At 72.9% G+C, this 56,120-nt stretch carries 50 protein-coding genes (2 of these 50 running past the window's edge); 21 read left to right on the top strand and 29 right to left on the bottom strand.

The annotated features are described in order from the left end of the window. The 3 genes from ACX9MN_RS29685 to ACX9MN_RS29675 form a co-directional block, all read right to left on the bottom strand. A protein-coding gene (locus ACX9MN_RS29685) for an MFS transporter (protein WP_175556284.1) crosses the window boundary here: on the bottom strand, nt 1-884 show its 5' portion. Its footprint begins 358 nt before the window's first position; 884 of the gene's 1,242 nt are visible here — the first part of the coding sequence; it begins with the start codon at nt 882-884; its stop codon lies beyond the left edge, outside the window. Between the two features lie 81 nt (nt 885-965). Next, complete coding sequence (locus ACX9MN_RS29680; protein WP_447681673.1) at nt 966-1,880, bottom strand: amino acid ABC transporter substrate-binding protein; 915 nt, start codon at nt 1,878-1,880, stop codon at nt 966-968. A 117-nt stretch (nt 1,881-1,997) separates the two neighbouring features. Further along, complete coding sequence (locus ACX9MN_RS29675; RefSeq protein WP_489726176.1) at nt 1,998-2,633, bottom strand: glutathione S-transferase family protein; 636 nt, start codon at nt 2,631-2,633, stop codon at nt 1,998-2,000. Between the two features lie 196 nt (nt 2,634-2,829). Here ACX9MN_RS29675 and ACX9MN_RS29670 point away from each other — a divergent pair, with 196 nt between their 5' ends. The 4 genes from ACX9MN_RS29670 to ACX9MN_RS29655 all read left to right on the top strand — a co-directional run bounded on the left by ACX9MN_RS29670 (nt 2,830) and on the right by ACX9MN_RS29655 (nt 7,340). Beyond that, nucleotides 2,830-3,210: a response regulator gene (locus ACX9MN_RS29670; protein WP_020092557.1), complete on the top strand. Its 381-nt coding sequence runs from the start codon at nt 2,830-2,832 to the stop codon at nt 3,208-3,210. A 72-nt stretch (nt 3,211-3,282) separates the two neighbouring features. After that, complete coding sequence (locus tag ACX9MN_RS29665) at nt 3,283-5,256, top strand: AI-2E family transporter (protein ID WP_489726175.1); 1,974 nt, start codon at nt 3,283-3,285, stop codon at nt 5,254-5,256. 132 nt (nt 5,257-5,388) lie between these two features. Next, the gene (locus tag ACX9MN_RS29660; protein ID WP_020092559.1) at nt 5,389-7,008 is read left to right on the top strand and encodes a hybrid sensor histidine kinase/response regulator; all 1,620 of its coding nucleotides are present in this window, start codon (nt 5,389-5,391) and stop codon (nt 7,006-7,008) included. A 17-nt stretch (nt 7,009-7,025) separates the two neighbouring features. Further along, complete coding sequence (locus ACX9MN_RS29655) at nt 7,026-7,340, top strand: plasmid stabilization protein (RefSeq protein ID WP_331293704.1); 315 nt, start codon at nt 7,026-7,028, stop codon at nt 7,338-7,340. A gap of 51 nt (nt 7,341-7,391) precedes the next feature. On the opposite strand, the gene ACX9MN_RS29650 is transcribed toward ACX9MN_RS29655, so the two are convergent. Together ACX9MN_RS29650 and ydiJ are read right to left on the bottom strand one after the other, a co-directional pair. Then, on the bottom strand, nt 7,392-8,282 hold the full coding sequence (locus ACX9MN_RS29650; protein ID WP_489726174.1) for a ketopantoate reductase family protein: 891 nt from the start codon (nt 8,280-8,282) through the stop codon (nt 7,392-7,394). Nucleotides 8,283-8,302: 20 nt separating this feature from the next. After that, nucleotides 8,303-11,386, bottom strand: a complete 3,084-nt coding sequence (gene ydiJ / locus ACX9MN_RS29645; RefSeq protein ID WP_489726173.1) for a D-2-hydroxyglutarate dehydrogenase YdiJ — start codon at nt 11,384-11,386, stop codon at nt 8,303-8,305. A 124-nt stretch (nt 11,387-11,510) separates the two neighbouring features. On the opposite strand from ydiJ, the gene ACX9MN_RS29640 reads away from it, so the two are divergent. The 6 genes from ACX9MN_RS29640 (at nt 11,511) to rpmG (ending at nt 16,951) form a co-directional block, all read left to right on the top strand. Further along, nucleotides 11,511-11,849 (top strand): hypothetical protein, encoded by a 339-nt coding sequence (locus ACX9MN_RS29640; protein ID WP_489726172.1) that lies wholly within the window; start codon nt 11,511-11,513, stop codon nt 11,847-11,849. Between the two features lie 137 nt (nt 11,850-11,986). Then, a complete protein-coding gene (gene rnr / locus ACX9MN_RS29635) occupies nt 11,987-14,308 on the top strand; it encodes a ribonuclease R (RefSeq protein ID WP_489726171.1) in 2,322 nt (773 codons plus the stop codon). Between the two features lie 23 nt (nt 14,309-14,331). After that, on the top strand, nt 14,332-14,796 hold the full coding sequence (locus ACX9MN_RS29630; RefSeq protein ID WP_020092565.1) for a DUF983 domain-containing protein: 465 nt from the start codon (nt 14,332-14,334) through the stop codon (nt 14,794-14,796). Then, the gene (locus ACX9MN_RS29625) at nt 14,753-15,496 is read left to right on the top strand and encodes an NUDIX hydrolase (protein WP_489726170.1); all 744 of its coding nucleotides are present in this window, start codon (nt 14,753-14,755) and stop codon (nt 15,494-15,496) included. The genes ACX9MN_RS29630 and ACX9MN_RS29625 overlap by 44 nt, the downstream gene beginning before the upstream one ends. A gap of 50 nt (nt 15,497-15,546) precedes the next feature. Next, the gene (locus tag ACX9MN_RS29620; protein WP_170855140.1) at nt 15,547-16,677 is read left to right on the top strand and encodes an MFS transporter; all 1,131 of its coding nucleotides are present in this window, start codon (nt 15,547-15,549) and stop codon (nt 16,675-16,677) included. A 106-nt stretch (nt 16,678-16,783) separates the two neighbouring features. After that, nucleotides 16,784-16,951 carry a 50S ribosomal protein L33 gene (gene rpmG, locus ACX9MN_RS29615; RefSeq protein WP_020092568.1) on the top strand — a complete coding sequence of 56 codons (168 nt, stop codon included), beginning with the start codon at nt 16,784-16,786 and terminating at the stop codon, nt 16,949-16,951. A 390-nt stretch (nt 16,952-17,341) separates the two neighbouring features. Here the strand turns inward: rpmG and ACX9MN_RS29610 are convergent, their stop codons facing one another. The 5 genes from ACX9MN_RS29610 to ACX9MN_RS29590 all read right to left on the bottom strand — a co-directional run bounded on the left by ACX9MN_RS29610 (nt 17,342) and on the right by ACX9MN_RS29590 (nt 25,167). Continuing rightward, a complete protein-coding gene (locus ACX9MN_RS29610; RefSeq protein ID WP_020092569.1) occupies nt 17,342-18,259 on the bottom strand; it encodes a LysR family transcriptional regulator in 918 nt (305 codons plus the stop codon). Nucleotides 18,260-18,335: 76 nt separating this feature from the next. Continuing rightward, nucleotides 18,336-19,997 carry an OFA family MFS transporter gene (locus ACX9MN_RS29605; protein WP_447715537.1) on the bottom strand — a complete coding sequence of 554 codons (1,662 nt, stop codon included), beginning with the start codon at nt 19,995-19,997 and terminating at the stop codon, nt 18,336-18,338. Nucleotides 19,998-20,214: 217 nt separating this feature from the next. Beyond that, entirely contained in the window at nt 20,215-20,901 is a 687-nt protein-coding gene (locus ACX9MN_RS29600; protein WP_091976840.1) for a metal ABC transporter permease, read from the bottom strand. A gap of 311 nt (nt 20,902-21,212) precedes the next feature. Beyond that, the gene (gene acnA, locus ACX9MN_RS29595; protein WP_489726169.1) at nt 21,213-23,912 is read right to left on the bottom strand and encodes an aconitate hydratase AcnA; all 2,700 of its coding nucleotides are present in this window, start codon (nt 23,910-23,912) and stop codon (nt 21,213-21,215) included. Nucleotides 23,913-24,348: 436 nt separating this feature from the next. Next, complete coding sequence (locus tag ACX9MN_RS29590; protein ID WP_489726369.1) at nt 24,349-25,167, bottom strand: hypothetical protein; 819 nt, start codon at nt 25,165-25,167, stop codon at nt 24,349-24,351. A 129-nt stretch (nt 25,168-25,296) separates the two neighbouring features. Here ACX9MN_RS29590 and ACX9MN_RS29585 point away from each other — a divergent pair, with 129 nt between their 5' ends. Further along, a complete protein-coding gene (locus tag ACX9MN_RS29585) occupies nt 25,297-26,697 on the top strand; it encodes a leucyl aminopeptidase family protein (protein WP_489726168.1) in 1,401 nt (466 codons plus the stop codon). Between the two features lie 107 nt (nt 26,698-26,804). Here ACX9MN_RS29585 and ACX9MN_RS29580 read toward each other — a convergent pair whose 3' ends face one another. From ACX9MN_RS29580 to ACX9MN_RS29570, 3 genes are all read right to left on the bottom strand, one after another. Continuing rightward, the gene (locus ACX9MN_RS29580) at nt 26,805-27,977 is read right to left on the bottom strand and encodes a M20 aminoacylase family protein (protein WP_489726167.1); all 1,173 of its coding nucleotides are present in this window, start codon (nt 27,975-27,977) and stop codon (nt 26,805-26,807) included. Nucleotides 27,978-28,076: 99 nt separating this feature from the next. After that, nucleotides 28,077-28,538 (bottom strand): Cu(I)-responsive transcriptional regulator, encoded by a 462-nt coding sequence (gene cueR / locus ACX9MN_RS29575; RefSeq protein WP_056526064.1) that lies wholly within the window; start codon nt 28,536-28,538, stop codon nt 28,077-28,079. Beyond that, entirely contained in the window at nt 28,535-31,009 is a 2,475-nt protein-coding gene (locus ACX9MN_RS29570) for a heavy metal translocating P-type ATPase (protein WP_489726166.1), read from the bottom strand. Before ACX9MN_RS29570 ends, cueR begins: the two co-directional genes overlap by 4 nt. Nucleotides 31,010-31,183: 174 nt before the next feature. Between ACX9MN_RS29570 and ACX9MN_RS29565 the strand changes: the two genes are divergently transcribed. After that, complete coding sequence (locus ACX9MN_RS29565; RefSeq protein ID WP_489726165.1) at nt 31,184-31,795, top strand: glutathione S-transferase family protein; 612 nt, start codon at nt 31,184-31,186, stop codon at nt 31,793-31,795. Here ACX9MN_RS29565 and ACX9MN_RS29560 read toward each other — a convergent pair. The 11 genes from ACX9MN_RS29560 to ACX9MN_RS29510 all read right to left on the bottom strand — a co-directional run bounded on the left by ACX9MN_RS29560 (nt 31,777) and on the right by ACX9MN_RS29510 (nt 44,131). After that, nucleotides 31,777-33,048: an ATP-binding protein gene (locus ACX9MN_RS29560; protein WP_489726164.1), complete on the bottom strand. Its 1,272-nt coding sequence runs from the start codon at nt 33,046-33,048 to the stop codon at nt 31,777-31,779. The genes ACX9MN_RS29565 and ACX9MN_RS29560 overlap by 19 nt on opposite strands. A gap of 19 nt (nt 33,049-33,067) precedes the next feature. After that, nucleotides 33,068-34,156: a lysylphosphatidylglycerol synthase domain-containing protein gene (locus ACX9MN_RS29555; protein ID WP_020092580.1), complete on the bottom strand. Its 1,089-nt coding sequence runs from the start codon at nt 34,154-34,156 to the stop codon at nt 33,068-33,070. 152 nt (nt 34,157-34,308) lie between these two features. Continuing rightward, nucleotides 34,309-34,938: a uracil-DNA glycosylase gene (locus ACX9MN_RS29550; RefSeq protein WP_020092581.1), complete on the bottom strand. Its 630-nt coding sequence runs from the start codon at nt 34,936-34,938 to the stop codon at nt 34,309-34,311. Next, on the bottom strand, nt 34,928-35,686 hold the full coding sequence (locus tag ACX9MN_RS29545) for a PIG-L deacetylase family protein (RefSeq protein WP_489726368.1): 759 nt from the start codon (nt 35,684-35,686) through the stop codon (nt 34,928-34,930). Before ACX9MN_RS29545 ends, ACX9MN_RS29550 begins: the two co-directional genes overlap by 11 nt. A 42-nt stretch (nt 35,687-35,728) precedes the next feature. Further along, the gene (locus ACX9MN_RS29540) at nt 35,729-36,967 is read right to left on the bottom strand and encodes a glycosyltransferase family 4 protein (protein ID WP_489726163.1); all 1,239 of its coding nucleotides are present in this window, start codon (nt 36,965-36,967) and stop codon (nt 35,729-35,731) included. 85 nt (nt 36,968-37,052) lie between these two features. Then, complete coding sequence (locus tag ACX9MN_RS29535) at nt 37,053-37,925, bottom strand: sugar phosphate isomerase/epimerase family protein (protein ID WP_489726162.1); 873 nt, start codon at nt 37,923-37,925, stop codon at nt 37,053-37,055. After that, nucleotides 37,922-39,523 (bottom strand): YcaO-like family protein, encoded by a 1,602-nt coding sequence (locus tag ACX9MN_RS29530; RefSeq protein WP_489726161.1) that lies wholly within the window; start codon nt 39,521-39,523, stop codon nt 37,922-37,924. Before ACX9MN_RS29530 ends, ACX9MN_RS29535 begins: the two co-directional genes overlap by 4 nt. Nucleotides 39,524-39,749: 226 nt before the next feature. Then, entirely contained in the window at nt 39,750-40,745 is a 996-nt protein-coding gene (locus ACX9MN_RS29525; RefSeq protein WP_489726160.1) for a Gfo/Idh/MocA family protein, read from the bottom strand. Continuing rightward, complete coding sequence (locus ACX9MN_RS29520; RefSeq protein ID WP_489726159.1) at nt 40,745-41,926, bottom strand: class I SAM-dependent methyltransferase; 1,182 nt, start codon at nt 41,924-41,926, stop codon at nt 40,745-40,747. The genes ACX9MN_RS29525 and ACX9MN_RS29520 overlap by 1 nt, the downstream gene beginning before the upstream one ends. Before the next feature lie 44 nt (nt 41,927-41,970). Beyond that, nucleotides 41,971-42,900: a hypothetical protein gene (locus ACX9MN_RS29515; protein WP_489726158.1), complete on the bottom strand. Its 930-nt coding sequence runs from the start codon at nt 42,898-42,900 to the stop codon at nt 41,971-41,973. Nucleotides 42,901-42,940: 40 nt separating this feature from the next. Beyond that, complete coding sequence (locus ACX9MN_RS29510) at nt 42,941-44,131, bottom strand: inositol-3-phosphate synthase (protein WP_489726157.1); 1,191 nt, start codon at nt 44,129-44,131, stop codon at nt 42,941-42,943. A 349-nt stretch (nt 44,132-44,480) separates the two neighbouring features. Between ACX9MN_RS29510 and ACX9MN_RS29505 the strand changes: the two genes are divergently transcribed. The 7 genes from ACX9MN_RS29505 (at nt 44,481) to ACX9MN_RS29475 (ending at nt 50,842) form a co-directional block, all read left to right on the top strand. After that, a complete protein-coding gene (locus ACX9MN_RS29505) occupies nt 44,481-45,743 on the top strand; it encodes a transglycosylase SLT domain-containing protein (RefSeq protein WP_489726367.1) in 1,263 nt (420 codons plus the stop codon). Nucleotides 45,744-46,037: 294 nt separating this feature from the next. Then, entirely contained in the window at nt 46,038-46,274 is a 237-nt protein-coding gene (locus ACX9MN_RS29500) for a DUF6894 family protein (protein ID WP_020092591.1), read from the top strand. A gap of 141 nt (nt 46,275-46,415) precedes the next feature. Further along, nucleotides 46,416-47,477 (top strand): MBL fold metallo-hydrolase, encoded by a 1,062-nt coding sequence (locus tag ACX9MN_RS29495; RefSeq protein ID WP_020092592.1) that lies wholly within the window; start codon nt 46,416-46,418, stop codon nt 47,475-47,477. 153 nt (nt 47,478-47,630) lie between these two features. Next, the gene (locus ACX9MN_RS29490) at nt 47,631-49,250 is read left to right on the top strand and encodes an ABC transporter substrate-binding protein (protein WP_100251419.1); all 1,620 of its coding nucleotides are present in this window, start codon (nt 47,631-47,633) and stop codon (nt 49,248-49,250) included. 98 nt (nt 49,251-49,348) lie between these two features. Then, nucleotides 49,349-49,594: a hypothetical protein gene (locus tag ACX9MN_RS29485; RefSeq protein ID WP_489726156.1), complete on the top strand. Its 246-nt coding sequence runs from the start codon at nt 49,349-49,351 to the stop codon at nt 49,592-49,594. A 194-nt stretch (nt 49,595-49,788) separates the two neighbouring features. After that, nucleotides 49,789-50,202, top strand: coding sequence for a lanmodulin LanM (gene lanM / locus ACX9MN_RS29480; protein WP_020092595.1), 414 nt, complete (start codon nt 49,789-49,791; stop codon nt 50,200-50,202). Nucleotides 50,203-50,527: 325 nt separating this feature from the next. Further along, nucleotides 50,528-50,842 (top strand): hypothetical protein, encoded by a 315-nt coding sequence (locus tag ACX9MN_RS29475; RefSeq protein ID WP_489726155.1) that lies wholly within the window; start codon nt 50,528-50,530, stop codon nt 50,840-50,842. A gap of 58 nt (nt 50,843-50,900) precedes the next feature. Here ACX9MN_RS29475 and pcaD read toward each other — a convergent pair whose 3' ends face one another. Next, nucleotides 50,901-51,698, bottom strand: a complete 798-nt coding sequence (pcaD, locus tag ACX9MN_RS29470) for a 3-oxoadipate enol-lactonase (protein WP_489726154.1) — start codon at nt 51,696-51,698, stop codon at nt 50,901-50,903. Nucleotides 51,699-51,787: 89 nt separating this feature from the next. Next, nucleotides 51,788-52,060: a DUF2061 domain-containing protein gene (locus ACX9MN_RS29465; RefSeq protein ID WP_020092598.1), complete on the bottom strand. Its 273-nt coding sequence runs from the start codon at nt 52,058-52,060 to the stop codon at nt 51,788-51,790. Nucleotides 52,061-52,266: 206 nt separating this feature from the next. Between ACX9MN_RS29465 and ACX9MN_RS29460 the strand changes: the two genes are divergently transcribed. After that, the gene (locus tag ACX9MN_RS29460; protein ID WP_026604840.1) at nt 52,267-52,536 is read left to right on the top strand and encodes a hypothetical protein; all 270 of its coding nucleotides are present in this window, start codon (nt 52,267-52,269) and stop codon (nt 52,534-52,536) included. Here ACX9MN_RS29460 and ACX9MN_RS29455 read toward each other — a convergent pair. Further along, nucleotides 52,523-52,903 (bottom strand): hypothetical protein, encoded by a 381-nt coding sequence (locus ACX9MN_RS29455; RefSeq protein ID WP_447681644.1) that lies wholly within the window; start codon nt 52,901-52,903, stop codon nt 52,523-52,525. The two genes, ACX9MN_RS29460 and ACX9MN_RS29455, sit on opposite strands and share 14 nt — an antisense overlap. A 113-nt stretch (nt 52,904-53,016) precedes the next feature. Between ACX9MN_RS29455 and ACX9MN_RS29450 the strand changes: the two genes are divergently transcribed. Beyond that, a complete protein-coding gene (locus ACX9MN_RS29450; protein ID WP_020092601.1) occupies nt 53,017-53,445 on the top strand; it encodes a DUF1810 domain-containing protein in 429 nt (142 codons plus the stop codon). 4 nt (nt 53,446-53,449) lie between these two features. On the opposite strand, the gene ACX9MN_RS29445 is transcribed toward ACX9MN_RS29450, so the two are convergent. After that, nucleotides 53,450-55,927, bottom strand: a complete 2,478-nt coding sequence (locus tag ACX9MN_RS29445; RefSeq protein ID WP_489726153.1) for a PBP1A family penicillin-binding protein — start codon at nt 55,925-55,927, stop codon at nt 53,450-53,452. A 160-nt stretch (nt 55,928-56,087) separates the two neighbouring features. Further along, a protein-coding gene (locus ACX9MN_RS29440) for an HdeD family acid-resistance protein (RefSeq protein ID WP_100251413.1) crosses the window boundary here: on the bottom strand, nt 56,088-56,120 show its 3' portion. Its footprint extends 630 nt past the window's final position; the window shows 33 of its 663 coding nt (coding positions 631-663); its start codon lies beyond the right edge, outside the window; it ends in the stop codon at nt 56,088-56,090.

Genomic DNA, 56,120 nt, shown 5'->3' with positions numbered 1-56,120 from the left:
ATCCGCGGAAGGCCGAGCAGCCGGACGAGCAGCCCGACCAGGGCCGAGTAGAGCAGGCCGCCGACCGCGAACCCCGCCAGAACCAGCCCGGCCTCGCGCGGGCCGCCCTCCCCCCGCGCCTCGATCAGCGGGGCGAGGTGCGGGAACACGCCGAAGATCGCGATGGCCTCGATGAACACCGCCGAGAACAGCACCCGCGCCCGGGGATTGCCCAGGATCGTGCGGTAGCGCGTTACCGCCTCGCCGAAGGCGGGGCGGCGGGCCGGGGCCCGGCCGGCCCGGTCGAAGCCGAGGACGGTCGCCGCGCAGGCCAGGGCGGCCACCGCGGCGGTGACCGCGAAGACGCCGCGCCAGCCGATCGCCGCCTCGATCAGGCCCGCGAAGGTCGAGCCCGAGAGCTGGCCGAGGATCACCGCCACGAGGAAGCGCCCGATCGCCACCTGGCGGCTCTCCATCGGCACGCGGTCGCCCAGGAGGGCCAGCGAGAGCGGGATGCAGCCGCCCGCGGCCGCCCCCGCCAGCATGCGCAGGCCGAACAGGCTGCCGATATCCGGCGCGACGCTGCACAGGGTCAGCGCCACGGCGAGCACCGCGAGGCAGGTGCTCATCACCCGCTCCTTGCCGAGCGCGTCGCCGATCGGGCCGAGCACCGGCTGGATGAACGCGTAGGGCAGCGCGAAGGCGGTGGAGAGGAGCGCCACCGTGTGGGCGTCGCTCGCGAGATCCCGGGCGAGCACGCCGACGAGGGGCTCGACCGAGCGGAGCGCGAAGGTGCTGCCGAACCCCGCGCAGGCCAGCACGACGATCAGGCGCGGGATCGACGTGGCCGGCGGCGCGGCGACGGCCGCGCTGGACGGGAGAGCCGGCTCTGTGCTGTCGGTCATGGCACGCTTCGCGACGCGGGCGGGATCAGACCCGCGGCATCGCATCTCCCTCGCCCGAGCGGAACCCCGCCGCGCGACAGATCAGTGCGCGTAGAACGCGGGATCCGAATTGTCGGTCGGGTGCGCGAAGGCCCAGCGCAGGGCCGACGACAGCGGCACGTTGTAGTTGAGGCCGCGCGGCGGCACGGGCTTCAGGAACCAGCGGTCGTAGAGCACCGTGATCTCGGGGCTCCGGTAGAGATCGGCCGTCGCCCGGTCGACCACCGCCTTGAAGGCCGGGTCGTCCTTGCGCAGCATGATCCCGTAGGGCTCCGGATTGGACAGGGTCTCCTCGCTGACCGCGTAGGCGGCGGGCTCCTTGGACTGGGCCGCGACCACGCTGAGCTGCACGTCGTCCATGACGAAGGCCGAGGCCCGGCCGGTCTCGACCATGAGGAACCCCTCCGGGACGTCCTTGGCGGCGATCACCGTGATGCCGAGCTTGCGCTCGTTGTTGGCCTTGATCAGCATCAGGATGTTGGTCGAGCCGGCGACCGACGAGACCGTCTTGCCGCGCAGGTCGTCCAGGCCGGCGATGTGCTGGTCCTTGCGGGAGACGAAGCGGGTCGCCGTGAGGAAGTGCGTGTTGGTGAAGTCCACCTGCTTCTTGCGCTCGGCGTTGTTGGTGGTCGTCCCGCACTCCAGATCGATCGTGCCGTTGGTCATCAGCGGGATGCGGGAGGAGGAGTTGACGAACTCCATCCCGACCTCGAGGCCCGGCATCTTCAGTTCGCGCTTCACCGCGTCGGCGATCCTCAGGCAGATGTCGACCGCGAAGCCGACGACCTTCTGGTTCTGGTCCAGGTAGCTGAACGGGGTCGCGGTATCGCGCACGCCGAGGACCAGCCTGTTGCTGTCGTGGATCTTCCTGAGGGTTCCGGTGAGATCGGCGGCCCGCGCGGCCCCCGCGGGGGCGCCGAGGAGGAGCGCGGCGATGAGGGGAGCGAGCAGACGCATGGGCCGACGGGTTCCGGTCGCGCGAGGGGCCGTCCGCGGGGTGCGCCGGCGGCGGGAGACCGGACCGCGCGCCGGGGCCGGCCCCCGGCGCGAGCCCCAGCAAGAGTCCGGCCGCGGTCAGGTCGACGCGGCCGCCTGGTGCGCCTCGGCGAGCTGCGCGTCCGCGGCCGCGACCTTCCGCGAGGCCGGGCGGGACCGGATGCGCTCCACGTAGGCCGCCAGCACCGGGTCGGGCGCGACGAGGCCGAAGCCCGTCGTCCAGCCGAGGGCGCCGCCCCACAGCACGTCGGCGGCGCTGAAGCGCGCGCCGAGCAGGTACGGGCCGGGCGTCAGGGCCTCCTTCACCCGGGCGATGACGCTGTCGTAATCGGCGTAGGCCGACATGGCGCGCGGGCCTGGCTCCCGCTTCAGGTACCGGTCGACCACCGCGGGCTCGAAGCAGGAGCCGTAGAACACCATCCAGCGCAGGTAGGTGGCCCGGTCGGGCTCGGTCGGTGCCGGGGCGAGCCCCGCCTCGGGGAACAGGTCGGCGAGGTAGAGGTAGACGGCCGCCTGCTCGGTCACCACGGCGTCGCCGTGGCGGATCGCCGGCACCTTCGCCATCGGGTTCACGGCGCGATAGGCGTCCTGGAGGTGCTCGCCGGCGCGCATGTTGAGCGCGTGCAGCCGGTACGGGACCCCGAGTTCCTCGAGCAGCACGCGCACGCCCGACGAGCGGGTGTTGGGCGAATGATAGAGCTCGATGTCAGGCATAGTGGTTGTTCCGCCCCGTCCGAGGATTGTCGATTCGTTGGCGTCCACGCTCTTACCCGCTGACCAACGGGTCAACCGCGGACCGGAGCGCCACTTCCTCAGGGACCGGAATCGCGGCAGGAACGTTGGGCGATTGTGCGTTGCCGCGCGTTGGGCTTCCGACCGGCACGACGCGAGCCGGGGGTTACGAGTTCTGATGGCGAAGATACTGCTGGTCGAGGACCACGAAGAGATCTGGGATTTCCTCTCGCGCCGCCTCAAGCGGCGCGGCTACGAGGTGATGCTCGCGCATGACGGCGAGGCCGGCGTCCGGCAGGCGCGCTCGGGCCAGCCCGACGTGATCCTCCTCGACATGAACCTGCCGGTCCTCGACGGCTGGTCGGTCGCCCGGACGCTGAAATCCGGCACCGACACCCGGGCGATCCCGATCATCGCGCTCACGGCCCACGCCATGTCGGGCGACCGCGACAAGGCCATCCAGGCCGGCTGCGACGACTATCACCCGAAGCCCGTCGATTTCTCGAAGCTGCTCAGCCAGATCAGCGCCGCCCTGGGCGAGACCGCGCAGGCGAGCTGACCCGGCAGCGGACGCGCGACCTGCGGCCCCGAGATCTGCGGCCCCGAGACCTGATGTGAGTGGAGCGTGTCCGTGAGCGAGGATCCCGTCACTGCCCAGCGCCTGCGGCAGGGCCTGCCGATCTTCGTGGCGCTGGCGTCGCTCCTCCTCGTGGTCGCCACGATGGCGGCCCTCTACCTCGGGCGCGAGATCCTCGTGCCGGTGACGCTGGCGATCCTCCTGAGCTTCGTCCTCGTGCCGGCGGTGCGGATGCTGCGGCGGCTGCGCGTGCCCCGCGCGCCGGCGGTCCTGCTCGTCGTGGTGATCGTCTTCGGCGCCCTGTTCGGCATCGGCAGCCTGATCGCCAGCGAGGCGTCCCAGCTCGCCTCCGACCTGCCGCGCTACACCCAGGTGATGCGCACGAAGATCAAGGATCTGCGCGGGGCGACGGCCGGGACCGGCACGCTCTCGCGGATCGTCGACATGGTGCAGGATCTCAGCGCCACCCTGCAGCCGCCGCCGGCCGCGGAGGTCCGCGGCGAGCCGGGATCGCGCACGCACCCGCTCACGGTCGAGCTCACCCCCGCCCGCGCCAGCGTCGTCGACACGCTCCAGACCTTCGCGGGCCCGATCCTGCACCCGCTGGCGACGACCGGCCTGATCCTGATCTTCACGATCTTCATCCTGCTCCAGCGCGAGGACCTGCGGAACCGGGCGATCCGGCTCGCCGGCGGCTCGGGCGATCTGCGGCGCACGACGGCGGCGATCGACGACGCCACGAGCCGGCTGAGCCGGTTCTTCCTGGCCCAGCTCGCCCTCAACATCGCCTTCGGGCTGGTGATCGGCATCGGCCTCTGGCTGATCGGCGTGCCGAGCCCGACCCTGTTCGGCGTCCTCGCCGCGATCCTGCGGTTCGTGCCCTATATCGGCGCGGCGATCAGCGCCCTGCTGCCGCTGATCCTCGCGGCCGCCGTCGATCCCGGCTGGAGCATGGTGATCGCCACCGCGGCCCTGTTCCTCGTGGTCGAGCCGATCTGCGGCCACGTCATCGAGCCGCTGCTCTACGGGCACTCCACCGGCCTCTCGCCGGTCGCCGTCATCCTGGCCGCGACGATCTGGACGTTCCTGTGGGGCCCGATCGGCCTCGTGCTGGCCACGCCCCTCACCGTCTGCCTCGTGGTGCTCGGCCGGCACGTGGAGCGGCTCTGGTACCTCGACGTGCTGCTCGGCGATCAGCCCGCCCTGTCGCCGCCCGAGATCTTCTACCAGCGCATGCTGGCCGGCGACCCGGTCGAGGCGATCGATCAGGGCTGGCAGTTCCTGAAGGAGCGTGCCCTCGTCACCTACTACGACGAGGTCGCGCTCGCGGGCCTCCTGCTGGCGCAGGAGGATCTGTCTCGCGGCACCCTGGATCGGGAACGACAGGCGGAGGTCGGTGCCGCGATCGGGACGGTGGTGGACCGCCTCGGCACAGCGCCGGTCGGGCGCCGCGCCCGGCGGGGATCCGGCCGCGGCCCCGACACCGAGACCGCGGCGGCGCTCGCCGCCGTCGGGCCCGACCGGCAGGTGGCCGGCATCGTCCTCGAGCGCGAGGATCTCGCGCCCAACTGGCGCGGCGAGACGCCGGTCCTGTGCGTGTCGAGCCGCGGCCCGTTCGACGAGGCGGCGACGCTGATGCTGAGCCAGATCCTCGCGCGCCACGGGCTGGCCTCGCAGATCCTGTCGATGGCGGCGATCCGCGCCGGGGAGCGGCCCGAGAACCCGGACGCGCTGGCGCTGATCTGCTTCTCCTACCTGGAGCCGGTGAGCCTGTCGCAGATCCGGTTCACCGTCCGGCAGGCCCGGGCCGCGGTGCCGGGTGTCCGCATCCTGGTCGGCTTCTGGCGCGAGCGCGATCCCGCGACCCTGGAGCGGCTGCGCCGGGCGACCTCGGCGGACTTCCTGGTGACGTCGCTGAACGAGGCGCTGTCGGCGGTGCTGGGCGCCTGCCGCGAGGCCGCGCCGCCCCGGCTCGTCCCGGCCCCCGTGGGCGCGCCCTCCGAGGCCACGCGGCCGGCCGCGGCATGAGCCCTTCGCGCGACACCGCCGCTGGGGATACAAGGTCGACTTCGGCCGTCCGGCCGCTAGTCTCGCGCACGCCTCTCGTGATCGACCGGGCGCAGAGGTCTCTCCCGGCCAGGAAGGTGACGACCGCCTCGCATGTCTGAGACGCCAGAAACACCGCCCTCCGGGCCGAGTCCCCCGATCCGGGACGGCGCCCCGAGCGACATCACCGATCGCAAGAGCGACATCTTCTTCGCGGCCGTCGAGACGACGCGGATGCCGATGATCGTCACCGATCCGCGCCAGCCCGACAACCCGATCATCTTCGCCAACCGGGCGTTCCTGGCGATGACCGGCTACACGCCGGAAGAGCTGATCGGGCGCAACTGCCGCTTCCTCCAGGGGCCCGACACCGACCGCGAGAGCGTCGCGCAGGTCCGCGCGGCGATCGCCGAGAAGCGCGAGTTCGCCACCGAGATCCTGAACTACCGCAAGAACGGCTCGACTTTCTGGAACGCCCTGTTCGTCTCGCCGGTCTACAATGCCGACGGCGAGCTCGTGTACTACTTCGGCTCGCAGCTCGACGTCTCGCGCCGCCGCGATGCCGAGGAGGCGCTGGGCCAGGCCCAGAAGATGGAGGCGCTCGGCCAGCTCACCGGCGGCATCGCGCACGATTTCAACAACCTGCTGCAGGTGATCGTCGGCTACGTCGACATCCTGGCGGCCGGCCTGGAGAAGCCCGACGCCGACCGCGCGCGGCTCGGCCGGGCCACCGAGAACATCCGGCAGGCGGCCGAGCGCGCCACGACGCTGACACAGCAATTGCTGGCCTTCGCCCGCAAGCAGCGGCTGGACGGCCGCGCGGTCAATCTCAACACCCTGATCGAGGGGATGGGCGAGATGGTCGCCCGCTCGGTGGGCGAGGCCGTGAAGGTCGAACTCGACCTCGCGCCCGATCTCTGGAACTGCCGCGTCGACCCGACCCAGGCCGAGGTCGCGATCCTGAACGTGCTGATCAACGCCCGCGACGCGATGCCGGAGGGCGGCACCGTCCGGATCTCCACCGAGAACAGCGAGATCGCCGCGCGCGGCCGGGAGATCGGGCCGCTGCGCGACGGCCGCTACGTCAGCATCGCCATCAGGGACAGCGGCACCGGCATCCCGCCCGCCGTGCTCGCCCGGGTGATGGACCCGTTCTTCACCACCAAGGAGGAGGGCAAGGGGACGGGTCTCGGCCTGTCGATGGTCTACGGCTTCGCCAAGCAGTCGGGCGGCGCCGCGCAGATCGAATCGGCGGTGGGGTCCGGCACGACGGTGCGCCTGTCGTTCCCCGCGACCGACGGCGACGTCAACGCCCCCGCGAAGGTCTCGCTGCGGGCCGTGGACCGCCAGGGCACCGAGACGATCCTGATCGTCGACGACCGCGAGGACGTGGCCGAGCTCGCCCGCACGATCCTGCGGGACTTCGGCTACACGACGCTGGTCGCGAGCAATGCCCGCGAGGCGCTGGAGATCCTGGACTCGAGCGGGAAGGTCGATCTGCTCTTCACCGACCTGATCATGCCGGGAGGCATGAACGGTGTGCTCCTGGCCCGCGAGGCCCGGCGCCGCCAGCCCAAGCTCAAGGTGCTGCTCGCCACGGGCTACGCGGAGGCGAGCCTGGAGCGAACCGATATCGGCGGCTCGGAGTTTGATCTCCTGAACAAGCCCTACCGGCGCACGGAGCTGGTCCGCCGCGTGCGCGCGATCCTCGACGGTCCGACCGGGGTGGGCTGAGCTTCGGGAGACGGCCCATGTCCCAGGGCGACAAGTCGAAATACACCGACAAGCAGAAGCGCAAGGCCGAGCACATCGCCGACTCGTACGAGTCCCGCGGCGTGCCGGAGAAGGAGGCGGAGGCCCGGGCCTGGGCCACCGTCAACAAGGACGACGGCGGCGGCAAGAAGCCGGGCGGTTCGGGCCGCGGCAAGGCCACCGGCCACCCGGCCGCCCACAAGGGCGGCGCGTCCGGCGGCAAGGCCTCGGCCGGACGCACGGCCGCGGAGCGCTCCGCCTCTGCCCGGAAGGCCGCCGCGACCCGCAAGGCCAACGCCGCCGCGCGGGCCTGACCGCCCGTCGCGAGCCGGGCCTCCGGCCTCCGTGCCGGTGCGGGGTCGATCTCAGTCCCGCCGCTCGGCGAGCTTGACCAGCGCGTGCAGCAGCCGGTTCGCCGGCGTCGGGATCCCGTGCGCCGCGCCCCGGCGCACGATGGTGCCGTTGAGGTGGTCGATCTCGCTCGGCCGGCCGCGGGCCAGGTCCTGGGCGGTGGACGAGCGCTGTCCGGCCATGGCGGCGCTGAGCGCCATCACGTCGTCGAGGATGCCGGGCGACACGGACACGCCCTCGGCCTCCGCCACGCGCGCGCATTCCTGGACGACGTCCGCGATGACCGCGGCCACGCCCTCGCCCTCCACCAGGCGGCCGTAGGGCAACTGCGTCAGGGCCGACAGGGCGTTGTAGGCGCAGTTGATGATCAGCTTCGCCCAGAGCGCGTCGACGGCCTTCGCCGAGACGGTGGTCGGGATGCCGGCCGCCGCGAACGCGGCGGCGACGTGCCCGCTCGTCTCGGACGCGCCGAGGATCAGGTCGCCGCGCCCGTTGTGCCGGACGTGGCCGGGGCCGGCCATCGCGGTGGCGACGTAGACCGCCACCGGCACGACCGGCCGGCCCAGCACGGCGGCGAGCCGCTCGGCGTTGTCGACGCCGTTCTGGAGGCTGAGGACCGTGGCGGCCGGATCGAGGTGGGGGGCGATCATCGCGCCCGCCGCCTCGGTGTCGCCCGACTTCACGCAGACCAGCACGAGGTCGGCGCCCGACGCGCCCGCCCCCGTATCGGTCGCCCGGACGGGCACGGAGGCCGTCCCGGCCGCGCTCTCCAGCACGAGACCGTCCTTCTCGACCGCCTCGACCAGGGCGGGACGGCCGATCAGCGTCACCGCGTGGCCGGCCCGCGCCAGGAGGAACCCGTAGTAGCAGCCGACCGCGCCGGCCCCCACGACGGCGACGGTCATGGCGGGGCTCACGGCGGGGCTCACGGCGCCACCGCGGCGGCGCGCTCGGGATGGAAGGGCGCCGCGCCCACCTCAGCCGCGCGGACATGCTCCAGCAGCGCCTGGGCCGGGTGCCGCAGCCGCACGCCGTCGACCAGCTTGGCCTGGGAGCGGCAGGAATAGCCGTCCGCCAGCAGGGTGCAGCCGGGCGCCTCGGCGACGTGGCGGGCCCAGCTCAGGCCGTAGATCGCCTCGGAGGTGGCGCGGTGGCGCGCCTCGTGACCGTAGGTCCCCGCCATGCCGCAGCAGCCGGCGGCCGGCACCTCGAGCCGCAGGCCGAGATGGGCGAACACAGCCTGCCAGTCCCGCACCGCGCCCGGCGCGTTGGTGCGCTCGGTGCAGTGGGGCAGCAGCCGCATCGTGCGCCCGCCCTGCCCCGGCGCGATCCGGTCGAGCCGGGCGGCGAGCCATTCCTGCAGGAGCTGGACCTTCGGGAGATCGCCGCCCAGCGCCTGCGCGTACTCGGACCGGTAGGTCAGCGTCATCGACGGGTCGATCCCGACCAGGGGCACGCCGTGCCCGGCGAGGTCGCGCAGCAGCGCGGCGTTCGAGCGGGCGACGGCGGCGAACCGCACCAGGAAGCCGTGTACGTGCAGCGGCTTGCCGTTCGGCCGGTAGGGCACCAGCCAGGGCCGGAAGCCGAGGGCGGCGAGGAGGTCGCAGCTGTCGGTCACGACTTCCGCGTCGAAGTGGCTGGTGAAGGCGTCCTGCACCACCAGCACGGACCGCGCGCGCTCCCGCGGGTCCAGTCGGGCCAGGGCGTCCGGGGTCGCGACGGCGACGCCGCGCTCCGCCAGCCGCGCCGTCAGCGCGACCGGCGACAGGGCCGGGATCGCCACCAGCCCGGCCCGGGCCAGGATCAGCCGGGCCAGCGGGTTGGTCAGGACCGCGTTGAAGAGGCGCGGCGCCCGCGCCGCCAGGGGCAGCAGCGGCTCCAGCGCCGCCACGAGATGGTCCTTCAGCGGGCGCGCGTAGCGCGTGTGATAGAGCGCCAGGAACTTCGCCCGGAAGGTCGGCACGTCGACCTTGATCGGGCAGGACCCCGTGCAGGACTTGCAGGCGAGGCAGCCGTCCATCGCCTCCTTGACGGCGTGGGAGAAGTCGTCGGCCTCGGACCGGCCGCGGAGGCGGCTCCGCAGGGTCGCCGCCACGTCGGAGAGCCACCCGGCGGGCTGCCGCGCCAGCTCGGCGGCCGGGTCGGTCCCGGCCTCCGCGGCGCGGCGCAGCCACTCGCGCATCAGCGAGGCGCGACCCTTGGGCGAGTGTCGCCGCTCCCGCGTCGCCTTCCAGGACGGGCACATGGCCTCGTCCGCGTCGAAGCTGAAGCAGGCGCCGTTGCCGTTGCAGTGGAGCGCTTCGTCGAAATCCTCCCGGACCGGCGCCGGGATGGTGCGATCCCGCTCGCCCCGGCGCGGCACGCCGTCGATCCGGGTCAGGCCCGCACCCCTGGCCGAGGCGATCTTGCCCGGGTTCATCCGGTCGTCCGGGTCGAAGGCGCGCTTGACCGCCTCCAGCGCCGGCATCAGCGGCCCGAACGTCGCCGGCACGAATTCCGAGCGGAAGCCCTTGCCGTGCTCGCCCCAGAGCAGGCCGCCGTACTTGGCGGTGAGCGCGACCACCCCCTCCGTGACCTCGCGGATCAGGCCGTTCTGCGCCGGGTCCTTGAGGTCGATGGCCGGCCGCACGTGCAGCACGCCGGCATCGACGTGGCCGAACATGCCATAGCGCAGCCCCTTGCCGTCGAGGAGCGCGCGGAACTCCGCGATGTAGTCGGCGAGCCGCTCCGGCGGGACCGCCGTGTCCTCGACGAACGGGATCGGGCGCGCGTCGCCCTTGGCGGCGCCGAGCAGGCCCACCGCCTTCTTCCGCATGGTCCAGAGCCGCTCGATCGCGTCGCCCCGGGCGATGGTGAAGCCGAGGCGCCTCGTGTCGGTGCCGCGCTCAGCCTCCAGCGTCCCGGTGAGCCGCGCGAGGGCCGCCTCCACGGTCGCGGCGTCGTCGCCGACGAACTCCACGAGGTTGATGCCGTCCACCGGCCGCCCGGCCGGATCGTCGGGGAAGAAGGCCCGCACCTCGGCCCAGATCGGGTCCTTGCGGGCCAGCGCCAGGACCGTGGAGTCGATCGTCTCAACGGAGGCGGCGCCGAACGGCAGCAGCGCCTGCGCGTCGCGCAGCGCCGCGTCGAAGTCGATGTACGAGAGCGCGACCAGCACGGCGGCCTTGGGGATCGGCAGCACGTTCAGCCGCGCCTCGGCGATCAGCGCCAGCGTGCCCTCGGAGCCGCAGATCACGCTCTTGAGGTCGAACCGGCCGCCCGCGTCGCGCAGATGCGCGAGGTCGTAGCCGGTGAGGCAGCGGTTGAGCTTGGGGAAGCGCTCGGCGATGAGCGCGGCGTTCTCGGTGACGACGGCGTCGACGGCGCGGTGGATGGCGCCGACGCGGTCGTCGCGGCCCTTGGCGGCGTCGAGCCCGGCCGGGTCCAGGGGCTCGGCGGTCCAGACCGTGCCGTCGGTGAGCACGCAGGTCAGCGCGAGGACGTGGTCCCGGGTCTTGCCGTAGAGGCACGAGCCCTGCCCGCAGGCATCGGTCGAGATCATCCCGCCGATCGTGGCGCGGTTCGAGGTGGAGAGCTCCGGCGCGAAGAACAGGCCGTGCTTGGCGAGCTCCCGGTTGAGCTGGTCCTTCACCACCCCCGGCTCGACCCGGACGACGCGGTTCGCGACGTCGATCTCCAGGATGCGGTTCATGTGCCGCGAGGTGTCGACCACGAGGCCGTGGCCCAGCGACTGGCCGTTGGTGCCGGTCGCCCCGCCCCGGGGCCGGATCACGATCTCGGCGAAGCGCGGATCCGCGAGGAGCTTGGCGACGCGCACGAGGTCGTCGCGGGTGCGCGGAAAGGCCACGGCCCCCGGCGCCACTTGGTAGATCGAGTTGTCGGTGGAGAAGACCGTGCGGTCGGCGTCCGAGAGCGTCAGGTCGCCCTCGAAGCCGCGCAGGCGCAGCTCGGCGCAGGCCGCGGCGTAGAGCGGCACGGCCTCGGTATGGCGGGTCAGGACCGGGATCATCCGCGCCTTCTACACCCGGCGGATCGCGGGAGACCATCGGCGACGGGACGGGGCGCGCTGGCATCCGGCTTGCCACGCACCCGCGACCTCCTGCGACCTCCCGCAATCTCCGGAACGGATGCCCATGAACGCGAGCCTCGAACGGGTCAGGGATGCCCTGGCCGAGCTGATCAAGGCCGCCCTCCTCTCGGACGACGACCTGAGCGACGCCTGCCGCGCGGCCGGCCGCGCCAAGCTCGCCGCCCTCGCGGGCGATCCGCCCGAGCCCGAGAGCCTGCGGATGGACGGCGCCTGGACACTCGCCGTCCAGGCGGCGGAGAGCCCGGAGCTCGCGCCGCTGGAGGGACGGGTGAACCTGACCCTACCGCGCGCCTGCCCCTTCACCCTGGACGAGCTCCTCGCACCCGGCCTCGACGTGGATCAGGCCGTGGCGCGCATCCGCAAGAGTGCCTCGACCGGCTGATCGCGCCTGTTGAGGAGTGCCGGCACGGCGTTGCCGCGCGCGGCCCGGACACCCATGTTAGCCTCACAGGACCGACGCCTCGGTCCCGCGCCCGCACGCGGGTCCCGTCTATCGCAGAACTCTCCGGCACCCCCCTTTTGGCACGACGCACCACCGCCCCGGCGGCCGAGCCCGCCGCTCCGCAGCCCTTCCCCACCCGTGAGCAGATCCTCGCCTTCGTGGCCGAGTCGAAGGAGCGCGTCGGCAAGCGGGAGATCGCCAAGGCCTTCGGCATCAAGGGGGCCGCCAAGATCGACCTGAAGCGCATCCTCAAGGAGATCGAGGAGGACGGCGCCCTCGACCGCGGCCGCGGCGGCCTCGCCCCGGCGGGCCATCTGCCGCCGGTCGTGCTGGCCGACATCCGCTCCCGCGACCGCCACGGCGATTTCCTCGCGGTCCCGGTGGAGTGGACCGGCACCGGCAAGCCGCCCGCCATCGTGCTGACGCAGCCCCGCGGCCCCCGGAAGGGCAACCGTCCGGCCCCGGGCATCGGCGACCGCGCCCTGATCCGGGTCGAGCGCGACGCGGAGGGCGGCTACACCGGCCGGGTCGTCAAGGTCATCGGGAAGAACAAGGCCGAGATCATCGGTGTCTACCGGGCCGGCGCGCAGGGCGGCCGGATCGTGCCCGTCGAGAAGCGCGCGCAGGGCCGCGAGATCCTGATCCCGCCCGGCGAGGAGGGGCAGGCCCGCGACGGCGACCTCGTCAGCGTCTCGCTGGAGCGCGAGACCCGGTTCGGCCTGCCGAAGGGGCGTGTGCGGGAGCGGCTCGGCTCGCTCGGTTCCGAGAAGGCGGTGAGCCTGATCGCCCTGCACCTCCACAACATCCCGCACGTCTTCGCCGACGCGACGCTGGCGGAGGCCGATTCCGCCAAGCCCGCCACCCTGAAGGGCCGCGAGGACTGGCGCGACCGGCCGCTCGTGACCATCGACCCGCCGGACGCCAAGGACCACGACGACGCCGTCATGGCCGAGGCCGATCCCGACCCGGCCAACCCCGGCGGCTTCATCCTCACCGTCGCCATCGCGGACGTGGCCGCCTATGTCCGGCCGGGCTCCAGCCTCGACCGGGAGGCGCTGGAGCGGGGCAACTCGGTCTACTTCCCCGACCGGGTCGTGCCGATGCTGCCCGAGCGGATCTCGAACGACCTCTGCTCGCTCCGCGAGGGCGAGGACCGGCCGGCGCTGGCGGTGCGCATGGTCATCGCCGCCGACGGCGAGAAGCGCCGCCACGGCTTCCATCGGGTGATGATGCGCTCCCGCGCCAAGCTCGCCTACGCGCAGGCGCAGGCCGCCATCGACGGGCAGCCGGACGACGCGACCGGGCCGCTGCTGGAGACGGCGCTCCGCCCCCTCTGGGCAGCCTACGCGGCCCTGCGCGCGGCCCGCGACCGCCGCGGGCCCCTGGCCCTCGACCTGCCCGAGCGCAAGGTCCTCCTGAGCCCCGAGGGCGCGGTCGACCGGGTGATCGTGCCGGAACGCCTCGACGCCCACCGGCTGATCGAGGAGTTCATGATCCAGGCGAACGTCGCCGCCGCCGAGACCCTGGAGCAGGCGCGCCAGCCGCTGATCTACCGCGTCCACGACGAGCCCGCCCTGGAGAAGATGCGGGCGCTCGGCGAGGTCCTGGCCTCGGTGGGCATCAAGCTGCCGAAGGAGGGGGCGCTGCGCCCCGCCCTGTTCAACCGGATCCTCGCCACCGCGGCCGAGACCGAGCACGGGGTCTTCCTCAACGAGGTGATCCTGCGCAGCCAGGCCCAGGCGGTCTACGCGCCCGAGAATCTCGGGCATTTCGGCCTGAACCTGCGCCGCTACGCGCACTTCACCTCGCCGATCCGGCGCTACGCCGACCTGATCGTGCACCGCGCGCTGATCACCGCCTGCCGGCTCGGCTCGGACGGGCTCGCGAGCGACATCTCCCTCGGCGAGCTGGCGCAGATCGGCGAGCAGATCTCGGCGGCCGAGCGCCGCGCCATGGCGGCCGAGCGCGAGACGATCGACCGCCTCATCGCCCACCACCTCGCCGACCAGGTCGGCGCGACCTTCGCGGGCCAGATCGCCGGCGTCACCCGGGCCGGCCTGTTCATCAAGCTCGACGAGACCGGCGCGGACGGCTTCGTGCCGGTCTCGCAGCTCGGCGCCGACTATTTCCGCCACGAGGAGGGCCGCCACGCCCTGGTCGGCGAGCGCACCGGGGAGACGTTCCGCCTCGGCGATCGGGTCGAGGTGCGGCTCGTGGAGGCCGCGCCGGTGGCCGGGGCGCTGCGCTTCGAGCTGCTCAGCGAGGGCCGGACCCGCTCCGGCGCCCGGTCCGCCGGGCCGGGGAAGAAGTCCGGCGGGCGGCCCTTCAAGGCCGCGCCGCCCGGCCGTCCCCCCGGCATCCGCAACACCGGGTCGCGCCACCGCGGCTCGCGCCGCTGACCCGGGCGGTGTAGAGCCAGGGCATGGCCGCCGACGCGATTCCCGAGCGCACCCGCCTGATCCCCGCGATGGCCCGCGGCTTCGTCGGCCGCTGCCCGCATTGCGGCCAGGGCCGGATCTTCGGCCGCTTCCTCAAGGTGCGGCCGGAATGCGACGTCTGCGGCCTGGAGCTGCACCACCACCGGGCCGACGACCTGCCGCCCTACGTGGTGATCTTCATCGTCGCCCATATCGTCGGCTACCTCATCCTGGAGACCGAGAGCGCCTACGACGTGCCGCTCTGGGTCGAGATGGGCGTGTGGCCGGTCTTCACCCTCGTCTTCGCGCTGGCCCTGCTCCAGCCCGTGAAGGGCGCCGTCGTCGGGCTGCAATACGCCCTTGGCATGCACGGCTTCGCCACGCTACCGCGGAGCCGCCCCGCCCCGGGGCTTGAGGAGACGCGCCTTGCCGGAGCCGCAGCGGGAGCCCCCGATCGTCACAGCTCCTGAGCGGAAGCCCGCCGCGGCGCGCCTGCGGCCGCGCGACGCCGCGACCATGATCGTGATCGACCGGCGCGGGAGGGGTGGCCCGAAGGTCCTGATGGGCCGGCGCAACCCCAACCTCGCCTTCATGCCGGGCAAGTTCGTCTTCCCGGGCGGCCGGATCGAGCTCGGCGACCGCCACATGCCGGTGGCCGGGGCGCTCCCGGACTACGCCGAGGCGGCGCTGACCCGGCAGGTGTCCCGGCCCCCGCACCATCTCGGCCGGGCGCTGGCGCTCGCCGCGATCCGCGAGACCTACGAGGAGACCGGTCTGCTCCTCGGCACGACCGAGCACGGTGCGCCCGAGGACGTCCCGGCGGGCTGGGAGGGGTTCGCCCGGCACGGCGTCCTGCCCGACCTCGAGGCGCTGCACCTCGTCGCCCGCGCGATCACCCCGCCGAAGCGCGTGCGCCGCTTCGACACGCGCTTCTTCACGGTCGACCGCCGCATGGTGGCGGCCGAGGAGCCGGGGCGGGTTCAGGCCGATGGCGAGTTCACCGAACTCGCCTGGGTCCGGCTCGACGCGGCCCGCAAGCTCGACCTCCCCTTCATCACCCGCGCGATCCTCGACGAGCTGGAGGCGCAGATCGCCGTCGATTTCGCGCCCTACCGGATGATCCCCTTCCATTACGAGCGCTACGGGCGGCGCGAACGGGTGGCCTTGTGAGCGGTCCGGACGGATTGCAGGACGGGCGGCGGGGGATCAGTTCGGAGGACGTGGCGGCGATCTCGGCGGCCGTGACCTGCGTCACCGTCGTCGGCATCGGGCTCAGCCTGTCGATCCCGCTCCTCTCGATCGAGATGGAGCGGCGCGGCGCGTCGAGCACGCTGATCGGGCTCAACACCGCGGTGGCGGGCATCGCCAGCATCTGCACGGTGCCGTTCGTGCCGCGCCTCGCCGCGCGGGTCGGCGTCGCCCCGCTGCTCGGCCTGGCGCTCCTCGTCGGGGCGATCAGCCTCGCGCTGTTCCCGATGCTGCCGGGCATCGCCCTGTGGTTCCCCCTGCGCTTCGTCTTCTCGGCAACGCTCGGGGCGCTGTTCGTCCTCTCCGAGTACTGGATCAACGCCGCCGCCCCGCCGGAGCGGCGTGGCCTGGTGATGGGCATCTACGCCACCGTGCTGGCGGCGGGCTTCGCGGTCGGACCGCTGCTGCTGGCCCTGGTCGGGACCGAGGGGCTGGCGCCCTACGCGACGGGGGCCGCCCTCATGCTGGCCGGCGGCCTGCCCATCGCCCTGGCCCGCGGGCTGTCGCCGACGATCGAGACGGGCTCCGGCCGCGGCATCCTCGACTACGTCCGGCTCGCCCCCGGCGCCCTGGCGGCGGCCCTGGCCTACGGGGCGGTGGAGACCGGCATCTTCGCCATCCTGCCGCTCTACGGCCTGCGCCTCGGCTACGACGCGCAAGGGGCGGCCGGCCTCGTCAGCCTGATCGCGCTGGGCAACGTGCTGTTCCAGATCCCGTTCGGCTGGCTCGCCGACCGCCTCGACCGGGGCGCGGTGCTCCTCGGCGCGGGCCTCGCGGGGGCGGCGGGCTCGGCCCTGATCCCCCTCGCGGCCGGCCATCCGGCGGCGTTCGGCGCGCTGCTCCTCGTCTGGGGCGGCATCGCCGGGACCCTCTACACGGTCGGCCTCGCGATGCTGGGCGACCGCACGCCGCCGAACGATCTCGCGGGCGCCAACGCGGCCTTCGTGGTGCTCTACAATGTCGGGTTGATGCTGGGGCCGCCGGTGATCGGCGGCGGGCTCGACCTCGTGCCGCCGAACGGGTTCGCGCTGGCGCTGCTCGCCCTGTTCCTGGCCTTCGCCGGCTGGCTCGCCGCGACGGAGCGCCGGCGCGTCCGCTCTTGACCTGCCGGGCCCGATCGGGCATTCACCCGCCCGTATTCGGCCGGGCCCTCCCGGCCATTTGCGTTTCGCTCACGCGGAATGCCGCACCCTGCAGGAGCGCCGCGCCATGGCCAAGGCCGTCACCGTCAAGATCAAGCTCGTCTCCACCGCCGACACGGGCTATTTCTACGTCACCAAGAAGAACTCCCGCACGCAGACCGAGAAGCTGACGATGCGCAAGTACGACCCGGTCGCGCGCAAGCACGTCGACTTCAAGGAAACCAAGATCAAGTAAGGCCGCGGGCCGCTTCGCGGCCTGACCGCCCACGGGAAGCCGCTCCGGAGACGGGGCGGCTTTTTCCTTGCCCGGCGCGTTCCCGTGCCCGGCGTCGCCGGGATCTCCCGAACCGCGACCTGGCCGGCCGACAGCCCGGCGCCAGCACGACTCGTTAACCGTCGCTCGTCCCGGACGCTGCCCGACCCGCCGGCCGATCACCGGCCCGCGTTCTCGGCCAGCTCGGCGGTTGGAGGGCGGGTTCGATGCAGCGGATCCTGCTGGCGATTCTCATCACCGCGGCGATCCTCGCGCTCTGGCGCGTCCTGACGCTGCCGGTGTACGCGCTCCGGGCGACCCGCGGCTTGCTCGCGGAACGCCGCGTTCCGGCCCGCGCCCGGAGCCGACCGCTCAGGAAGGGCCCGGCGCGGCCAGATCCGGATCGAGCGTCCGTGCCAGGGACCGCGCGATAGCCACGAGCGCCGTCACCATCGGCGTGGACGGCTCGCGCCGCGGGGCGACGAGGCCGATCGTGTGCTCCAGGTCGGGTGCGGTGATCGGGATCGTGCGCACGCCCTCCATGGGGCCCAGGGCGTCGACCAGGATCTCCGGCATGATCGAGGCCCAGCGCAGGGTGCGCACGTGGGTCAGAAGCACGATCATCGAGTTCGACTCGAGGGTCGCGGCGGGATCCGCACCCGCCTCGCGGATCTGCTGGTCGATGATCCGCCGGTTCTGCATGTTCGGCGTGAGCAGGCAGAGGGGCAGGCGGCTGGTCTCGGCCCAGGTGACGCTGGTGCGACCCTCGAAGGGCCCGCCGATCGCCGTCACGAGGCGGTAGCGCTCCCGGTAGAGCGGGACGGAGATCACCCGCCCGAGGGGCTCGTTGTCGAGGTAGGTCAGGCCCGCATCCGCCTCCAGGTTCTCGATCAGCGAGAAGATGTCGGCGGAGGTGGCCGATTCGACCGTCAGCCGCACGTCCGGGTGCCGCTCGCGGTAGGGCGTCGTGAGGTTCACGATCATCGGCAGCGCCGTCGGGATCGCGGCGATGCGGAGATGGCCGGTCAGGCCCCGGCGCAGGCCCGTGACCTCCTCGTGCATGGCCCGCGCGTCGGCCACGATGCGCCGCGCCCATTCGAGGACCCGCTCGCCCTCGGGGGTGAAGCCCTGGAAGCGGGAGCCGCGCAGCACGAGCTGCACGCCGAACCGGTTCTCCAGCTGCTTCACGCCGGCCGAGAGAGTCTGCTGAGTCACGCCGCAGGCTTCGGCGGCGTGCCCGAAATGCTGCTCGCGGGCGAGCGCGAGCAGGAAGTCCAGCTTGTCGATCACGACGAAGGCATCCCGGCACGGCGAGGCGCCGGAAACCTAGCGGCCCGCCGGGCCCGCCACAACCGAGCGTGCCCGCTCAGCGGAACAGGATGAACGCCTTCGACAGGGTGATGCCGATGCCCCAGACGATCGGGATGCCGACCACCGCCCAGGCCAGCGCGGCCCCCGCGCTGAAGCCGCCACGGCCGATCCCGAAGGAGCCGGACGGCCCCGAGGCCGTGGCGCCGGCGCGGACGTCCAGGGAGGCCCGCTCGGAATCGGACATGAACCAGCGTTGCGCCAGGGGCCGGACGAGCAGGTTGCAGAGGAAGCCGACCGCCAGGAAGCTCGCCAGCACGTACATGGTCCGGCCGTAGAGATCGGCCCCCTGCACGCCCGCGGCGACCTGCGCCTCGCGGATCTTGGTGATGACGAAGGGCCCGACGATGCCGGCCATCGACCAGGCGGTGAGCAGGCGCCCGTGGATGGCGCCCACGAACTGCGTGCCGAACACGTCGGCGAGATAGGCCGGCACGGTCGCGAAGCCGCCGCCGTACATGGACAGGATCACGCAGAAGATCGCGACGAACAGCGCCTGCGAGCCGATGCCGGCGGCCCAGGGCGCGGCCGCGTACAGGAGGCCGCCCAGGGCGAAGAAGATCGCGTAGGTGACCTTCCGCCCGATGCGGTCCGACATCGAGGCCCAGAAGAAGCGGCCCAGGATGTTGAAGAGTGAGAGCAGGCCGACGAAGCCGGCCGCGATGGCCGCGACCTGCGCCTTCTGGCCGGCGTCGAGGGCCGAGAAGCCGGTGCCGGGCAGGCCGATCAGCTCGCCGCCGAAGATCTCCTGGAGCATCGGCGAGGCCAGCGCGAGCACGCCGATGCCGGCCGACACGTTGAGGAACAGGACGAGCCAGATCATCCAGAACTGGACGGTCTTGTGGGCGTCGCGCAGGTGGACGTGCCCCGAGGCGATCATTGCGTTCTTGGCGGCCGGGCTGGTCCAGCCGTCCGGGCGCCAGCCGGCCGGGGGCACCCGGTAGCCGAACGCGCCGCCCAGCATGAACAGGATGTACCCCACGCCCATCACCGCGAGGGTCTGCCAGACGCCGGCCGAATCGGCGGTCCGGAAGCTCTTGATCAGGCTGTCGGCCAGGGGCGAGCCGATCATCGCGCCGCCGCCGAAGCCCATGATCGCCATGCCGGTCGCCATGCCGCGCCGGTCCGGGAACCACTTGATCAGGGTCGAGACCGGCGAGATGTAGCCGAGCCCGAGGCCGATGCCGCCGATCAGGCCCATGCCGAGCCAGACCAGCCAGAGCTGGTGGATGTAGACGCCGAAGGCGCCGATCAGGAAGCCGCCGCCCCAGCAGAGGGCCGCCGCGATGCCGGCCTTGCGCGGTCCGGCCCGCTCCAGCCAGCCGCCGAACAGGGCGGCCGAGAGACCGAGCACGACGATGCCGATGGAGAAGACCGTGACGAGGTCGCTGACCCGCCAGTCGCAGGTGGTGGTGAACAGGGCCGTCATCACGCCCATGTCGGGGCAGGCGGCGGGCGCCGGCTTGCCCACGGAGAGCGCCCGGGTCAGCGGCAGCCAGAACACCGACAGGCCGTAGGCCATCCCGATGCAGAGATGGATCGCCAGCGCCGCCGGCGGCACCAGCCACCGGTTGAAGCCCGGCTTGGCGACGATCCGCTCGCGCGACAACAGACTCGGCGTTCCCTCAGGCGCGATCGCGCCTGCCACTCCAGCACCCATGATGGACTCCTCCGCCGCGGCCTCGTTGGCGGGCCTCGCGGCGGCGGACGATGCGCGATTTGTGTGCAGGGTGCCAGCGCGCGACACGCTGAGACGTCGATTTTAATCCAGTCCGGCGCCGACTGTATGCGGATTCCTCGTCAACGCGCCGTCCGGAGGCCGTATGGACCGCCGCTGCGGGCGCCGGTCTGTCCGGCGCCCGCAGCGGCTGCCGCCCTCACATGGGCGGCGTCAGGCCGTCCTTGCCGACCGCGATGAGCTTGCCGTCGGCCTTGGCGCCGTCCTTGGCGACCACGGCGAAGACCTTGGAGCCGGGCGTCAGGATCGCCTTGTCGGCGGGCTCGAAGGCCACGATCGGCGCCGAGGCCGGCACCACGATCTCCTTGGAGCCGTCCTTGCCGTAGCTCACCGTCAGCGTGCGCTCGCCGCCCGAGGCCGCCTTGTCGGCCTTCACGGTTCCGTTCGTCATCGCGCTCTTCACCTTCGGGGCGTTCGACGACTCGGCCTTCACCGTGCCGTTGGTCATCGCGCTCTTCACCTTGGCGCCGGCGCCCGCGGTGTGGTCGGTGATCGAATCCCAGCCGTAATGGCCCTCGCCCGTGCCGCGCATCGACTCGGGGAAGAGCACGACCTCGAGGGCGGTCATCGGGTTCTCGCCCTTGGTGGCGGTGCCGATGAAGACGCCGTCCTTGATCGCGTCGAGGCTGGACGGGACAACCCAGGCGAACTTGGCGCCGCTCACGTCGACGGTCTCGGTCTTGCCGTCGTCGGTCTTGATCACGACCGTGCCGCCGTCGGCCTTGTCGACGGTCCCGCGGACGCGCTCGACCTGCGCGGCGAAGGCCGCACTCGACAGCAGGGCCGTCAGGCCGGCGGCGACGAGTGTCTTGCTGAGGTGCTTCATCGGGGTCCCATCCTGGCTTCAGGAGCCGGGTTATGGGGCGGCCCGCGCGCGAAACAAGGTTGCGCGCAAGCGAAACGACCTGCTCGGCGACAGAAGCGAGGTTGTCGGTCACCACCGTCTTTGCGAGCGGAGCGAAGCAATCCAGCCGGCGCAAGGACTTCCTCCGTCGCGCTGCCCTGGATCACTTCGCTGCGCTCGCGATGACGGGGTGGCGCGTCGGACAACGGCACCGACCGAAAACGAGTCAGGCGGCACCCGGTGGGCGCCGCCTGATTACCGCGCGGGCAGCGGGGACGCTGCCCTCCGGAGGCTCACGCCGCGAGCGAGCGCAGCACGTAGGGCAGGATGCCGCCGTTGCGGAAGTACTCGAGCTCGTCGAGCGTATCGATGCGGCAGGTCAGCGGGACCTGCTTCACCGAGCCGTCGGCGGACTTGATCTCCGCGGTGAGCGTCTGGCGGGGCTTCAGCTCGCCGGCGAGGCCCTTGATGGTGACGGTCTCGTCACCGTTCAGGCCCAGCGACTGCCAGCTCGTGTCGCCCTGGAAGACCAACGGCACCACGCCCATCCCGACGAGGTTCGAGCGGTGGATGCGCTCGAAGCTCTCGGCCACCACGGCGCGGACGCCGAGCAGCTTCGTGCCCTTCGCCGCCCAGTCGCGCGACGAGCCGGTGCCGTACTCCTTGCCGGCGAAGATCACGAGCGGCGTGCCCTGTTCGGCGTACTTCATCGCCGCGTCGTAGATGAACATCTTCTCGCCGGACGGCTGGAAATGCGTCCACCCGCCCTCGACCACGCCGCCGGAGGCGTCCTTCACCATCTGGTTCTTGATGCGGATGTTGGCGAAGGTGCCCCGCATCATCACCTCGTGGTTGCCGCGCCGCGTGCCGTACTGGTTGAAGTCTTGCACGCGCACCTGGTGCGACTGCAGGTACTCGCCGGCCGGCGAGGCCGCGCGGATGTTGCCCGCCGGCGAGATGTGGTCGGTGGTGATCGAGTCGAGGAACAGGCCGAGGATGCGCGCACCCTCGATGTCCTCGACGGGCTTGGGGGTCTTCTCCATGCCGACGAAGTAGGGCGGGTTCTGCACGTAGGTGGAACCCGGGTTCCACGCGAAGGTCTCGGCCTCGGTGACCTCGACGTCCTTCCAGTTCTGGTCGCCGCCGAACACGTCGGCGTAGCGGGACTTGAATAGCGCCGAGGTGATGTTCTCCTCGATGAACTGCTGCACCTCGGCCGAGGACGGCCAGATGTCCTTGAGGTAGACCGGCTTGCCGTCGGAGCCCTGGCCGAGCGGCTCCGTGGTGATGTCGATCTGCATCGAGCCGGCGAGCGCGTAGGCGACGACCAGCGGCGGCGAGGCGAGGTAGTTCGCCCGCACGTCGGGGTTCACGCGGCCCTCGAAGTTGCGGTTGCCCGAGAGCACCGCCGCGGCGACGACGTCGTTGTCGTTGATCGCCTTCGAGATCGCCTCCGGCAGCGGGCCGGAATTGCCGATGCAGGTCGTGCAACCGAAGCCCACGAGGTTGAAGCCGAGCGCGTCGAGTGGCTCCTGCAGGCCGGACTTCTCCAAGTACTCGCCGACCACCTGCGATCCGGGCGCGAGCGAGGTCTTCACCCACGGCTTGGAGCGCAGGCCCTTGGCGACGGCGTTGCGGGCGAGCAGGCCCGCGCCGATCATCACCGAGGGGTTCGACGTGTTGGTGCAGCTCGTGATCGCGGCGATCACCACGTCGCCGTGCCCGATGTCGAAGTTCGTGCCCTCGACCGGGTAGCGGCGCGCGAGGTCGGCGGCCTTCTTGAACTCGGTCTCCATCGAGGCGGCGAAGCCGGGCTTGGCGCCGTCGAGCAGCACGCGGTCCTGCGGGCGCTTCGGGCCGGCGAGCGAGGGCCGGACCTCGCCCATGTCGAGCTCCAGCGTGTCGGTGAAGACCGGGTCGGGGGTCCGGGCGTCGCGCCACATGCCCTGCGCCTTGGCGTAGGCCTCGACCAGGGCGATCCGGTCGTCGGAGCGGCCGGTGACTTTCAGGAAGTCGATGGTCTTCTGATCGACCGGGAAGAAGCCGCAGGTCGCGCCGTACTCGGGGGCCATGTTGGAGATCGTGGCCCGGTCGGCCACCGCCATGTCGTCGAGGCCGGGGCCGTAGAACTCCACGAACTTGCCGACCACGCCCTTCTTGCGCAGCATCTGGGTGACGGTGAGCACGAGGTCGGTGGCGGTGGTGCCCTCGGGCAGCTTGCCCGACAGCTTGAAGCCCACGACCTCGGGGATCAGCATCGAGAGCGGCTGGCCGAGCATGGCCGCCTCGGCCTCGATGCCGCCGACGCCCCAGCCCAGCACGGCCATCCCGTTGACCATGGTGGTGTGCGAATCGGTGCCGACGAGCGAGTCGGGATAGGCGACGTCGGCGCCGTTCTCCGACTTCGTCCAGACGGTCTGGGCAAGGTATTCCAGGTTCACCTGGTGGCAGATGCCGGTGCCCGGGGGGACCACCGAGAAGTTGTCAAAGGCCGACTGGCCCCATTTCAGGAAGGTGTAGCGCTCGCCGTTGCGCTCGTATTCGAGGGCGACGTTGTCGGCGAGCGCCTTCGGGGTGCCGAACTCGTCGACGATCACCGAGTGGTCGATGACGAGATCCACCGGCACCAGCGGGTTGATCTTCTGCGGGTCGCCGCCGAGCGCCACCATGGCGTCGCGCATGGCCGCGAGGTCGACCACCGCCGGGACGCCGGTGAAGTCCTGCATCAGCACGCGGGAGGGGCGGAACGCGATCTCGACCTCGGCCTTGCCCTTCTGGTCGAGCCAGGCGACGGCGGCCTCGATGTCGGCCTTCTTGACCGAGCGGTCGTCCTCGTAGCGGAGCAGGTTCTCCAAGATCACCTTCATGGAGAAGGGCAGCGCGGCCGCCGAGGCGAGGCCGTTCTTCTCGGCCGCGGGAATGGAATAGTAGGTGTAGGTCTTGCCGCCGGCTTCGAGCGTCTGGCGGGCCTTGAAGCTGTCGAGTGAGGGCACGGCTGGTTCTATCCTCGCTGCGGGTTGTCGAACACGCGCAGGCAAGACCTGCGCTACGAGATCCGTGTTCGGCCTGTGTAGCGCCCGACGGGCGCGCGCCGCCCCGGGAGTGCCCGGGCAGGACGATGCGCGGGGGCGATTTGGACGCCCGTGATGCCGCGCGGCGCAGCCGCGGAGGGATATAGAACTTTTCGAATCTGGCCGCTACCGGGTCGTCATGACAGGTGCGTTTTCCTGTCGGGGACCGTGGCGGCGACTGGGCGCGCGCCGCGGAGGCCTGCGCGACTCGCGCATCTCCAGCGGGCATCGACGGTGGCGGCCGATCGCGACAGGCCCCCTCTCCCGAGCGGGAGCGGAGAGCCGCACCGGTGTTGCCGGTGCTGCTGCGTACGTCCGCGAGCCCGCAGAAGGGCGGGAGTCGCGTGGCGCGGGCGCCCTACCCTTGCCCGGGCACGCCCGCGACGGACAGGGCCTTCGATCGATTCGGCTGGGCCGCGAGCCTGCGCAGGGACGCGACGTTCGTGGCCGCCTCCTCGGCGCTCATGTCGCGGCGCAGGACGGCCTCGGCATCGGCGAAGCGGCCCTTGAGGCCGAGCACCATGGCGAGGTTGGCGCGCACCCGCGCGTCGGCGCCGGGCTGGTCGGCGGCGAGGCGGAGGGTCTGCTCGGCCTGATCGAGGTTGCGCGACAGCGCGTAGGACAGGCCGAGATTGGACAGGAGCGAGGGCTCGTTCGGGCGGATCTTGAGGGCGGCCTCGTAGAAGCCCTGGGCGCGGGCCTGCTCGCCGAGCTGGGCGGAGGCCGAGCCCTGCGCCGACAGGATGCGCCAGTCGGGATTGGCGGGCGTGTGCGCGTTGGAGAGCACGTCGATCGCCTCGCGGAAGCGGCCCGCCTCGACCAGCGACTTTCCGTAAGCACCGAGCAGGGCCTGGTCGCGCGGGTTGCGCAGGGCGGCCTGCTGCAGCACCGCCGAGGCCTGGCCGATCTGGTCGGTGGCCCGCAGGGCGCGGGCGTAGGCCATCGCCGTGCGCCCGTCGGCGGGGTCGGCGTTGTAGCGCTCGGCCAGCCGGTCGATGTCCTGCCGCGAGGGCGCCGCGGCGGCCGCGGACGGCCCGCCGAGGGGGCCGATCGACCCGGTCGTCTCGGGCGAGCGGGTGTTGCAGCCGGCCAGGCCCAGCGCGACGACGGCGGCCGCGAGGGCGGCGCGGCGTCCGGGGCGTGCCTGGCATCGGGTGACCCGGAACAGGGCCGTCATCATGGTGCGCTCCGCCGGCATCGGGACCGGACGCGATGGCACGCGCTTCACGCTCCCGGCCGGCCGGTGATAGAGCGTTAACCCTAATCACCGGTTAAGCCGCCGGTCCGGGCGGCACGCGAGAGGCACATGACCCAGGCCGAGATTCCGGCGACGACCCGCGGGCTCCTGCCCGGCGACACCCAGGCCGTACCGGTGACGCTGGTCACCACCGGGGGCTGGGCGGCGGTCGAGTCCAGCCTGGAGCCCGCCCAGCGGAGCTTCGCCAGGGCCATCGGCTTCAAGCCGAAGGCGGGCAGCCTCGCGCTCCTGCCCGGCCCGGACGGCGGCCTCGCGCGGGTCCTGTTCGGCCTCGGCGATCCGGAGGCCGCGGCCTACGACAGGCTCCTCGCCGGCAAGCTGCCGGGGCTGCTGCCGGAGGGGACCTTCCGCCTGGACAACGCTCCCGAGCCGGCCGAGGCCGCGCTCGCCTGGCTGATGGGGAGCTACCGCTTCGGCCGCTACCGGTCCGGCGGCGGCACGAAGGCCCGGCTCGCGGCGCCCGCCGGCATCGACGCGGCCGAGGTGGAGCGGATCGCCGCCGCGGTGGCGCTGGGCCGGGATCTCGTCAACACGCCGGCCAACGATCTCGGACCCGCCGAGATCGAGGCGGCCGCCCGGGCGGTGGCCGAGCGCCACGGCGCCTCCGTCGCCGTCACGGAAGGCGCGGCTCTCGCCGAGGGGTACCCGCTGATCCACGCGGTCGGCGCCGCGTCGCCCCGGGCCCCGCGGCTGATCGACCTGACCTGGGGGCCGGCGGACGCGCCGCGCGTGACCCTGGTCGGCAAGGGCGTCGCCTTCGACACCGGCGGCCTCGACCTGAAGCCGTCGGCCGCGATGCTGCTGATGAAGAAGGACATGGGCGGCGCCGCCGCGGCGCTGGCCGCCACCGACATGGTCATGGGCGCGGGCCTGAACCTGCGCCTGCGCCTGCTGATCCCCGCGGTGGAGAACGCGGTCGCGGGCAACGCCTTCCGCCCCGGCGACGTGCTGCCGAGCCGGGCCGGGCTCAGCGTCGAGATCGGCAACACCGACGCGGAGGGCCGGCTGATCCTGGCCGACGCGCTCGCCCTCGCGGACGCGGACTCCCCCGACCTGATCCTCGACTTCTCGACCCTGACCGGCGCGGCCCGGGTGGCCCTCGGGCCGGACCTGCCGGCCTTCTTCACGGAGGACGACGCGCTGGCCGAGGCAGTGGCGCGGGCCGGCCGGGCGGCGATCGACCCGGTCTGGCGCATGCCGCTGCACGCGCCCTACGCGAGCCTGCTCGATTCCAAGGTGGCCGACCTCAACAATGTGTCGGGCGGACCGTTCGCGGGGGCGATCACCGCGGCCCTGTTCCTGCGGCGCTTCGCGCCCAACACGAAGGCGCACGGCCATTTCGACCTCTACGGCTGGAACCCCTCCGCCAAGCCCGGACGGCCGGAGGGCGGCGAGGTCCAGACGGCGCGGCTGACCTACGCGCTGCTCAAGGCCCGCTACGGCGGCTGATCGCCTCCCGTCGTCGCGAGCGCGGCGAAGCGATCCAGGGCTGCGCAACCTCTAACGGCGTGGGCTGGGTCGCTGCGCGCGCGATGACGGTGCGGCTGGGGGCGCGCTCAGGCGGTGCGCGGCAGCCGGGTCTCGATCAGGCGCGCCCACAGGGACGCCCCGTACGGCGCGGCCGCGTCGTTGAAATCGTAGTGCGGGTGGTGGAGCGAGGCGCTGTCGCCGTTGCCGATGAACATGTAGGCGCCGGGACGGCGGGCGAGCATGTAGGAGAAGTCCTCGGCGGTCATCATCGGCGCCACCGTCCGGTCGACGTTCTCCTCACCCACCAGGGCCTCGGCGACGCCGGCCATGAAATCGGTCTCGGCGGGATGGTTCTCGGTCACCGGGTAGCTCGCCCCGTACGCGACCCCGCCCCGCGCGCCGAAGCCGCCGGCGATCTCGGCCACCAGGGTCTCGATCCGCGCCTTGATCTCGCCGCGCACGGCCTGGGACAGCGTGCGCATGGTGCCGCGCATGGTGACGGTCTGCGGCAGGACATTGAAGGCCTCGCCGGCCTCCAGCGCGCAGACCGAGACCACGGCCGACTGCACCGGGTCGAGGTTGCGCGACACGATGCTCTGCAGGGCGATGATCACGTGGCTCGACACGAGCACGCTGTCGACGGCGTTCTGCGGCAGGGCCGCATGGCCGCCCCGACCCTCGATCGTGATCGTGAAGCGATCGGTCGAGGCCATGATCGGCCCCGGCCGGATCGCGAAGGTGCCGACCGCCATGCCGGGGATGTTGTGCATCCCGTAGACCGACTCGACCCCGAACCGCTCCATCATTCCGTCGTCGACCATCGCCTCGCCGCCGCCGCCACCCTCCTCGGCGGGCTGGAAGATCAGCACGGCCGCCCCGTCGAAATCCCGGGTCTCGGCGAGGTACTTGGCGGCGCCGAGGAGCATGGTCGTGTGACCGTCGTGGCCGCAGGCGTGCATCTTGCCCGGCACGGTGGAGCGGTAGGGCAGGTCGCGCACCTCCTGGATCGGCAGGGCGTCCATGTCGGCGCGCAGGCCGATGGCACGGTTGGAGCTGCGTCCCCGGCCGCGGATGACGCCCACCACCCCGGTCCGACCGATGCCGGTGACGACCTCGTCGCAGCCGAAGGACCGCAGCGTCTCGGCGACGAAGCCGGCGGTGCGGTCGACGTCGTAGAGCAGCTCGGGATGGGCGTGCAGGTCGTGCCGCCACGCCGTCATCGTGTCGGCGAAGGCGCGGATCCGTTCGAGGACGGGCATCGGGGCGGGGCTCTCGTGGCCTTGGCGGGTGGGCCGGACCAGCAAAGCCGGGGCCAGAGCCGCCGTCAACGGCCAAGCTCGGTATCCGCGGCGCCCCGCTCACGCCGCCCCACGCCCCGTGATCCCGCGCCCGCGCCGCCGCGGCGCGGGTGGATGGTCGCCCGCGGCGAGATCGTCTAGGATCGGGCAGTCCGGCCGCGCGTCGCCGCAGCAGGCCTCCGCCAAGTGCTCCAGCGTCCGGGCCATGCCCTCCATCTCGGCGATGCGGCGGCGCAGATCGGCGATCTGCTCCTGCGCGATCGCCTTCACCCCGGCGCTCGGCCGGGCGCGGTCGCGCCAGAGCGCCAGGAGATCCGCGATCGCGTCCACGCTGAAGCCGAGGTCGCGGGCGCGGCGGATGAAGCGCAGCGTGTGCAGGTCCGCCTCGCCGTAGTGGCGGTAGCCGGATTCGGACCGGGCGGCCGGCGGCAGCAGGCCGGTCGCCTCGTACCAGCGGATCATCTTGGCCGAGACGCCGGTCCGGCGCGCCGCCTCGCCGATCGTGAGGGTCGCCGCGCTCATGCCGGCCTCGCGGCCAGCGCCGGCCCCTCGGCCGCCGCGGGACGCCCGCCGGCCCGGCGCAGCCGCAGGGCGTTGCCCAGGACGAACACGCTCGAGAACGCCATGGCGCCCGCGGCCAGGATCGGCGACAGGGCCGGGCCGCCGAACGGCACCAGCACGCCGGCCGCCACCGGGATCAGCGCGGCGTTGTAGGCGAAGGCCCAGAACAGGTTCTGGCGGATGTTGGCCATCACCGCCCGCGACAGCGCCAGGGCCTCGACCAGGGCCTCCAGATCGCCCGACATCAGCACCACGTCGGCGCTCTCGACGGCGATGTCGGTGCCGGTGCCGATCGCCAGTCCGACATCGGCCTCGGCCAGCGCCGGCGCGTCGTTGATGCCGTCGCCCACGAAGGCCACTGGCCCGTGTTCCGCCCGGAACCGCTGGACCGCCTCGACCTTCCCGCCGGGCAGCACCCCGGCGGCCACGGCGTCGATGCCGAGGCTCCGCGCCACGCCGGCGGCGGTGACGGGATCGTCGCCCGTGACCATCGCCACCGCGAGGCCGCGCGCCTTCAGGGCCGCGACCGCCGCGCGGGCGCCCGGCTTCACGGGATCGGCCACCGCCAGGATCGCGGCGTGGCGCCCGTCGAGGACGAGGTGGATCGGGCTCCGCCCCGCGCCCGCCAGCGCCTCGGCCCGGGCGGCGAGATCCGGGTCGAGGGCGACGCCGAGGCGCTCCAGGTAGCGCGGCGCGCCGAGGGCCACGGCCCGGTCCGCGACCCGTCCGGAGACCCCGAAGCCCGCCACCGCCTCGAAGCTGTCCGGTTCCGGCAGGTCCAGGCCGCGCTCGCGGGCGGCCGCCACGACGGCGCCGGCCAGCGGGTGCTCGGAGCGGGTCTCCAAGGCGGCGGCGAGGGCCAGCGCCGCGTCCTCCGCGACACCGGCGGCCGGGACGATCTCGGTGAGCCGGGGGCGCCCCTCGGTCAGGGTGCCGGTCTTGTCGAGGGCCACGACCCGCACGTCGCGCAGGCCCTGCAGCGCCGCGCCGTCGCGGAACAGCACGCCGCGCGCCGCCGCGCGCCCGGTGCCGACCATGATGGCAGTCGGCGTCGCCAGCCCCATGGCGCAGGGGCAGGCGATGATCAGCACCGCGACAGCGTTGACCAGGGCCGGACCCAGCGCCGGGGCCGGCGCCAGCGCCAGCCAGGCCAGGAAGGTCACCGCGGCGATGCCGATCACCGCCGGGACGAACCGCCCGGTGACGCGGTCGACCAGCGCCTGGATCGGCAGCTTGCCGCCCTGGGCGCGCTCCACCATGGCGGCGATCTGCGCCACCACGGTGGCGCCCCCCACGGCCTCGACCCGCAGGTCGAGGCTGCCGCGGCCGTTGAGCGTCCCGCCGACCACGGGATCGCCCGGGCCCTTGCGCACCGGCGCCGGCTCGCCCGTCACCATGCTCTCGTCGACGTGGCTGGTGCCGGAGACCACGGCGCCGTCCGCCGCCACCCGCTCGCCCGGACGCACCCGGACGACGTCGCCGAGGCGCAGGGCGTCGAGGGGAACCTCGGTCTCCGCGCCGTCGCGGACGACCCGGGCGGTCTTCGGCGTCAGGTCCATCAGCCGCGCGATCGCCTGGCCGGTGCGCCCCTTGGCGCGGGCCTCCAGCGTCCGGCCGAGCAGGATCAGCGTGACGATCAGGACGCTCGCCTCGAAGTAGAGGTGCGCCGCCCCGGCCGGCAGGAGGTGCGGAGCCAGGGTCGAGACCAGGGAGTACAGGTAGGCGGCGCCGGCCCCGAGGGCGACCAGGGCGTTCATGTCGGGATGGCCGCGCAGCAGGCCCGGAACGCCGCGCAGGAAGAAGCGCCGCCCCGGGCCGGCGAGGACCAGGGTGGCCAGCGCGGCCTGGACCAGGGCCGTCACCGGGCCGCCGTGCAGCGCGGGCAGGAGGTGGCCGCCCATGTCGAGGACCACGACGGGAACCGACAGCAGGGCGGCGACGATCAGGTCGCGGCGCAGGGCGCGCCCCTCCTCGGCCTGACGGGCGGAAGGGTCGACCGGGTGGCCGGCCTCGACCGGCCGGGCCTCGTAGCCGGCCGCCTCCACGGCCGCCACCAGCGCGTCCATCGGCACCACCCCCTCGGGATGGCGGATCGCGGCCCGGCCGGCGGCGAGGTTGACGCTGGCGCCGGTCACCCCCGGCACGGCGGCCAGCGTCCGCTCGACGCGGCCGACGCAACTCGCGCAGGACATCCCGTCCACGGCCAGCAGGCTCTGCGTCTCTGGGACGGGGTAGCCGGCATCCGCGAGCGCCGTCGCGACGTCGCCCGGGCTCGTCGCCCCGTCGAGGACGAGGCTGGCGCGGTGGGTGGCGAGGTTCACCGCCACGTCCCGGGCGCCGGGCAGCGCCGCGAGGGCGCGCTCGACGCGGCCGACGCAGGAGGCGCAGGACATGCCCGCGACGGGGAGGGTCAGGGCGACGGATCTCGACATGGCGGTTGTCCGGTTGGAAGCATCCATGCCCAGTCAGATGGAGCTTCCCATGATGGGAAGGTCAAGGGTTCGCGGGCGAGGCTCCGGATCCGGCCGGTCGATGCGGGCCGCGGCCGTTGTCGAATCGCGCCCGCCCGGCCAAGGTCACCGCCCACCGGAGCGACGGGGACACCGATGAGCGAGCCGCTGACGATCTACGGCGACCCGGGTTCCGGCAACTGCCTCAAGGTCAAGTGGGTCGCGGCGCATCTCGGCATCCCGGCGGTCTGGCGCGACGTCGACGTCCCGGGCGGCGGGACGCGCAAACCCGAGTTCCTCGCCCTGAACCCCGCCGGCCGCGTGCCCATCGTCGTCCTGCCCGACGGCACCGTGCTGTCGGAATCGAACGCGATCATCGTCTACCTCGCGGAGGGCTCCGCGCTGGTCCCCGCGGAGCCCCTGCCCCGCGCCCGGATGCTGCAGTGGATGTTCTGGGAGCAGTACAGTCACGAGCCCTACATCGCGGTCCGCCGCTACCAGCTCCACTACCTCAAGCGGACGCCCGAGGATCTCGACCCGAAGCTCGCCGAGCGCGGCGCCGACGCCCTGCGGCTGATGGAGGACACCCTCGGGCGCTCGGCCTTCATGGCGGGCGAGATCCTGACCCTCGCCGACGTGGCGCTCGTCGCCTACACGCGCATGGCCCACGAGGGGGGCTTCGACCTCACGGACTACCCGGCGATCCGCGCCTGGGTCGGGCGGGTCGAGACCGGGCTCGGGATCGGCTCCTATACCGGGCCGGCCTGATCGGCCGCGAACTGCGGTGGCGCGGCGCCGTACTCGGGCAGGCTGACCCGCACGGTCGTCCCCTCGCCGGCCGCGCTCTCGATGGCGAGGCGGCCGCGGTGGCGATTGAGACTGTGCTTGACGATGGCGAGCCCCAGCCCGGTGCCGCCGCGGGCGCGACTCGAGGCGACGTCGACCCGGTAGAAGCGCTCCGTCAGCCGCGGGATGTGCTCGGGCGGGATGCCCGGCCCGTCATCGGCCACCGATAGGACGACGCGGCGCCCGAGGCGCGGGTCGTCCTCGCGGGCGAGCCCGACGCTGATCCGGCCGCCGCCGTACTTCACGGCGTTCTCGATCAGGTTCTCGATCACCCGCGCCAGCTCGTCGGCGTCGCCGGGGACCGCGTAGGGCCCCGCCCCCTCCTCCAGCCGGATCGCGGCGCCCCGCGCCTCGGCGGGCGGGCCCTGGGCGTCGACCATCTGGCGGGCGAGCGCCCCGAGATCGACCACCGCGGTGGGGGCGACGTGCTCGCGCAGCTCGATCCGCGACAGCGACAGCAGGTCGTCGATCAGCCGCGTCATCCGCAGGGCCTGGACGCGCATGATCTCCAGGAAGCGCTCCCGGGCCTGCGCGTCGTCGCGGGCCGGCCCCTGCAGGGTCTCGATGAAGCCGATCAGGGTGGCGAGCGGCGTGCGCAGCTCGTGGCTGGCGTTGGCGACGAAGTCGACCCGCATCGCCTCCAGGCGCCGGGCCGCGGTGAGGTCGCGCAGGAACAGCAGCGCGCTGACGCCGGACCCGTCGGGCATCGGCAGGGCGCCGATCTGGACATCGAAGGTCCGCTCCAGCGGCACCCGGGTCGACAGCGCGACGCGGCGCGGGAGGCCCGAACTCAGCACCGCCTCGATGCCGTCGAGGACCTCCGGGTCGCGGAGCGCGAAGGACAGCGGCCGGGCCTGGTGGAGGGCCGGCAGGAGCGCCCGGGCGGCGGGATTGGCCTCCAGCACCAGGGTGCGCCGGTCGACCAGGATGACCGGGTCCGGCACGTGGGCGAGAAGCGCCTCGGCGACGGCGTGGCGCGGCGTGGTGGCGGCCGGGCGCGGCGCGGGCGCCTCGCGGCCGCGCCCGCCGAGCCAGCCGCCCAGGCAGACCGCCGCGAGGCCGATCAGGATCAGCGGGAGATCGAGCCGCCCGGCCAGGGCGGTGGCGAGCCCGAGCAGGCCCGCGGCGATCGCGGCGCCGGTCCAGGCGGGGGAGCTGCGCAGGCGGCCGGACATGGCGGGCGCGGCCGGCCGATCAGCGGGGCTCGGACTCGTCGTGCCACGCCCGGCCGGACGGGCCGGCCGTGCCCTCCGGAGGCCCGGGATCGCGGGCGCCGCCCGCGCGCTTGACGATCTCGTACAGCCCGAGCATCGCCAGGGCGGTCACGAACGGCACGACGTAGTAGCAGCCCCGGAACAGCAGCAGCGAGGTCAGCACCTCGTTGCGCGGCAGGCTCGACAGGGCGAGCAGGATCGTCGCCTCGAACACCCCGATCCCGCCCGGCGCGTTCGACGCGATCCCCAGCATGGCGGCGAGCACGTAGATCGCCAGGAAGGTGGTGAAGCCGAGCGTCGTCTCCTGCGGCAGCAGGACGTAGAGCACCGCCGCCGCCGCGCAGACGTCGCCGATCCCGACGATCATCTGGCCGATGGAGACCGAGGCGCCCGGCAGCTCCAGGCGCCACTGCTTGACGGTGATGCTGCGCTTCTTGGCCGAGACCCAGGCGAGGTAGCCGAGCACCAGGGCGAGCGCCGCGAGGCCGACGCCCTGGTTGATCCGGATCGACGTGAAGGCGAGGCCGGCGAGCTGGCCGGCCTCGATGATCAGGCTCAGGCCCAGCACCACGCCCATGCCGAGCCAGAAGGTGAAGCCGGCGATGACGGTGAGCGCGGCGATCTTGGCCGTCGAGAGCCCCTGCCGGGCGTAGATCCAGTAGCGGATCGTCCCGGCGGTGAGCAGCGGGAAGCCGAGCGTGAAACTCACCGCGTAGCTCGTGAAGGAGGCGAGCGCGGTGATCCGGTACGGCACCTTGATCTTGAGCTGGCGCAGGGCCAGCGCGTCGTAGCCGGTCAGGAACAGGTAGCTGATGCCGACGAACAGGAAGGCGAGCCCGAGCTGCTCGGCGGTCGCCGCCGCGATGGCGCTGCGCACCTCCGCCCAGCTGACGCTCTGCACGAGCTTCCACAGGACGCCGAGGGAGACGGCGAACAGCACGATGCTGGCCGCCGTGCCGATCCAGGCATAACGGCTGCGCCGGCTCTTCCGCTTCGAGCCCGCCTCGGCATCGTGCTGGACCGGCTCGACCGGCTCGGCCGGGCTCCGGTGCTGTCCCTGAAAATTCATGCCGATCGGCGTCCGCCCTTCCGGCTGCGCGGCCCGGCCCGAAGGCCGTCAGCCCGTGCCGGAATCTCCCGGACCGCGGCCCGTTGCCCCGCATGTAGGCCGAACCGGGGCGCAAGGCCAGGGAAGGCAGGCCCGTGACGGGCGATCTATCCTCAGCCGGAGGTCCGATCGAGGATCGCGGCCGCTTCCGCGAGGCCGCGCCGAATCCGCTCCGGCACCTCCGGCGCGGTGCAGACATAGGTCGGGCTCGGGTGCGGCACCCGGATCACCGGCAGGTCGGGGCGGAGCGCCGCGAGGGCGGGCGCGGCCTCGCCGGCGAAGCGGCCGGCCAGCACCGCCACGGCGAGGCGCGGCAGCAGGTCGAGGAGCGGGGCCAGATAGGGCGCGGCCGCCGCCACCTCCGCCCGGCGGGGCGCCCGGTTGCGGGCGCCCTCGGCGTGGATGAGCCAGGGGACCGCGTTCCAGATCAGCGTGTCGGCCCGGCTGAGCCCGGCCTCGGCGAGGAAGCGGAACAGGTTCGCGGCCGTGCCGTTCGCGCTGTCGCGGGTGACGAAGCCGGTGCGCAGGACCGCCGGGCCGGGGGTCTCGAGGAGGAGGAGCATCCGCGCGCCGACGCCGCCGTCCAGGGGGTCGGGCGCCGGGACCGGGGCGCCGCGCTCGGCCGCGACGCGCGCCGCCAGCGCCCGGATCGGTGCGATGTGGGGGCTGTCGATCAGGGCGCGGCGGGCCGCGAGGGCTTCCGGATCGGCCAGCGCCTTCGGCGCCCGCGGCTCAGCCGGCATCGAGGCCGGGGATCGTGAGGCCGAGGCGGCCCGACCGGCGGAAGCGCTCGGCGCCCTCCTCCCGGGCGAGGCGCGCGTCGAGGCCGGCCACGCCGCCGAACTGGAAGCCGATCTGGCTGGCATAGGCCGCGCAGGCCGCGCGCTTCCGGGTCTGGGCCTCCGGGGCGAGGCGCATCGCCGGCTCGGCGAGGTCGGCGAACAGGTCGGCGAGGGGCGCCTTCGGGGCGGCCTCCCGCACCGTGTAGGGAAAGTCGCGCCACCATAGGATCGGCTGCGCCGGCGCGAGGCCGCGCAGCGCCCGCACGGTCTGGACGTGATCGACGTGCCCGCCGATCGCCTGCGGAGCCAGGAGGAGATCGGGACTCCCCGCGGCGATCAGCCCCGCGATGGCCGGTGCCAGCTCGGCCGCGACGCCGTCGTCGGCGCGCGTGTCGGCGAAGAGCTCCGGCGCCGAGCCGTAGCCCCGGTGCGGCGCCTCCCGGAACGGCAGGTGGACGGGCGGCGCGATGCCGAGCGCCGCGGCAGCCCGGACATCCTCGTCCCGGCGCAGGGCCATGTAGTCGACCTCCGGTCCGAGCCCCTTGTCCAGCTGGCAGGCGAGCGCGAAGCCCCTCGGCTCGGCGACGCTGCCGGTGAACAGGGTCGCCATCACCACGCGCCAGCCAGCTTGCGCGAGGCTTGCCAGGAGGCCGCCGCACGAGAAGGCCGCGTCGTCGAGATGGGGCGAGAGGGCGAGCGCGGTGGGCATGGTCCGGGGTGCGACGGTCTCGATGGGTTCCAACCCGCGCGCTCAGAGCAGGTGCGGCTCGGCGCGGAAGCGACAAGTCGGATCGTGGGGCAGATCCGGCGAGAAGCCGGTGGCCGGCCGCTCGCCGCGCACGCGGGCGTAGACGTCCATGATCTGCCGCCCGACCGCGTGCCACGAGTAGACGCGGCGGCACTCCTCCAGGCCGGCCGTCGCGATGCGGCGGCGCAGATCCGCGTCCGCGATGACCCGGGTGAGCGCGGCGGCCAGCGCCGGGACGTCGCCCGGGTTCACCAGCAGCCCGTTCTCCCCGTCGCGCAGGCAGTCCGAGACGCCGACCGCGTGGCACGAGACGGTGGCGAGCCCGGCCGCGAGCGCCTCCAGGATCGTGTTGGAGAAGCCCTCCGCGTAGGTCGGCGAGACGAACACGTCGGCGCAGCGGTAGAGGTCGGGCACGGTGGCGTACTCGGCGTAGCCCGTGAAGGCGATCTCCCGCTCCGAGAAGGCGCGCTCGGCGGCGAGCGCCTTGGCCGGGTCCACGTCGGGCCCGATCCCCGAGATGGTGGCGGCGAACGGCGTGCCCTGCGCGCGCAGGATCGCCAGGGCCTCGATGAAGTCGAGCACGCCTTTCCGGCGGTCGACCCGGCCGTGGTAGAACAGCCGCACCGGGCCCGGATGGGGCGCGGGCAGCCCGTCGGGCGTGCCCTGCGCGAACCGGTCGGTGTCGACCGCGCCGGGCACGATGGTGAAGCGGGCGGGGTCCGACCCGAGCCGCTCGCAGACCTCGTCCACGAAGGAGGCGCCGCCGATCAGCAGCGCGTTGGCGTGGGCCAGCACCTCGCACATGGCGACCCGGTGGGTCTCGCAGCAGGAGCCGACCCAGTGGCCGTCGCCGCCCTGGATCGAGACGACGCTCGGCACGCCGAGTTCGCGCGCGGCGAGCAGCACCGCCCAGCCGGTCGGGTAACCGTATTGCGCGTGCAGGATGTCGAAGGGTTGTCGGGCGTGCTCGCGGCAGATCGCGTACACCATCGCGGCGATGTCGCGCTCGAAGTCGCCCGACGCCTGCTCGCCGAGCTGCTCCAGGCCGATCACCCGAACGCCCGGCACCGGCGGGGGCGGCCCGCCCCCGTAGACCCGGGTGCCGAAGGCGTCGCCCCGGTACTGCGAGATCATCGTGACGTCGTGGCCGGCGCCGACCAGCTCGCGCAGCAGGTTCTGCGCGTAGACGCTCATGCCCGATATCGCCGGGAAATAGCGGCGGCTGAGGAAGAGGATTCTCATCGCGCCGCACCTTCGCATTGACCGGGCGAGGCGCCGAGGCGCCCCCTCTCCCGTGCCCGATCCTCGCCTCGCCGCGGTTCGGCTCTCACTGCCATTGCCGCCGCGTTTCCTGCTCGCCGGCCAGGACCGGGCCGGGGCGCCGACAGCCGCGGAGATAGTCCAGCGCCTGCGGGATCATCACGTCGGCCCGGTGGCTCTCGCGGGACAGCTCGACGCAGATCAGCTTGCCGAAGCCGACCGCCTCCAGGGCCTCCAGGACACCCGGCACGTCCATGTCGCCCTCGCCGAACGGCAGGTGGATGTGGCTGCCGCGCTTCATGTCCTCGATCGCCACGGTGCCGATCCGGTCGGCGAATTCCCGCACGGCGGCCGCCGGCTCGCGCTCGCCCGTGACGAGGCAGTGACCGGTGTCGAGGGCGAGCTTCAAGCCCGGCACGGAGAGGGAAGCGTAGTCGTCGAGCGTCTCGATCAGCATGCCGGGCTCGGGCTCCAGACAGGGCACGACACCGGCCTCGGCGGCGAACGAGGCGACCGCGTGCAGCCCCTCCTCCAGCCAGCGCCGGGCCTCGCCAGGATCCACGCCCGGCTTCGGAACGCCGGCCCAGAACGAGACCGCCTCGGCGGAGAGCATGGCGCCGATCTCGATCGCCCGCTTGAGGAAGCCGACCCGCCGGGCGCGGCCCGCGGCGTCGGCGGTCACCAGCGTCGGCTCGTGCTTGGCGGACGGATCGAGGAGGAAGCGGGCGCCCGTCTCGATGACGCAGGTCAGCTCCAGCTTCTCCAGCAGGCTCGCCACCCGGCCGGCTTCCGCCGCCCAGGTGTCGGCGAAGGGGTCGAGGTGGTGGATGTCGAGGGTGAGCGCCACGCCGTCGTAGCCCGCCGCCTTGATCAGGTGGATCGCGTCGTCGAGGCGGTGGTTGGCCGCGCCGTTGGTGTTGTAGGCGAACCGGAGCGTCACGCCGCCCTCCCCTTTCGCTGGGCGAGCCGGAACGGCGCGTGGTGCGATTCCGGCTCGCGGTAGAGCGGATAGTGCCGCCCGACGATCCGCTCGGCCAGGGCCACGTCGAACAGCGGCTGGCCGCCGAACCGCTCCAGGGCCTCCGGCGTGAGGCGCACCGGCCGCAGGGTCTCGCTCTCGGCGCCGAACTTGATCAGCGGATGGTCGCGGTCGAGAAGCTTCTTCGTGTTGCGCTCGCCGATCCGGTAGTAGCTCATGGTCTCGACCTCGAACCCCGGCACGATCGCCTTCACGACGCCGACCCCGCCGCCCGGCGGTGTGCAGTCGACGTAGAGCACGTCGAACCCGGCTTCGAGCAGCCGGTCGCAGGCGATCTTCCCCCGGGCGTGGCCGTCGGCGGCCGGAGTGGAAGGCAACTCCGTGAATCGCTTCGTGCTGCGCTCGGAATAGACCGTGTCGGCCAGCACGCCGCGCAGGTCGGCCGCCGGCATCTCGATCCATTCGAGCATGGCCTGGAGTGCGCGGCTCTCCTCGAGGTCCAGGCTGGGCAGCGCCTTCTGGATGAAGGCGTCGACGTAGCCTGGCGGCGTCACCGTGGCGGCCATGTCGAGGGGACCGTGCCCGAAGGTCTTGCGCACCCGCGCGGCCTGGAACTCCAGCAGCGCCTTGCGGAGCGCCCGCTCCCGGTCCGGGTCGCAGGCCTCGCCGCAAGCCGAGAGGGCGATCGGCGCCGGGGTGCGCGCCGGATCCTCGTCGTAGCCGACGACGTAGAGGTTGGTCAGCCCGAACTGGTCGGTGGCGAATTTCGGCAGCGCCCGGATGCCCAGCGCCTTCAGCCGGGCCAGCATGGCGGCGTTCTCCGAGCCGATGCCGTCGAGGTCGAGCATCACGCCCTGGTCGAGGGCCCGGAACAGCAGGCCGTTGCCGTCCCGCTGGAGCAGCTCCAGCACGCCGTGGCCCAGCGCGAAAGGCACGTCGGGCCCGGCGCCGAGGCCGTTGGTGATCAGGTTGGTGAAAGGCTTGTAGCCCTCCGACAGCTCGAAATAGTCGGTGGCGGCGACGTCGAGCGGCATCAGGACGATCTCGCCGGTGGCGTGGCGGATCGCGGGCGTCCACTCGAGCACCGTGTCGCGGCCGACCGGGGACCCGGCGGGCAGGCACAGGGTCAGCGGGTCGGCGACCGACTTGGCGCCGTAGACGCGGGCGAGATCGGTATAGCTCGCCCGCTCCTTCGCGCGGGGCAGCACCGCGAGGGACGGCATCAGGTTCTCGGCGATCTCCGCCACGGCGCCGATCAGCGCCTCGTCGTCGGTGGCGCCGTAGCCGATCCCAGACGGCATCGCGCCTACGAAGAACGGGTCGTCGAGGAACAGGGCCACGAACCAGACCGGGATGCCGGTGCGATCGAGCGGCGCCAGCGGGAAGCCGACGACGCGCCCCTCCGGCAGCACGTCGAGATAGGCCTTGACCGGGTCGGGCAGGGTCTCGGGCAGGCCCTCGATCGGCCGCTTGGCGCCGAAACGGTAGGGGCGCGGCGCCTTGATCCGCTCGTGGCGGGCGCGGTCGTCCTGGTCGTGGAAGGCGTCTGCGTTGGTCACGTCGTGTTCCCGTCTTCCTCGAACCGTGCGCCGTGCCGTCGTCCCATTCACGCACCTCATCCTGAGGTGCCGTAGCGCAGCGGAGGCCTCGAAGGAGGGTTCCAGACGGCGCTGCGATCCCTGGAGCCCTCCTTCGAGGCCCGCTGGCGCGGGCACCTCAGGATGAGGGCGCGGGTGGGATGGATGGGATCGGGGCTCGGCGCTGTGTGATCCTGGCCTGTGCTCGCTACCCCTGCCCGTAGGCGCGGGCGACGAGCCGCATCGTGTGAAGGTCCCGGGACGCCGCGTACGCGGCCCGCTCCTCGGGCCGGCGCAGCGCCGAGCCGAAGGCGCGCACCTGCTCGGTGAAGGGCGAGCTGTCGGCGTCGAAGGCGAGCGGTTCCGCGCGCCCGCTGGCGCCGTCGACGAAGGTCAGCGAGCCGCCGGCCGTCTGGCCCATCGTGTTCTCGGCGACGATCAGACCCTTCGTGCCGACCACCTCCAGGCGGCGGCGGGGCAGCGCGTCGGGACAATTGTAGGCGACGTGCAGGCTCGCCAGTGCGCCACTCCGCGTGCGCCCGATCAACAGGGCGCCATCGTCGACGGCGTAATCCTGGGCCTTGGTCTGGGTCAGGGCCGCGAGGTCGGCGATCGGCTCGCCGAGCAGGTAGTCCACGAGATCGAGCCCGTGCGGGGCGAGGTCCATCAGGGCGCCGCCGCCGGCCTGGGCGGCGTCGATCCGCCAATTGGGCTGCCCGGCCTCCGACCAGTCGCGCCCGAGCCAGCAGGCGTAGACGATCCGTACGGTCGTCACCGTGCCGAGCCGCCCGGCCTCGACCTGCGCGCGGATCGTCCGGTGGGCCGGGTGGTGCCGCTGGTCGAAGGCCGTTCCGTAGAAGATCTTCTGGGAGTCGACGGCGTGCGCGATGGCTTCGGCATCCGCCAGCGTCGCCGCCATGGGCTTCTCGCACAGGATCGCCTTGCCGGCAGCGGCCAGCGCCTCGACGGCGCCGCGGTGCAGGTGGTTCGGCGTCGCCACGTAGACCGCCTCGACCGCGGGCTCGGCGATCAGGCCGGCGAGATCGGCGTGGACGCGGGCACCGGCCCGCTCGGCGGCCGCGCGGCTCTCCGGGTTCGGATCGCTGACCGCCACCAGCCGGTGCCCGGCCGCGCGGATGCCGGGCTCCATGTAGTCGCGGGCGACCCAGCCGTAGCCGACGATGCCCCAGCCGACCGCGTCCATCACCACCGCTCCGGCAGGTCGACGAACTCGCGCACGCGCACGCGCTGCGTTTCCGACGCATCGAGGCTTTCGTCGAAGGTCAGCCACTCCGGTCCCGGGGAGTGCAGCGGGTACGTGGCGCGGGCGGCGTACTCCGCCTCGTAGCGCTCCGAGGGCCAGCGGATGACGTAACCGCCGCCCTCGGGTACGTAGAGCGGGTTGAGCCGCAGCACGGTGCCGGGCTTCGGCAGGGTGAGGCCGTCGAGCAGGGCGCGCGGCGCCGGTCGCATCCCGGGACCGCACACCACCGAGAACGCCTCGCAGCTCCGCAGGGCGGCGGGGTCCTGCGGGCCCGGCGCCCGCGCCTCGACCAGCGCCCGGGTCAGCTCCGCGTCGTCGTAGACCAGGGCGTCGGGGAAGAACTCGGCGATCTCCTCGGCCGTCACCGCGCGTCCGGCCGAGAAGCCCGGGCAGTCGCGGTTGTGGATGTGGCTCAGCGCCAGCCAGCCGTCGTCGCCGGCGTTCTGGCGGAGGTTCTCGAGGAGCGCCGCCTTGTCGTCGAGGAAGTAGAAGGCGTCGTTGCAGACGACGAGGTCGACCGGCGCCCCAGGGATCGGCCAGTGGGGCGAGCCGGCGTCGAAGCAGACGAGCTGCGCCTTCTCGGCCACGACCCAGTGGCGCGCGACCCAGAGCTTGGCGAAGACCACGTCGGCGCCGGCGACCTTGCAGCCGCGCCGCTGCAGCTCGCGCAGGTAGTGGCCGATGCCGCAGGCGAACTCGAAGACGCAGACCGGCTCGTTCCAGTGCGCCTCCAGCAGCGACAGGCCGGCCAGGAAGGTCGGGTCGCTCCAGCGGTGCAGGAAGTAGTCGCCGACGCGGCCCCAGCCGAGGAGCTCGACCGCCTCGCGGAGGGTCGCCTCGCGGCGCGTCTTGATCAGGCGGATGATCCCGGCGGGATCGGCCGGCGGCCCGTTCCACCAATCATCCTGATCGACCAGCAGCGCGGCCAGCGCCTCGTCGGGCTCGCCGGCGTCGAGATGGGCGAGCACCCGCTCCACCAGGGCCGCGCGGTTGATCCGCAGGTACGGGATGCCGTCGATCACGGGCCAGCGCGCGCCGGTCTCCGCGTCGCGCAGGGCGTGCGGGCCGTCGGCCTTCAGCGGGTTGCCGGTGTCCGGCGATCTGAGTTCGAACGGGATCATGGTTCTCGGGGCCGCCCGGGCAGATGGGCGACCGGGTCCGGCGATCAAGGGATGCGCATGTCGGCGAGGACACGATCGTGGAAGCCCTTCACCGGGCCGGCATGGACCAGCTCCCACTCGTCGAGCACCATCCCCATCGTGGTCGAGGCCCCGCGCAGGTGCTGGGCGATCTGGAGGACGCGGTCGATGCAGTCCGCCGCGTGGAAGGCGCGGCCCTCGGCGGTGGCGTCGTCGGGCAGCACCGCGCGGGCGCGCTCGACCTGGGCCCGCAGGGGCGCGTCGAGTTCGGCGAGCGCCCAGGCGGTGGTGGTGGCCATGATCGGCCCGAGATGGTCGCCGAGCAGCATCTCGCCGGTGAAGCCGGCATCCGGCATCGCGGCGTTGTGGAAATGGTGGGCCATCGCGGCCAGGAACACGGTGCCGGGATCGGCCCGGTAGAACGGGCTGAGGCAGACGCCGTAGACCGCCACGATCAGGCAGTGCTCGGCGTGGTTCTCCGGCGGCTCCAGCAGGATCCGGGCGCGGCCGGGGCAGGTGACGCCCGCCCGCGGCTGCTGCGCCAGGGCGGCGACGAAGCCCGGCAGCGGCCCGGGCTGACCCGGCGGGCGCGGCGCGAGCCGCGCGCGCAGGCGGGCGCGGAGTTCCGGATCGAGGTTTTCGGTCACGGCGTCGAAGCCCGCCACCAGCACCGCGGCGGCCGCCGCGTCGGAGAGCCCCGCCGCGGTCAGGAAGGCGGCGTCGAGGTCGCAGAGGCGCGTCGCCGCCAGCGTGACGGCCGCGATGTCGAGGGCGACGTCGTCCGGCGCGCCGCCGCCGGTCAGCAGCCCCCAGCCCTGCGCGAACAGCCGCTCGGCGATCGAGCCCGTACGGCCCGCGGAGCGGACGCGCTTGAGGTCGTTCATCTCGACCAGAAGGTCGCGCAGCGCTTCCGGCGCGGCGCCGCCGGAACGGGGCGGCTCAGTCTCGCTTGGCATCGTCTCGTTCCGAAAAGCCGCCCCCTGGTTCTGACGAAACCTAGTGCACGCCCAGCCAGTCGTGGAGCATCTTCTCCTGCTTGTTGAAGGCGTGCTCCGGACCGTGGCCGTTCTTGACCATCGGGGCCTTGAAGAAGGTCGAGAGCTGCTCCTGCACGCCGCCGTCGCCGCGCTTGCTCGCGAGATCGAGGACGCGGGCGATCTCGATGACGAGCGGCGCGGCCAGGATCGAGTCCTTGCAGAGGAAGTTCACCTTGATCTGCATCCGCTGGCCCATGAAGCCGGTGACGTCGATGTTGTCCCAGGCCTCCTTGTCGTCGCCGCGCGGGCGGTAATAGTGGATGTGCACGAGGTGGTCCTCGACCGGGTAGCCGAGGATCGAGTCGAGCACCGTGCCCTTGGTGTTGAGCTTCGACTGCAGCGAGTTCGGATCGTTCAGGGCGAGGCCGTCGCGGTTGCCCAGGATGTTCGTCGAGAACCAGCCGTCGACGTGGAGGGCGCGCGCCTTGAAGGCGGGGGCCAGCACCGTCTTCATCATGGTCTGGCCGGTCTTGCCGTCCTTGCCGGCCACCGGGACGTTCAGCTCCTTGGCGAGGTCGAGGAGCGCCGGGACGTCGGCGGCGACGCTCGGGGTGAAGTTGGCGTAGGGGATGCCGCTCTTGATCGCCGCGTAGGCGTAGAGCATCGCCGGCGAGATCGCCTCGTCGCTCGAATCCAGGCCCTTCTCGAAGGCGGCGGTGGAGTTCAGGGTCGGGTCGCTGAGGTCGGGCCAGCGCTCCGTGGAGGCGAGGTTCACCACGACCACGTCGTCGAGGTTGCTCTCCTTCTGGAAGCGGCGGAGATCGTTGGCGATCACCGAGACCGCCTCGCGGTGGTCCTTGGCGACGATCCGGTTCTGACCGTCTATGTTCTTGCAGAACTTCGCGCTGCCGACCGCCGGCCAGGGCGTGATGCCCTTCAGGACCTGGGCGCCGTTCTCGATGTCGTCCTTCGAGAGCACGCCGTGCCCGCTCGCCGCGGAGGCGAGGTCGTCGCCGTTCAGGTCCCAGCCCCCGAAGACGAGGTCCTTGTAGTCGGCCATGCCGGCCACGGAGAGACCGGCGAGCGGCAGCCCGTCGAGACGGTTGGAGCCGGATTTGATCATCTCGATGCCGGCGATGGCGGTGGTGGCGACGGCGCCTCCCATGCCAACGAAGGCGACACCGACGCGGCGACCGGACTGCATGCTCATCGGAAACTGATGTCCTTGTGCGGACGCGGGTGGCGTCTTGAAGGGTCCGTCCTGAGACGGGAATTCACCCCCCCGGGGCCGTACCTAACTGGCTCGGCGGTGCTCCGTTCCAACCCGAATGCGACAACATCGCCCCGCCGTCGTCCCGCGCGCGGCCGGTCGGCCGCCGGTCGGCGGCGTTAACGGGGCCCTAAGCGGGAGGGTTAACCCTTCCTTGACCGTGCCACGCTTGGATCACGGGGCCGTCCCATTCTGGTCACGGCCGGCGTCGATAGGGCCGCCGCTTCCAGAAAAAACCCGGCCGTCAGAGCCGGGCGGACGCAAGGACCGATCTAGAAGAGGACCGATGATGGGGGTTTTCCCGGAGCCGGCGCGTTGCGCCGACGACGTGAACCGACTCGTGCCGCAGACCCTGACCGGCACGGGGCATTTCGAGGATGAAGCCGTGGCGTGGCTGCCGCGGGCCGGGCGCGACGCAGGGCGCCGGTCACTTCGCCGCACCGGCCTCGGCCGGATCTCCGGGACGCTGGCCCTGGGGCTCGTCGCCGGGTTCGGCCTGCCGCAGGCCGCCTTCGCGCCCGCCTACTTCGCGCCGGCCGCCCAGGCCCACGACCGGGTCGACACCAGCCCGCGCGCCGCTCAGGAACTCGCTCAACGCGCGTTCGAGCCCGCAGTTCCCGCCGAGGCGCCCGCGGCATCGGCAGAGGCACCGGCACCGGCACCGGCATCGGCACCGGCGAAGGATGCCTGGAACGGCCTGCCCCTGCCGGAGCAGGAGCCCGCCACCACGGCCCTGATCCAGGACGACCTCGCGGCCCTGCCGCGGGTGACGCAGGAGCAGGACGCGGTCAAGTTCGGCGAGCGCAGCGTGCCGCGCAAGGTGGTCGACACGATCGTCAAGGCCTCCGACGAGGCCGGCGTCGATCCCGTCTACATGATGGCGCTGGCCGACAAGGAATCGAGCTTCGACACCGCGGCGAAGGCCGCGACCTCCTCGGCGCAGGGCCTGTTCCAGTTCGTTGCCCGCACCTGGCTGGAGATGATCCGCGATTACGGCGCGCGCTACGGGCTCGCCGAGGAAGCCGCCGCCGTGAAGGGCCGGGGCGCCGCGATCACCGTGACGGGCAGCATGCGCGCCCGGGTGCTCGGCCTGCGCAACGACCCGCGCGTCGCCGCCCTGATGGCGGCCGAGCTGATCAAGCGCGACCGTGACCGGATCGAGGCCCGGGTCGGGCGCGCGCTCACCACGACCGAGCTGTACCTCGCCCATTTCCTCGGCACCGCGAGCGCCGGGCGCTTCCTGTCGCTCTCTTCCGAGAAGCCCGACGAGGTCGCCGGCCGCGAGTTTCGCACCGCGGCGCGGGCCAATCGCGGCCTGTTCACCGAGAAGACGGGCGGCAAGCGCCGCAGCCTGACCGTGTCCGAGCTGCACGACCGGATCGACGGCATGATCGACCGGCGGCTGACCCGCTATCAGGGCGTGGCGGCGGTCGCCGAGGCGCTCGACAGGGCGCCGGCTCAGAGCGACGTCGCCGCCACCGAGGAGACGGTTCCGGTGGCCGGCAACCGCCGCGTCGAGGTGACGGAGGCGCTGCCGCCGGACGGCGTGTGAGAACCGGATCGCGGTGCCGGCCCGCCTGAGCGGGCCGGCTCGCGGCATCGGGCCGCCGGATCCGCCGGCCGGGCGGCTCTCCCGGCCGCGGCCGCCGAGGAAGACTCCCGCGCCGGGCCGCGCCGGCCCGCGGCGTTCCGAAACGCCGGGGCGGGTCGGGCGCGGCGCAGCGAGGCCGGAAGCGGCTTTCGCCCGACCGTGGAGCGGCCTCAAAGCTCGGCTTTTAAGGCACTGTTAACCATAGCAAGACCAATCCTGTCGGCAGACTACTTCTCTTAGAGATGCTTGGCGCCGATGCCCCGCTACTTCATCGACCTGCACGACGGCTCCCAGCCGATCCACGATGAGGTCGGATTCGACCTGCCGGACCTTCCGGCGGCCCGCGCCAAGGTCACCCGGATCATGTCGGCGATCGCCCGCGACATGCTGCCGGAGGTCGAGCGCCAGGATTACGTGGCCTGCGTCCGCGACGGCGTCGGCAAGGTGGTCTACCGGGCGCGCCTGTCCCTCGCTGCCGAGATGGTGGAGTGAGCCGGCGCGCTCCGGCCGCCTGATGCGTCCCTACAGACGACGCTGAGCGACGTCCCTGAGACGGCGCCGAAGCCGCCCTGAGGCTCCCCGCCGCGCCGCGGCAGTGCTTGACCGGCCCCCGGTTCCGGCCATCTCGGACCCATGAAACGGCGCAGCCTGCTCACGGTCGCGAGTGCGGCCACGGTCATGACGCTCGGCGGCGTCGGCTACGCCGCGCACCGGCGCGGCCGGAACCCGTACTACCGCGGCCCGACCTCTGACCATTTCGACGGGTTGCGGTTCTTCCTGCCCGGTCAGTCCACCGACAAGGCGCTCCCCGACGTGCTGCGCTGGCAAGCCAAGCGGCAGCGCGAGCCCTGGCCCAAGAGCTTCCCCAGCCCCTACCCGGCCGACCGGCCGCCGGAGCGCGTCGAGGGCCTGCGGGTCGTGCTGATCGGCCACGCGAGCTACCTCGTGCAGGTCGCCGGCCGGAACATCCTGATCGACCCGGTCTTCGCCAAGCGCGCGAGCCCGGTCCGCTTCGCCGGGCCAAAGCGCGTCAACCCGCCGGGCATCGCCTTCGCCGACCTGCCGCCGATCGACGCGATCCTGGTCACCCACAACCACTACGACCATCTCGACGGGCCGAGCCTCGCCCGGCTCTGGCAGGCGCACCAGCCGCTGATCGTGGCGCCGCTGGGCAACGACACGATCCTGCGCGGCTACGACGACACGATGCATGTCGAGACCCGCGACTGGGGACAGTCGGTCGATCTCGGCGACGGGCTGCAGGTCCACCTGACGCCCGCGAACCACTGGTCGGCCCGGGGCGTCAACGACCGGCGCATGGCGCTGTGGTGCGCCTTCGTGATCACCTCGCCCCGCGGCGTGCACTACCATGTCGGCGACACCGGTTTCGGCGACGGCGCCCTCTTCTCCGACGTGCGGGCGCGGTTCGGGCCGCCGCGCCTCGCGACGCTGCCGATCGGCGCCTACGAGCCGCGCTGGTTCATGCAGGCGCAGCACGTCGACCCGGCCGAGGCGGTGAAGGTCTTCGGCCTGCTCGGCGCCGAGCAGGCGCTGGGCCACCACTGGGGCACGTTCCAACTCACCGACGAGGGCGTCGAGCGCCCCGCCGAGGCGCTGGCGGCGGCCCTCGGCGGGGCCGGCATCCCGGCCGAGCGCTTCGTCGCCCTGAGGCCCGGCCAGGTCTGGGAGGCCTGACCCCCGGGCTGTCCGGGGAACGCCGGCGGCCATTGGGCACGATGCGTGCATCATTCTGTATGCAGCATGGGGTGGAGGCCCGGGCCGCGCCGCCGCGCGCCCGAGGGCAGGTGCCGTTCCGTGCGGCGCCCGCGCCTTCAGCCGAGAGACACGATGAACCCGATCAAGCCGACACGCCGATCCCTGATGGCCGGGGGCGTCGCCCTGGCGGCGCTGGGGGCGGCGGGCCGCGCCGGCGCGCAGGGCGCGGCCCCCGGCACCCTGACCTACGGCATCTCCATGACCGACCTGCCGCTCACGACCGGCCAGCCGGACCGGGGCGCGGGTGGCTACCAGTTCACCGGACTGACCCTCTACGATCCCCTGGTCGCCTGGGAACTCGACGTCGCCGACCGGCCGGGCAAGATGGTGCCCGGCCTCGCCACCGCCTGGGAGGCCGACCCGGCCGACCCCAAGGTCTGGACCTTCCACCTGCGAGAGGGCGTGGCCTTCCACGACGGGTCGGCCTTCGATGCCGACGCGGTGATCTGGAACTTCGACAAGGTGCTGAACAAGGAGGCGCCGCATTTCGACCAGCGGCAGGCGTCCCAGGTCCGCCCGCGCCTGCCCGGCGTCGCGAGCTACCGGAAGGTCGACGCCAAGACCGTCCAGGTCGTCACCAAGACGCCCGACAGCCTGTTCCCCTACCAGATGCTCTGGTTCCTGATCTCGTCGCCGGCGCAGTACGAGAAGGTCGGGAAGGACTGGGCGAAGTTCGCCTTCGAGCCGTCGGGGACCGGGCCGTTCCGGATGGGGCAGCTGGTGCCGCGGGTGCGCCTCGAGCTGCTGCCGAACATCGGCTACTGGAACCCGAAGCGGGTCCCGAAGCTCGCGAAGCTGACCCTCGCCTGCGTGCCCGAGGACCTCGCCCGGGTGAACGCGCTCCTGTCCGGCAGCGTCGACCTGATCGAGACGCCCGCGCCCGACGCGGTGCCGCGCCTGAAGGCCGCCGGCATGCGGGTCGTGGGCAACGAGACGCCCCATGTCTGGAACTACCACCTGTCGATGGTGGAGGGCTCGCCCTGGCGCGACCTGCGCCTGCGCAAGGCCGCCAACCTCGCCATCGACCGCGCGGGCGTCGTCGAGCTGATGGGCGGCCTCGCCCAGCCCGCCGTCGGTCAGGTCCAGGAGTCGAGCCCGTGGTTCGGCAAGCCGGGCTTCAAGATCCGGACCGACGTCGAGGCGGCGCGCAAGCTCGTCGAGGAGGCCGGCTACTCGGTGAAGAACCCCGTGAAGGCCACGGTCCTGATCCCGACCGGCGGCACCGGGCAAATGCTGTCGCTGCCGATCAACGAGTTCGTCCAGCAGAGCTGGGCCGAGGTCGGCATCCAGGTGGCGTTCAAGACCGTCGAGTTGGAGGTGGCCTACACGGCGTGGCGCCAGGGCGCCGCGGATCCGAGCCTCAAGGGCGTCAGCGCCGGCAACATCGCCTACGTCACCTCCGACCCGTTCTACGCGATCCTGCGCTTCTACGATTCGCGGCAGATCGCGCCGAACGGCGTGAACTGGAGCCACTACCGCAACCCCGAGGTCGACGCCCTCTGCGACAAGGTGAAGGCGAGCCTCGACGTGGCCGAGCAGAACCGGCTGCTCGCGCGCATCCACGAAATCGTCGTGGACGATGCCGTGCAGGTCTGGGTCGTTCACGACACCAATCCGCACGCTCTGTCGTCGCGGGTGAAGAACTACGTCCAGGCGCAGCACTGGTTTCAGGACCTGGCGACGCTCGCCTGATCAGCCCGGATCTGTGTCGGCTCCGGGAAGAACGGGAGAACATCGGGAACGATCGGCGCGAGGACGGGTTGGACTCCGAACGCACGAAGGAGAGTCCCATGAAGACCCTGCTTGCCGGCGCCGTCCTGGCCGCCTCCCTGACGAGCGTCGTCCCCGCTGCGGCGCAGCGAATCGATATCGGTCCCGACGGGCCGAGTGTCGACCTGCGCTCCCGCGCCCAGCGGGATCGCGACTTCCGCCACGAAGAGTATCGGCGCGACCGCGCCTATGACGAGGATCGTCTCTACCGACGCCAGCGGTTCGACGACGACCGCCCGGTGACGCGACGCGGCTACGGATACTGAATCACCGCGCGAATCGCCTGTCGGCGATTGTGCGCTCTCTTCGGGGGTCGGCTCGCGCCGGCCCCTTTTTCTATGCCGCGTCTCCGAAGCGCGGCCCGGGACAGCACGCAACCCACAGGGTCGAATTTCGCACTTGCGGCACGGCGAGTCGGAGACTAGGAAGATCGAGCATTAAATTTCGGGAGCATCTGGCAATGACCTCACGTTTCATCAGTGGCTTCGCGGCGGTCACCCTCGCGGTGTGCGGCCTCTCCGCTCCGGCCGCTTTCGCCAAGCCGATGAGCGGAACGAGCGCCGTCAAGATGATCGACACCGACAACGACGGCACCGTCGACATGAAGGAAGTGGAGGCGGTGGCCTCGGCGACCTTCGACCGTCTCGAGAAGGACGCCGACGGCACCCTCGACGCCAAGGAGCTGAAGGGCCGCCTGAGCGCCTCCGGCGTGAAGCAGGCCGATCCGGACAGCGACGGCACGCTCGACAAGAAGGAGTACCTCGCGGCCGTCGGCGAGCGCTTCAAGCTGGCCGACCCGGACAACGACGGCACCCTCGACGCCAAGGAGCTGAACTCCAAGGCCGGCAAGGCTCTCCTGGCCCTCATCAAGTAAAACCGTCCGCGCGCTCCTGATGGAGCGTGGATGAGCGAGGCCTCCGCGGCGCTGACCGCGGGGGCCTTGCTGCGTTCATGGCGACCCTGAACCTTCGCCCGGACGCTCCGATCCATGGGGCCTGCACGTAAAAGTTGTGGATCGCGGCGATTGTTCTGCGGGCTCCGGCCGCTCCCGCGCCTGCGGAACATCCGACACCCCGTCCGACACCCCGTCCGACCGCCGCGGCGGCTGCGACGCTCGACCGCTCGCCGGGCGCGGTCGGAGGGAGTTGACGGTCCGCAACCTGTAGGTGCACCCTCGAGGTGGTTGAGGGACCAAGACGATGCGGAACGGCTCACCAGAGGACGACGGCAACGCGAGACGCCGCGCGAGACCGGTCGCGCTGACCGAGGGACCGCACGGCGCGGCGGCGGCGGACGGACGCGACCGGATTGCCGAGAGCCGGCCGGAGCGCGCGGACGCGGAGCCGGCGGCAACGCTCGGCGATCTCGGCGACGCCCTGCTCGCGGCCTATCGGCTGGCCGAGCAGGACGGCGACGCGCTGACCGTGTCGCTGCTCGGGCAGGCGCTGCTGCGGACCGGGCGGCGCCTGGCGCGCGGGATGTCGCCCGCCGATGTCGGGATCGCCTGCCACTGAAGCGGCGCGCGGTCCCGGACGCTCGGGCGACTGACGGGACGGCGCCGCTGCGGCCCGCCTACGCGCCCGGCGCGGCGCGGTCGAGGAAGGCGCGCAGGTAGCCGCCGACCGCCTCGGCGCGCTCGACGGCGAGCAGGTGCGCCGCCCGGGGCAGCACGACGAGTTCGGCCTGAGCGATGCCGCCGCAGATCTCCTCGGCCATGGCCGGGGGCGTCGAGGGATCGTCGCGGCCGGCGATCACCAGGGTCGGCGCGGTGATGGCTCCGAGCGCCGGACGGAGATCCATGCGCCCGATCGCCCCGCAGCACACCGCGTAGCCGGCCGGATCGCAGGCCAGGAATCGCTCGCGGACAGCCCGCACCGTCTCGGGGGCGCGCTCCGCGAAACCCGGCGTGAACCAGCGCCCCAGCGTCGCCTCGACCACGGCCGCCGTCCCCTGGGCGCGCACGGTCGCGGCGCGCTCGTCCCAGCTCTGCAGGCTCGGCAGGAAGGCCGCCGTCGCCATCAGGGTGGCGCTGAGCGCGCGTCCGGGATCGGCGCTCGCCTGCGCCTGCACGGTCATCCCGCCGAGCGAGAGGCCGACGAGATGGGCGCGTCCGATGCCGAGGGCGTCCAGAAGGCCCGCGAGATCGCCGGCCAGATCCGCGATCGCGACCGGCCGGTCGCGCGTCTCCGACCCGCCGTGGCCGCGCGTGTCGTAGCGCAGCGTCCGGTAACGCCCCGTCAGCGCGGGCACCAGCGCGTCCCACATCTCCAGGGTCGCCCCCAGCGAGTTCGAGAAAGCGACGACCGGGGCGTCCTCCGGGCCCTCGAGGTGGTAGCGGAGGCCGAGTCCTCCGACGGTGATCTGCGGCATGCGGCTCTCTCCGGTTCGGGCTCTCGAGGATGTCAGGCCGCCGGGCGGCGGGGCGGAGCTGGCGGGCAACGCGGCCTCCCGGACGGATCTCAGGCGCGACCGAGGGGAATCAGGCCCCAGCCGCGCTCGTGGAGGTAGTACAGCACGGTCTTGGTCACGGTCTCGGTCGAGGCGATCGAGCCGGCGACCAGCACGCTGCCGGTGAACAGGTAGGACAGCAGCAGTGTGTCGAGGCTCCCGACGACGCGCCAGCTCACGGCCTTGGCGATCGAGCGGAGGCGGCTCTCCCCGGCCGGGGGCGCGCGCGTCCGTGCGGGCTCGGGTGCGCGGGCATCGCGGGTTGGGACGTCGTCGGCGGGCATGCGGGCTCCCTGCGGTCGATCCGAAACGCGCGCGGTGGCGCGGTCCATTATGGGGCGGCGCACCGGATGCTGCCCCGCCGGATCGCCCGGCGCGCGGATGACGATGCCGCGAGCCCCGCGCTCCGGAGGAGCGTCTTCAACATGGGTCAATGCGCCGGCGGCCGAAACGCTCGACAAGAGCGGTGCGAGCACAGCGGAGACCGGGGATGCACGAGCCTGCGATGGGCGACGCCGCGATCCAACCGGCGGAGTTCTGGGACACGGTCGGCGGCCTCGTGACCGCCAAGGTCGAGCCGGTGATCGGCCGAGCCGACAAGCAGCGTGGTCCCCTCATCGACTACCTGCGCGACCTGGAGGCCCTGGCGCGGCGCCAGTGCTCCAGCCGCGAGACGGTCCAGATCATCGCCTCGGGCCGGCGGCTCCTCGGAGACCGGAGCGAGATCGGGCCGTCGGACGGACCGTTCACCCGCGCCTGAGCCGGGCACCCGGCGGAGCCGCCCGCGCCATCCGCGACCGGACCAGATAGATCGCGGCCGCGACCGCCCAGGCCGCGCAGGTCGGCGCCACCCACTGCTGCAGATTCGGCAGGGACCAGCCGTACAGGAACTCGGCGCCGAGATGCGCCTGAACGGCGTCCCAGCCCGCGTGCTTGAGGGCGTGTTCCCGCTGCCCGGCCTCGCGGCCGTAATAGTAGGTCGAGACCACGAGCGCCGCGACGCCTTCCGGTCGGGGACTGCGCAGCAGGAGCAGAACGGCCGCCATTCCGGCGGTCTCGGGGATCGCCGTCAGGGCGTGGCTCATCGCCGGGTTCGCGACCATGAAGGCGACGAGCGTTCCGAGCATGGGCGGCGCTTACACCAATCCCGGCGCGGCGTCAGCGGCACTCCGGACCCGCGCCTGCATCCCCGCGGGCGCCGCGCGGTTGACGGTGCGGGACCGGAACAACGGAGCCGCGCATGAGCGACACCTACGACCTCGGCCGCTTCGTCGCCGCGCAGGAGGGCGTCTACGGGCGCGCCCTGGCGGAGTTGCAGGCCGGCGACAAGCGCAGCCACTGGATGTGGTTCATCTTCCCGCAGATCGCCGGGCTCGGCGCGAGCCCGATGGCGCAGCGCTACGCCATCGGGTCTCTCGCGGAGGCGCAGGCCTACGCGGCGCACCCGGTGCTCGGCGCGCGCCTGCGCGCCTGCACGGCGGCCGTCAACGCCGTCGCCGGGCGCTCGGCCCACGCGATCTTCGGCTCGCCCGACGATCTGAAGTTCCGCTCCAGCATGACGCTGTTCGCCCGCGCCGTGCCGGGCGAGCCGGTCTTCGCCGACGCGCTTGCGCGCTACTTCGACGGCGTCCCCGACCCGCGGACGCTGGCGAAGCTCGGGGCAGGCTAGCGCCTCACCGGCCCCACAGCCCGACCCGCTCGGCGCGCGCCTGCTCCTCCGCGCCCAGGAGGTCCGGCGGGGCGTCCTCGGAGGCGCGGGCGCCGCCCGCGGCCAGGATCAGCCCGGCGAGGTCGTCGCCCTCGATGCGGCAGCGGGCCGTGGCCCCGTCGGACAGGCCGGTGCAGACCACCTCGCGGCGGCGCAGGTAGCTGGCGAGCTGGCGGGCGAGATGGCCGCGCTCGCCGACCACGCCGAGGAGGCGCACGACCCGCCCGCGCAGGTTGAGGGTGCCGGTATCGATCACCTCCGGCACGCCGCGGACCTCGCCGGCCGCGACAGGTTCGGCCGCGGGCGCGGCGGCGGCCCGGGCCGGCTCGGCCCGCTCCGCCGAGGGGCGGGCCTTGCCCTTCGCGAGCTTCTCGGCGGCCCGCTGGACGAAGTCGTGGAAGATCCCGGCCGGCATCTCGCCGCCGAACATGCGGTTCATCGGGCTGTCGTCGTCGTTGCCGACCCAGATCCCGACCACGAGGTCGGGGGTCATGCCGACGAACCACGCGTCGCGGAAATCCTGGCTCGTGCCGGTCTTGCCGCCGATGATCTGGCCGGGCACCCGCGCGGCGCGGCCGGTACCGGATTCCACCACCGCCTGCAGCGAATCGAGCATCATGGTGCGCGGTTCCTGCGCCAGCATCGGGCCCGGGCCCGCGTCGGCGCGGACGTAGAGCGGCTGCGGCGCGGCCCCGCGGATCGCCTGGATGCCGTAGGACTGGAGCGGGGTGCGCCCGGACAGGACCGAGCCGTAGGCGCGGGTCATCTCCAGGAGGCTCACGGCGCCCGAGCCGAGGACGAGGCTCGGCACGTTGGGCAGGTCCGACTGGATCCCGAGCTTGCGGGCGGTGGCGATCACCGCCGGGATGCCGACATCCTGCCCGAGCTGGGCCGCCACGGTGTTGATCGAGAGCGCGAAGGCGGTCCGCAGGGGCACGGGCCCCCGGTAGCGGCCGTCGTCGTTCTCGGGCTGCCAGTCGCCGATCTGGACCGGGCGGTCGACCATCACGGATTCCGGCGTGTAGCCCTTCTCGTAGGCCGTCAGGTAGGCGAGGAGCTTGAACAGGGAGCCGGGCTGGCGCTTGGCCTGGACGGCGCGGTTGAACTGGCTGTCCTCGTAGTCGCGGCCGCCGACCATGGCGAGGATCGCGCCCTCCTTCGACAGCACCACCATGGCGGCCTGGCCGACCTTGCGGCGGGCACCGTCCTTGCGGCGGGCACCGTCCTTGTCGAGGCGGCGGGCCACGACGCCCTCGGCGAGGCTCTGCAGGTCGAGGTTGAGGGTCGAGCGCACCGTCATGTCGCCGTCGGTGCCGGCGAGGCGCTTCACGTCGCCCGCGATCATGTCGAGGAAGTAGTTGGTGCCGGGCGGCGCCTCGGGGGGCGATTTCAGGGTCACGCTCTGCTTGCGCGCGGCGTCGGCCTCGGCCTGCGAGATCGCGCCGGTCTCGACCATGGCCTGGAGCACCACGTCGGCGCGCTCCTTGGCGCCCCCGAGGTTGCGGGTCGGGGCGAGCTGCGAGGGCGCCCGCACCAGACCGGCCAGCATCGCCGATTCCGGCAGGTTCAGCGCCTTGGCGGGCTTGCCGAAGTAGCGCCGCGCCGCCGCGTCCGCCCCGTAGGCGCCGGCGCCGAAATACGCGGAGTCGAGGTAGCCGAGCAGGATCGCGTCCTTGCTCATGGTCGACTCGACCCGCAGCGCCAGGAAGGCTTCCTGCACCTTCCGCCAGAGCGTCTTCTCCTGGTTGAGGGAGGTCAGGCGGACATATTGCTGGGTGATGGTCGAGCCGCCCTCGCGCACGCCGCCGCCGCGGAGATTGCGCCACGCCGCCCGGACGAGGCCGCGCAGGTCGATGCCCCAGTGGCTGTAGAAGCGGCGGTCCTCGATCGCCACGATCGCCTGGGCGAGGTGCGGCGGCAGGTCGGCCGCGGTGAGCTTCTGGCCGCGGAAGCTGCCGCGGGTGGCGAAGACCCGGCCGTCGTCGGCCTCGACGGTGATCGCCCGCTGGCCAGTCTCGACCACGGCGCCGCCCAGCGGCGGCAGGCTCACGAAGGCCGCGAACAGGTAGATCGCCAGCGCCAGGGCCGGCAGCAGGACCACCAGGGCGGCGGCGAGCAGGGCCGGGTGCCGGCGGCCGAGGATCGGCCGGGAACGCCGGTTCAGGGCGCGCGCGTCCGTCTCGGCGACGGCGGGCGGGCGCTCCGCCGGTGCCCGTCGCGCCCGCGCCGCGCGCTCCGCCGCGCGGGCCGACAGGGCCCGGCCGGTCCGCGCGAGGCCGAGCCCGGCCGCGGCGAGGAGGGTCCGGAGATGGCGCGCGAGGTCGCGCGCGGCCCGCCCGGCCTCCCGGGCGGCGAGCCGCGGGTCCGGGGCGTCGGCGGCGGGGTCCGGCTTCGGCGGTTTCGGCCCGTCGGCCGGGGCGCGTTCCGGCGCGTCGGGCGTCATCGTGGTGCGTGTTCCGGGACCGGCCGATCCGGCCGACCGAGCCTTCTAAGCCGCATCCGTCGCGGTGTCCCGCAGCCGTTGGGTCGCGGGACGGGCGGCGCGTCGATCGCGCCGCCACCGTGTGGATCGGGCCACGGGGCCCGATCCGGTCCCGGCCGGCTCACCGGCCGAGCGGCGCTCCCGGACCGACGGC

The organism is Methylobacterium sp. 1A (assembly GCF_058072805.1).
This window is presented reverse-complemented; position numbering and strand designations above follow the sequence as displayed.

Excerpts from the sequence above, each read along its gene's own strand:
- ACX9MN_RS29675 (WP_489726176.1), bottom strand. The coding sequence starts at position 2,633 with ATGCCTGACATCGAGCTCTATCATTCGCCCAACACCCGCTCGTCGGGC.
- ACX9MN_RS29495 (WP_020092592.1), top strand. The coding sequence starts at position 46,416 with ATGAAACGGCGCAGCCTGCTCACGGTCGCGAGTGCGGCCACGGTCATG.
- ACX9MN_RS29455 (WP_447681644.1), bottom strand. The coding sequence starts at position 52,903 with ATGCTCGGAACGCTCGTCGCCTTCATGGTCGCGAACCCGGCGATGAGC.
- pcaD (WP_489726154.1), bottom strand. The coding sequence starts at position 51,698 with ATGCCGCAGATCACCGTCGGAGGACTCGGCCTCCGCTACCACCTCGAG.
- ACX9MN_RS29465 (WP_020092598.1), bottom strand. The coding sequence starts at position 52,060 with ATGCCCGCCGACGACGTCCCAACCCGCGATGCCCGCGCACCCGAGCCC.
- lanM (WP_020092595.1), top strand. The coding sequence starts at position 49,789 with ATGACCTCACGTTTCATCAGTGGCTTCGCGGCGGTCACCCTCGCGGTG.
- ACX9MN_RS29550 (WP_020092581.1), bottom strand. The coding sequence starts at position 34,938 with ATGCCGGCTGAGCCGCGGGCGCCGAAGGCGCTGGCCGATCCGGAAGCC.
- ydiJ (WP_489726173.1), bottom strand. The coding sequence starts at position 11,386 with ATGATCCCGGTCCTGACCCGCCATACCGAGGCCGTGCCGCTCTACGCC.
- ACX9MN_RS29630 (WP_020092565.1), top strand. The coding sequence starts at position 14,332 with ATGGCCGCCGACGCGATTCCCGAGCGCACCCGCCTGATCCCCGCGATG.
- ACX9MN_RS29540 (WP_489726163.1), bottom strand. The coding sequence starts at position 36,967 with ATGAGAATCCTCTTCCTCAGCCGCCGCTATTTCCCGGCGATATCGGGC.
- ACX9MN_RS29570 (WP_489726166.1), bottom strand. The coding sequence starts at position 31,009 with ATGTCGAGATCCGTCGCCCTGACCCTCCCCGTCGCGGGCATGTCCTGC.
- ACX9MN_RS29515 (WP_489726158.1), bottom strand. The coding sequence starts at position 42,900 with ATGCCAAGCGAGACTGAGCCGCCCCGTTCCGGCGGCGCCGCGCCGGAA.
- ACX9MN_RS29510 (WP_489726157.1), bottom strand. The coding sequence starts at position 44,131 with ATGAGCATGCAGTCCGGTCGCCGCGTCGGTGTCGCCTTCGTTGGCATG.
- ACX9MN_RS29650 (WP_489726174.1), bottom strand. The coding sequence starts at position 8,282 with ATGACCGTCGCCGTCGTGGGGGCCGGCGCGGTCGGCTGCTACTACGGG.
- rpmG (WP_020092568.1), top strand. The coding sequence starts at position 16,784 with ATGGCCAAGGCCGTCACCGTCAAGATCAAGCTCGTCTCCACCGCCGAC.
- ACX9MN_RS29520 (WP_489726159.1), bottom strand. The coding sequence starts at position 41,926 with ATGATCCCGTTCGAACTCAGATCGCCGGACACCGGCAACCCGCTGAAG.
- ACX9MN_RS29640 (WP_489726172.1), top strand. The coding sequence starts at position 11,511 with ATGAACGCGAGCCTCGAACGGGTCAGGGATGCCCTGGCCGAGCTGATC.
- ACX9MN_RS29680 (WP_447681673.1), bottom strand. The coding sequence starts at position 1,880 with ATGCGTCTGCTCGCTCCCCTCATCGCCGCGCTCCTCCTCGGCGCCCCC.
- ACX9MN_RS29545 (WP_489726368.1), bottom strand. The coding sequence starts at position 35,686 with ATGCCCACCGCGCTCGCCCTCTCGCCCCATCTCGACGACGCGGCCTTC.
- cueR (WP_056526064.1), bottom strand. The coding sequence starts at position 28,538 with ATGAGCGCGGCGACCCTCACGATCGGCGAGGCGGCGCGCCGGACCGGC.
- ACX9MN_RS29590 (WP_489726369.1), bottom strand. The coding sequence starts at position 25,167 with ATGACGGCCCTGTTCCGGGTCACCCGATGCCAGGCACGCCCCGGACGC.
- ACX9MN_RS29585 (WP_489726168.1), top strand. The coding sequence starts at position 25,297 with ATGACCCAGGCCGAGATTCCGGCGACGACCCGCGGGCTCCTGCCCGGC.
- ACX9MN_RS29525 (WP_489726160.1), bottom strand. The coding sequence starts at position 40,745 with ATGGACGCGGTCGGCTGGGGCATCGTCGGCTACGGCTGGGTCGCCCGC.
- ACX9MN_RS29580 (WP_489726167.1), bottom strand. The coding sequence starts at position 27,977 with ATGCCCGTCCTCGAACGGATCCGCGCCTTCGCCGACACGATGACGGCG.
- ACX9MN_RS29445 (WP_489726153.1), bottom strand. The coding sequence starts at position 55,927 with ATGACGCCCGACGCGCCGGAACGCGCCCCGGCCGACGGGCCGAAACCG.
- ACX9MN_RS29655 (WP_331293704.1), top strand. The coding sequence starts at position 7,026 with ATGTCCCAGGGCGACAAGTCGAAATACACCGACAAGCAGAAGCGCAAG.
- ACX9MN_RS29475 (WP_489726155.1), top strand. The coding sequence starts at position 50,528 with ATGCGGAACGGCTCACCAGAGGACGACGGCAACGCGAGACGCCGCGCG.
- ACX9MN_RS29485 (WP_489726156.1), top strand. The coding sequence starts at position 49,349 with ATGAAGACCCTGCTTGCCGGCGCCGTCCTGGCCGCCTCCCTGACGAGC.
- ACX9MN_RS29605 (WP_447715537.1), bottom strand. The coding sequence starts at position 19,997 with ATGGGTGCTGGAGTGGCAGGCGCGATCGCGCCTGAGGGAACGCCGAGT.
- ACX9MN_RS29460 (WP_026604840.1), top strand. The coding sequence starts at position 52,267 with ATGCACGAGCCTGCGATGGGCGACGCCGCGATCCAACCGGCGGAGTTC.
- ACX9MN_RS29500 (WP_020092591.1), top strand. The coding sequence starts at position 46,038 with ATGCCCCGCTACTTCATCGACCTGCACGACGGCTCCCAGCCGATCCAC.
- ACX9MN_RS29565 (WP_489726165.1), top strand. The coding sequence starts at position 31,184 with ATGAGCGAGCCGCTGACGATCTACGGCGACCCGGGTTCCGGCAACTGC.
- ACX9MN_RS29505 (WP_489726367.1), top strand. The coding sequence starts at position 44,481 with ATGGGGGTTTTCCCGGAGCCGGCGCGTTGCGCCGACGACGTGAACCGA.
- ACX9MN_RS29555 (WP_020092580.1), bottom strand. The coding sequence starts at position 34,156 with ATGAATTTTCAGGGACAGCACCGGAGCCCGGCCGAGCCGGTCGAGCCG.
- ACX9MN_RS29450 (WP_020092601.1), top strand. The coding sequence starts at position 53,017 with ATGAGCGACACCTACGACCTCGGCCGCTTCGTCGCCGCGCAGGAGGGC.
- ACX9MN_RS29670 (WP_020092557.1), top strand. The coding sequence starts at position 2,830 with ATGGCGAAGATACTGCTGGTCGAGGACCACGAAGAGATCTGGGATTTC.
- ACX9MN_RS29560 (WP_489726164.1), bottom strand. The coding sequence starts at position 33,048 with ATGTCCGGCCGCCTGCGCAGCTCCCCCGCCTGGACCGGCGCCGCGATC.
- ACX9MN_RS29660 (WP_020092559.1), top strand. The coding sequence starts at position 5,389 with ATGTCTGAGACGCCAGAAACACCGCCCTCCGGGCCGAGTCCCCCGATC.
- ACX9MN_RS29600 (WP_091976840.1), bottom strand. The coding sequence starts at position 20,901 with ATGAAGCACCTCAGCAAGACACTCGTCGCCGCCGGCCTGACGGCCCTG.
- ACX9MN_RS29490 (WP_100251419.1), top strand. The coding sequence starts at position 47,631 with ATGAACCCGATCAAGCCGACACGCCGATCCCTGATGGCCGGGGGCGTC.